Origin of the sequence: Lysobacter sp. HDW10, assembly GCF_011300685.1 — a bacterium.
Classification (GTDB): Bacteria; Pseudomonadota; Gammaproteobacteria; order Xanthomonadales; family Xanthomonadaceae; genus Solilutibacter.
Window position 1 is genome coordinate 115,343 of the sequence record NZ_CP049864.1, and the last position, 57,178, is coordinate 172,520.

56 protein-coding genes (2 of these 56 cut by a window edge) are annotated in these 57,178 nt (G+C 56.7%); 32 read left to right on the forward strand and 24 right to left on the reverse strand.

The features are described 5' to 3' along the window. Positions 1-835, forward strand: partial view of a histidine kinase gene (locus G7069_RS00550; RefSeq protein WP_166293316.1) — the 3' portion only. It extends 167 nt beyond the left edge of the window; the window shows 835 of its 1,002 coding nt (coding positions 168-1,002); its start codon lies off the left edge, out of view; it ends in the stop codon at positions 833-835. Position 836: 1 nt separating this feature from the next. Here G7069_RS00550 and ppnN read toward each other — a convergent pair whose 3' ends face one another. The 5 genes from ppnN to grxD all read right to left on the reverse strand — a co-directional run bounded on the left by ppnN (position 837) and on the right by grxD (position 7,325). Next, the gene (gene ppnN / locus G7069_RS00555; protein WP_166293317.1) at positions 837-2,255 is read right to left on the reverse strand and encodes a nucleotide 5'-monophosphate nucleosidase PpnN; all 1,419 of its coding nucleotides are present in this window, start codon (positions 2,253-2,255) and stop codon (positions 837-839) included. Positions 2,256-2,335: 80 nt separating this feature from the next. After that, positions 2,336-5,524 carry a TonB-dependent receptor gene (locus tag G7069_RS00560; protein WP_166293318.1) on the reverse strand — a complete coding sequence of 1,063 codons (3,189 nt, stop codon included), beginning with the start codon at positions 5,522-5,524 and terminating at the stop codon, positions 2,336-2,338. 183 nt (positions 5,525-5,707) lie between these two features. Then, positions 5,708-6,301: a MarC family protein gene (locus G7069_RS00565; protein WP_166293319.1), complete on the reverse strand. Its 594-nt coding sequence runs from the start codon at positions 6,299-6,301 to the stop codon at positions 5,708-5,710. After that, positions 6,298-7,008, reverse strand: a complete 711-nt coding sequence (locus tag G7069_RS00570) for an SDR family NAD(P)-dependent oxidoreductase (RefSeq protein WP_166293320.1) — start codon at positions 7,006-7,008, stop codon at positions 6,298-6,300. Before G7069_RS00570 ends, G7069_RS00565 begins: the two co-directional genes overlap by 4 nt. Beyond that, positions 7,005-7,325, reverse strand: coding sequence for a Grx4 family monothiol glutaredoxin (grxD, locus tag G7069_RS00575; RefSeq protein ID WP_166297378.1), 321 nt, complete (start codon positions 7,323-7,325; stop codon positions 7,005-7,007). Before grxD ends, G7069_RS00570 begins: the two co-directional genes overlap by 4 nt. 94 nt (positions 7,326-7,419) lie before the next feature. On the opposite strand from grxD, the gene sodB reads away from it, so the two are divergent. After that, positions 7,420-8,001, forward strand: a complete 582-nt coding sequence (sodB, locus tag G7069_RS00580) for a superoxide dismutase [Fe] (RefSeq protein WP_166293321.1) — start codon at positions 7,420-7,422, stop codon at positions 7,999-8,001. A gap of 55 nt (positions 8,002-8,056) precedes the next feature. Here the strand turns inward: sodB and G7069_RS00585 are convergent, their stop codons facing one another. Genes G7069_RS00585 through purE form a run of 3 tightly spaced genes read right to left on the reverse strand, consistent with a single transcriptional unit; the run spans position 8,057 to position 10,327 of the window. After that, positions 8,057-8,659, reverse strand: a complete 603-nt coding sequence (locus tag G7069_RS00585; RefSeq protein ID WP_166293322.1) for a hypothetical protein — start codon at positions 8,657-8,659, stop codon at positions 8,057-8,059. A 19-nt stretch (positions 8,660-8,678) separates the two neighbouring features. Continuing rightward, positions 8,679-9,827: a 5-(carboxyamino)imidazole ribonucleotide synthase gene (locus G7069_RS00590; protein WP_166293323.1), complete on the reverse strand. Its 1,149-nt coding sequence runs from the start codon at positions 9,825-9,827 to the stop codon at positions 8,679-8,681. Then, positions 9,824-10,327 carry a 5-(carboxyamino)imidazole ribonucleotide mutase gene (purE, locus tag G7069_RS00595; protein WP_166293324.1) on the reverse strand — a complete coding sequence of 168 codons (504 nt, stop codon included), beginning with the start codon at positions 10,325-10,327 and terminating at the stop codon, positions 9,824-9,826. Before purE ends, G7069_RS00590 begins: the two co-directional genes overlap by 4 nt. Before the next feature lie 58 nt (positions 10,328-10,385). On the opposite strand from purE, the gene G7069_RS00600 reads away from it, so the two are divergent. From G7069_RS00600 to G7069_RS00615, 4 genes are all read left to right on the forward strand, one after another. Next, entirely contained in the window at positions 10,386-10,649 is a 264-nt protein-coding gene (locus G7069_RS00600; RefSeq protein WP_166293325.1) for a Trm112 family protein, read from the forward strand. Beyond that, on the forward strand, positions 10,646-11,527 hold the full coding sequence (nadC, locus tag G7069_RS00605; protein ID WP_166293326.1) for a carboxylating nicotinate-nucleotide diphosphorylase: 882 nt from the start codon (positions 10,646-10,648) through the stop codon (positions 11,525-11,527). The genes G7069_RS00600 and nadC overlap by 4 nt, the downstream gene beginning before the upstream one ends. 48 nt (positions 11,528-11,575) lie before the next feature. Next, entirely contained in the window at positions 11,576-12,544 is a 969-nt protein-coding gene (locus G7069_RS00610) for a DUF2272 domain-containing protein (protein ID WP_166293327.1), read from the forward strand. A gap of 67 nt (positions 12,545-12,611) precedes the next feature. Next, positions 12,612-12,932 (forward strand): DUF3301 domain-containing protein, encoded by a 321-nt coding sequence (locus G7069_RS00615; RefSeq protein WP_166297380.1) that lies wholly within the window; start codon positions 12,612-12,614, stop codon positions 12,930-12,932. 23 nt (positions 12,933-12,955) lie between these two features. Here G7069_RS00615 and G7069_RS00620 read toward each other — a convergent pair whose 3' ends face one another. From G7069_RS00620 to G7069_RS00645, 6 genes are all read right to left on the reverse strand, one after another. After that, positions 12,956-13,426 carry a ClpXP protease specificity-enhancing factor gene (locus G7069_RS00620; protein ID WP_240912594.1) on the reverse strand — a complete coding sequence of 157 codons (471 nt, stop codon included), beginning with the start codon at positions 13,424-13,426 and terminating at the stop codon, positions 12,956-12,958. 18 nt (positions 13,427-13,444) lie between these two features. After that, positions 13,445-14,101 carry a glutathione S-transferase N-terminal domain-containing protein gene (locus G7069_RS00625; protein ID WP_166293328.1) on the reverse strand — a complete coding sequence of 219 codons (657 nt, stop codon included), beginning with the start codon at positions 14,099-14,101 and terminating at the stop codon, positions 13,445-13,447. Then, on the reverse strand, positions 14,101-14,850 hold the full coding sequence (locus G7069_RS00630; protein ID WP_166293329.1) for a cytochrome c1: 750 nt from the start codon (positions 14,848-14,850) through the stop codon (positions 14,101-14,103). Before G7069_RS00630 ends, G7069_RS00625 begins: the two co-directional genes overlap by 1 nt. Then, positions 14,843-16,114, reverse strand: a complete 1,272-nt coding sequence (locus tag G7069_RS00635; RefSeq protein WP_166293330.1) for a cytochrome bc complex cytochrome b subunit — start codon at positions 16,112-16,114, stop codon at positions 14,843-14,845. The genes G7069_RS00630 and G7069_RS00635 overlap by 8 nt, the downstream gene beginning before the upstream one ends. A gap of 5 nt (positions 16,115-16,119) precedes the next feature. Next, the gene (gene petA / locus G7069_RS00640) at positions 16,120-16,731 is read right to left on the reverse strand and encodes a ubiquinol-cytochrome c reductase iron-sulfur subunit (RefSeq protein WP_166293331.1); all 612 of its coding nucleotides are present in this window, start codon (positions 16,729-16,731) and stop codon (positions 16,120-16,122) included. 147 nt (positions 16,732-16,878) lie between these two features. After that, positions 16,879-17,739: a lytic transglycosylase domain-containing protein gene (locus G7069_RS00645; RefSeq protein WP_166293332.1), complete on the reverse strand. Its 861-nt coding sequence runs from the start codon at positions 17,737-17,739 to the stop codon at positions 16,879-16,881. 139 nt (positions 17,740-17,878) lie between these two features. Between G7069_RS00645 and miaB the strand changes: the two genes are divergently transcribed. Continuing rightward, positions 17,879-19,258, forward strand: a complete 1,380-nt coding sequence (gene miaB, locus G7069_RS00650) for a tRNA (N6-isopentenyl adenosine(37)-C2)-methylthiotransferase MiaB (RefSeq protein ID WP_166293333.1) — start codon at positions 17,879-17,881, stop codon at positions 19,256-19,258. On the opposite strand, the gene G7069_RS00655 is transcribed toward miaB, so the two are convergent. Next, the gene (locus G7069_RS00655; RefSeq protein WP_166293334.1) at positions 19,259-20,227 is read right to left on the reverse strand and encodes a LysR family transcriptional regulator; all 969 of its coding nucleotides are present in this window, start codon (positions 20,225-20,227) and stop codon (positions 19,259-19,261) included. It lies immediately after the preceding gene. A 118-nt stretch (positions 20,228-20,345) separates the two neighbouring features. On the opposite strand from G7069_RS00655, the gene aceB reads away from it, so the two are divergent. The 8 genes from aceB (at position 20,346) to G7069_RS00695 (ending at position 28,925) form a co-directional block, all read left to right on the forward strand. Further along, a complete protein-coding gene (gene aceB / locus G7069_RS00660) occupies positions 20,346-21,947 on the forward strand; it encodes a malate synthase A (RefSeq protein WP_166293335.1) in 1,602 nt (533 codons plus the stop codon). 47 nt (positions 21,948-21,994) lie between these two features. Next, positions 21,995-23,293, forward strand: coding sequence for an isocitrate lyase (gene aceA / locus G7069_RS00665; RefSeq protein ID WP_166293336.1), 1,299 nt, complete (start codon positions 21,995-21,997; stop codon positions 23,291-23,293). A 27-nt stretch (positions 23,294-23,320) separates the two neighbouring features. After that, positions 23,321-24,358, forward strand: coding sequence for a PhoH family protein (locus tag G7069_RS00670; RefSeq protein ID WP_166293337.1), 1,038 nt, complete (start codon positions 23,321-23,323; stop codon positions 24,356-24,358). Positions 24,359-24,404: 46 nt separating this feature from the next. Then, on the forward strand, positions 24,405-25,259 hold the full coding sequence (locus tag G7069_RS00675; protein WP_166293338.1) for a hypothetical protein: 855 nt from the start codon (positions 24,405-24,407) through the stop codon (positions 25,257-25,259). A 60-nt stretch (positions 25,260-25,319) separates the two neighbouring features. Further along, on the forward strand, positions 25,320-25,799 hold the full coding sequence (ybeY, locus tag G7069_RS00680) for an rRNA maturation RNase YbeY (protein ID WP_166293339.1): 480 nt from the start codon (positions 25,320-25,322) through the stop codon (positions 25,797-25,799). 75 nt (positions 25,800-25,874) lie between these two features. After that, on the forward strand, positions 25,875-26,729 hold the full coding sequence (locus tag G7069_RS00685; protein ID WP_166293340.1) for a transporter associated domain-containing protein: 855 nt from the start codon (positions 25,875-25,877) through the stop codon (positions 26,727-26,729). A gap of 56 nt (positions 26,730-26,785) precedes the next feature. After that, the gene (locus G7069_RS00690) at positions 26,786-27,916 is read left to right on the forward strand and encodes a DUF4105 domain-containing protein (protein ID WP_166293341.1); all 1,131 of its coding nucleotides are present in this window, start codon (positions 26,786-26,788) and stop codon (positions 27,914-27,916) included. 7 nt (positions 27,917-27,923) lie between these two features. After that, complete coding sequence (locus G7069_RS00695; RefSeq protein ID WP_166293342.1) at positions 27,924-28,925, forward strand: magnesium and cobalt transport protein CorA; 1,002 nt, start codon at positions 27,924-27,926, stop codon at positions 28,923-28,925. 6 nt (positions 28,926-28,931) lie between these two features. Here the strand turns inward: G7069_RS00695 and G7069_RS00700 are convergent, their stop codons facing one another. From G7069_RS00700 to ssb, 4 genes are all read right to left on the reverse strand, one after another. Further along, a complete protein-coding gene (locus G7069_RS00700; RefSeq protein ID WP_166297384.1) occupies positions 28,932-30,170 on the reverse strand; it encodes a DUF819 family protein in 1,239 nt (412 codons plus the stop codon). Positions 30,171-30,175: 5 nt separating this feature from the next. After that, positions 30,176-32,218: a S9 family peptidase gene (locus tag G7069_RS00705; RefSeq protein ID WP_166293343.1), complete on the reverse strand. Its 2,043-nt coding sequence runs from the start codon at positions 32,216-32,218 to the stop codon at positions 30,176-30,178. 21 nt (positions 32,219-32,239) lie between these two features. Then, complete coding sequence (locus G7069_RS00710) at positions 32,240-34,225, reverse strand: oligopeptide transporter, OPT family (RefSeq protein WP_166293344.1); 1,986 nt, start codon at positions 34,223-34,225, stop codon at positions 32,240-32,242. Between the two features lie 112 nt (positions 34,226-34,337). After that, on the reverse strand, positions 34,338-34,835 hold the full coding sequence (gene ssb / locus G7069_RS00715) for a single-stranded DNA-binding protein (protein WP_166293345.1): 498 nt from the start codon (positions 34,833-34,835) through the stop codon (positions 34,338-34,340). Between the two features lie 157 nt (positions 34,836-34,992). Here ssb and G7069_RS00720 point away from each other — a divergent pair, with 157 nt between their 5' ends. Then, positions 34,993-35,979, forward strand: a complete 987-nt coding sequence (locus G7069_RS00720) for a polyprenyl synthetase family protein (RefSeq protein WP_166293346.1) — start codon at positions 34,993-34,995, stop codon at positions 35,977-35,979. Between the two features lies 1 nt (position 35,980). Here the strand turns inward: G7069_RS00720 and G7069_RS00725 are convergent, their stop codons facing one another. The 4 genes from G7069_RS00725 to G7069_RS00740 form a co-directional block, all read right to left on the reverse strand. Beyond that, positions 35,981-36,703: a dienelactone hydrolase family protein gene (locus G7069_RS00725; RefSeq protein ID WP_166297386.1), complete on the reverse strand. Its 723-nt coding sequence runs from the start codon at positions 36,701-36,703 to the stop codon at positions 35,981-35,983. 124 nt (positions 36,704-36,827) lie between these two features. Next, entirely contained in the window at positions 36,828-38,210 is a 1,383-nt protein-coding gene (gene murD, locus G7069_RS00730) for a UDP-N-acetylmuramoyl-L-alanine--D-glutamate ligase (protein ID WP_166293347.1), read from the reverse strand. Further along, a complete protein-coding gene (gene murL / locus G7069_RS00735) occupies positions 38,197-39,546 on the reverse strand; it encodes a UDP-N-acetyl-alpha-D-muramoyl-L-alanyl-L-glutamate epimerase (RefSeq protein WP_166297388.1) in 1,350 nt (449 codons plus the stop codon). The genes murD and murL overlap by 14 nt, the downstream gene beginning before the upstream one ends. Positions 39,547-39,548: 2 nt before the next feature. Continuing rightward, entirely contained in the window at positions 39,549-42,140 is a 2,592-nt protein-coding gene (locus tag G7069_RS00740; RefSeq protein WP_166293348.1) for a bifunctional aspartate kinase/diaminopimelate decarboxylase, read from the reverse strand. Between the two features lie 92 nt (positions 42,141-42,232). On the opposite strand from G7069_RS00740, the gene G7069_RS00745 reads away from it, so the two are divergent. The 3 genes from G7069_RS00745 to G7069_RS00755 all read left to right on the forward strand — a co-directional run bounded on the left by G7069_RS00745 (position 42,233) and on the right by G7069_RS00755 (position 44,609). After that, positions 42,233-43,117, forward strand: coding sequence for a PhzF family phenazine biosynthesis protein (locus G7069_RS00745; RefSeq protein WP_166293349.1), 885 nt, complete (start codon positions 42,233-42,235; stop codon positions 43,115-43,117). Positions 43,118-43,352: 235 nt separating this feature from the next. Beyond that, positions 43,353-43,760: an HU family DNA-binding protein gene (locus tag G7069_RS00750; RefSeq protein ID WP_166293350.1), complete on the forward strand. Its 408-nt coding sequence runs from the start codon at positions 43,353-43,355 to the stop codon at positions 43,758-43,760. A 120-nt stretch (positions 43,761-43,880) separates the two neighbouring features. After that, positions 43,881-44,609, forward strand: a complete 729-nt coding sequence (locus G7069_RS00755) for a hypothetical protein (protein ID WP_166293351.1) — start codon at positions 43,881-43,883, stop codon at positions 44,607-44,609. A 58-nt stretch (positions 44,610-44,667) separates the two neighbouring features. Here G7069_RS00755 and G7069_RS00760 read toward each other — a convergent pair whose 3' ends face one another. Beyond that, entirely contained in the window at positions 44,668-45,186 is a 519-nt protein-coding gene (locus G7069_RS00760; protein WP_166293352.1) for an SET domain-containing protein, read from the reverse strand. Between the two features lie 123 nt (positions 45,187-45,309). On the opposite strand from G7069_RS00760, the gene G7069_RS00765 reads away from it, so the two are divergent. From G7069_RS00765 to G7069_RS00825, 13 genes are all read left to right on the forward strand, one after another. Further along, positions 45,310-45,717: an SUF system Fe-S cluster assembly regulator gene (locus G7069_RS00765; RefSeq protein ID WP_166293353.1), complete on the forward strand. Its 408-nt coding sequence runs from the start codon at positions 45,310-45,312 to the stop codon at positions 45,715-45,717. Continuing rightward, positions 45,714-47,153: a Fe-S cluster assembly protein SufB gene (gene sufB / locus G7069_RS00770; RefSeq protein ID WP_166293354.1), complete on the forward strand. Its 1,440-nt coding sequence runs from the start codon at positions 45,714-45,716 to the stop codon at positions 47,151-47,153. The genes G7069_RS00765 and sufB overlap by 4 nt, the downstream gene beginning before the upstream one ends. A 39-nt stretch (positions 47,154-47,192) precedes the next feature. Then, a complete protein-coding gene (gene sufC / locus G7069_RS00775) occupies positions 47,193-47,963 on the forward strand; it encodes a Fe-S cluster assembly ATPase SufC (protein ID WP_166293355.1) in 771 nt (256 codons plus the stop codon). Next, positions 47,960-49,180, forward strand: a complete 1,221-nt coding sequence (gene sufD / locus G7069_RS00780; protein ID WP_166293356.1) for a Fe-S cluster assembly protein SufD — start codon at positions 47,960-47,962, stop codon at positions 49,178-49,180. The genes sufC and sufD overlap by 4 nt, the downstream gene beginning before the upstream one ends. Beyond that, positions 49,177-50,397: a cysteine desulfurase gene (locus tag G7069_RS00785; protein ID WP_166293357.1), complete on the forward strand. Its 1,221-nt coding sequence runs from the start codon at positions 49,177-49,179 to the stop codon at positions 50,395-50,397. The genes sufD and G7069_RS00785 overlap by 4 nt, the downstream gene beginning before the upstream one ends. Next, positions 50,394-50,930, forward strand: coding sequence for a GNAT family N-acetyltransferase (locus G7069_RS00790; protein ID WP_166293358.1), 537 nt, complete (start codon positions 50,394-50,396; stop codon positions 50,928-50,930). The genes G7069_RS00785 and G7069_RS00790 overlap by 4 nt, the downstream gene beginning before the upstream one ends. Continuing rightward, entirely contained in the window at positions 50,923-51,240 is a 318-nt protein-coding gene (locus G7069_RS00795; protein ID WP_166293359.1) for a non-heme iron oxygenase ferredoxin subunit, read from the forward strand. Before G7069_RS00790 ends, G7069_RS00795 begins: the two co-directional genes overlap by 8 nt. Before the next feature lie 101 nt (positions 51,241-51,341). Next, positions 51,342-53,669: a catecholate siderophore receptor Fiu gene (locus G7069_RS00800; protein WP_240912595.1), complete on the forward strand. Its 2,328-nt coding sequence runs from the start codon at positions 51,342-51,344 to the stop codon at positions 53,667-53,669. A 25-nt stretch (positions 53,670-53,694) separates the two neighbouring features. Further along, positions 53,695-54,372, forward strand: a complete 678-nt coding sequence (locus G7069_RS00805; protein WP_166293361.1) for a Fe2+-dependent dioxygenase — start codon at positions 53,695-53,697, stop codon at positions 54,370-54,372. After that, the gene (locus G7069_RS00810; protein ID WP_166293362.1) at positions 54,369-55,016 is read left to right on the forward strand and encodes a PepSY-associated TM helix domain-containing protein; all 648 of its coding nucleotides are present in this window, start codon (positions 54,369-54,371) and stop codon (positions 55,014-55,016) included. The genes G7069_RS00805 and G7069_RS00810 overlap by 4 nt, the downstream gene beginning before the upstream one ends. Positions 55,017-55,037: 21 nt before the next feature. Next, positions 55,038-55,550, forward strand: a complete 513-nt coding sequence (locus G7069_RS00815) for a DUF2271 domain-containing protein (protein ID WP_166293363.1) — start codon at positions 55,038-55,040, stop codon at positions 55,548-55,550. A gap of 36 nt (positions 55,551-55,586) precedes the next feature. Beyond that, complete coding sequence (locus tag G7069_RS00820) at positions 55,587-56,393, forward strand: DUF4198 domain-containing protein (RefSeq protein ID WP_166293364.1); 807 nt, start codon at positions 55,587-55,589, stop codon at positions 56,391-56,393. A 14-nt stretch (positions 56,394-56,407) separates the two neighbouring features. Then, a protein-coding gene (locus tag G7069_RS00825; protein WP_240912596.1) for an FAD:protein FMN transferase crosses the window boundary here: on the forward strand, positions 56,408-57,178 show its 5' portion. It continues 177 nt past the right edge of the window; only the first 771 of its 948 coding nucleotides appear in the window; the start codon lies at positions 56,408-56,410; the stop codon falls past the right edge of the window.

The window sequence follows — 57,178 nt, forward strand, 5'->3', positions numbered from 1 at the left end:
TTGCCTCTTCACCCTGTCGGTGCTGTATCTCTTCCGCAAACCGTTGCGGAGCTGGCCTGTTTGGGGTGTGATTGCGCTGGCGATCAGCTTGCTCTTCCTACTCACGGTCGTGTCGTCTGGGATTGCCCAATGGCTGATTGCGCCGACACAACAGGTGATGGCCACCGGCGTGCGGCTATTCGGCGCCTTGTTATGCATGTTGCTGTTCGGCTTGCTTGCGCTCCGCAGCCACTGGGCCGCGCAAACACAAGAGTACCGGGCCAAGCAATCCGAGCTCTCCGCACTTCAAGCGCGCGTCGATCCGCACTTTCTATTCAATACGTTGAATACCGCGATTGCCTTGGTCCACGACCGACCCGATGCTGCAGAACATGTGTTGCTGGATTTGTCTGATCTTTTCCGCGCCGCGCTCGCAGAAACGCAAGTCGTGTCTTTGGTAAAAGAACTCGAATTGACAGATCGGTATCTTGAAATCGAGCAAATCCGATTCGGCGAACGTCTCAAGGTCATCCGTCAGTACCCAGAGCTGATGCCCGACATCACCCTGCCCTCGCTCTCTATTCAACCGCTCGTTGAAAACGCCATTCGACATGGCATCGAGCCTCTGTTGTCCGGAGGCAGTGTCGTCATTCGCGTGGTGACTGAGCGCAATTCAGTCAAGATTGAGATTGAGAACGATCGCGATGCGCAAAGCATGGTGTCCGCAAGAACCGGACACAAAGTCGGCATAGCAGGCGTCAAGGCAAGAATCCTTGCAGCAACACAAGGCAAAGGTTTTCTGGAAACCGAAAACAACGATGCGCGCCATGTAGCGCGCATCGTCTTACCGCGTTGAATTAACGAACGACGCGATAGCAGGGCTGATATTCGCCACTGATTTTCATGCGGCGCTGATCGACAAAAGCACGCAACAGATGGTCCATCGCTTCCATGATTTCAGGGTCGCCATGGATCTCAAATGGCCCGCGTTCTTTGATTCTGCGCACGCCCTGCTCTTTCACGTTGCCGGCCACGATGCCTGAGAATGCGCGACGCAAGTCGGCCGCGAGATCTTGCGGTGCCCTGCCCTTGTGCAATTGCAGTCCCGCCATTTCTTCGTGGGTCGGATCAAACGGCACTTGGAATTCAAAGGGAATTTCCATGGCCCAATTGAAGAAGAACGAATCGCGATTGGCGATGCGGTATTCACGTACAGCGCGAATGCCCTTCACCATCGTGCGTGCAACCAACTCAGGTTGACCAACGATGATTTCGTAGCGTGAAGCCGCATCATCGCCCAAGGTCAAACGAATGAACCGGTCGATCTGTTCGAAGTACGCCGCTGCGGATTTTGGACCTGCCAAGATCAACGGCATCGGCAGCTTGCGATTTTCTTCGCGCAACAGAACGCCGAGCAAATACAAGATTTCTTCGGCGGTACCGACACCCCCCGGGAACACGATGATGCCGTGTGACATCCGCACGAAGCCTTCAAGACGCTTCTCGATGTCCGGCATGATCACCAAGTTGTTGACGATCGGGTTCGGCGATTCAGCTGCAATGATGCCGGGCTCGGTCAAACCGATATAGCGAGAATTGCTTCTACGTTGCTTGGCGTGCGCAATCGTTGCGCCTTTCATTGGGCCCTTCATTGCGCCCGGACCGCAGCCGGTGCAAATATCGAGCGCGCGCAAGCCGAGTTCATAACCGACTTGCTTGGTGTATTCGTATTCTTCGCGTCCAATTGAATGGCCGCCCCAACACACGACCAAATTCGGATCGCCCGGTTTCAATACACGTGCGTTGCGCAGCAAGCGAAACACGTTGTCTGTGATGCCGGCGGATGTTTCCAGTTCTTGTGCGTACTCCGGCCCCATTTCAATTGCGGTGTAGACCAAGTCACGCACTACGGCGAATAACAAGTCCGCGATACCGCGAATGATGCGTCCATCGACGAATGCCATGCCGGGTGCATTGACCAGATCAATGCGAATGCCACGGTCTTGTTGATGGACTTGGATGTCGAAGTCCGGATACGCATTGGCCGCAGCGTTGGGGTCGTCGGAATGCGCGCCACTGGTCAACACTGCCAGTGCGCAATTACGGAGCAAGCCATGCATGCCGCCGGCCGATGCATCGCGCAATCGGGCCACTTCTTCGCGGGAGAGAATGTCCAGATGTCCTTTCGGATACAAGCTGGCGTTTACGGTGGTCAATACTTCATCTAGGGTAGGCAACGGGTCGGTTGCCGAGTCGTCTGCTTTTTTATCATTCATCTACAGAGTTTAGACAATTTCGCCTCGCAAAAACAAAAACGGCCGGGTTTCCCCGACCGTTTTTTTTGCGCTTCGTTCGATTAGAACTTGTAGCGCAGGCCCACCGAGATCGACCACTGCGAGATGCCGACGTTGAAGCCGTCTGCGTCGCCGTTGGCCACGTTCGGATTTTGTGCGCCCGTGAAGCTGTACACGTACTTGCCGGTTGCCGGATTGATGCCTTGGTAGTTGGCAACACCGGTGGTCGCAAAGAAGCCGTAATCGACCACATTGCCCCAATCGCGGCTGATCATGTTGCCGACGTTTTGGATGTCGGCCCAGATTTCAGCCTTGTGACCTTTCCAGAAGCCCGGCAATTCTTGCGAAATGCGAACGTCGAACAAGTTCACCCAGCCTGCACGGCCTCCGTTAGCCGGTGCAATGGTGCCGCGGTAGCGGTTCAGCTGCTTGTTGTTGTTGAGGTACTCGAAGAACGCTGCTTCCATACCCGGGTTCGCGGTGTAAACGCCTGCACTCGACAAGGTGCCGAATTGGACGTCGCCCGGGCCCGACGGCACGTACAACAAGTCGTTGAAGGAGCGGCTGTCACCGTTCATGTCGCTGTAGTACACCCAGCTGTACGGACGACCGCTACGGCCTTCATAGACCAAACCAATTTTGGTTTCGTAGTTGCCGAAGAAGTTGTGCTTCCAGGTCAGGTTGCCCGACACGCGGTCACGAATTTCGTAACGCGAACGGTTAACGGTTTCAGCATTGGCGCTGGCGATCGGGCTATAGGTGTAACCCGAGCTTGCGGTCGAGCTGGTCAAGGAACCGACTTCATTCGCATTGGTGTAGGTGTAAGCCAAGCTCCACGACCAATCGCTGGCCTTGGTCATCGGCTTCGACAAACTCACCGTGAACTGCTGGGTCGAACCCTTGTCGGTGCTGTCGATCATGTACACGTCACCCCAGCCCGACGGGCGGTTGGCACGTGCGGTGCTGTTTTGGGCGGTGTTACCCCAGAACAAATCACGGCCGTCCGGACCAACACGGCTGACGCGGTACATATCAAGCTTCTTGTAGTACAGCGCGGAGTTCACTTCCGTGGCCATCATTTCAGCCGAGAAGATCATGCCGTACCACGGCAAGCCGAAGTCGACGGCCAAGTTCGCTTTCCACACCGACGGTTGTTCGAAATCAGGCGATGCGAAGTTGACGCTTTGCGCAGGGCGGCTCGGCGGACGCGATGAGAAGTAGTACTGCTCAACTTGCGTGTAGTTCGGGCCGTAGGTGTTGTAGGAGTTGCTCAACCACACTTGCGGGGAGTCGCCTTGGAACAAGCCCAAGCCACCACGGATTTGTGCCAGCGACTCGTCGCTCAACTTGTAGTTGAAACCAATACGCGGTTGCAGCAAGAACTTGCCACCACCCACGTCGGAGTTGTTGTAACCCCACACAGCTTCTGCTTGTGCGTTGTACGGCGGCTTGTGGTCAACCGTGTAACGGTCTGCACGCAAGCCGTAGGTCAAGGTCAATGCGTCGTTGACATACCACTGATCTTGAACGAACAAACCGAGCGCGTTGTACTTGTACTTCGCAGCCATGTTGTCCACATCACCGTTCAACGGGTTGCGGATCATCGAGAAGCTCGGGTTGTTGTTTACGAAATCATTGACGCTGTTGTAATACAGCTGACCATCTACGAACGGTGCATAGATGTTGTAGATGTCATTCGTCGAGTAATCAGCACCAAACTTGATGTTGTGGTTGCCGACGACCCAAGTGGCCGCACCGAAGTAGTTCCAAGTCTTCGTGTACAGCTCGTTGTACTGCGAGTTCGACTCGGTACCCACGAACAAGTACGGGGACGAAGCAACACCGTCGGTCAGACGCGTGCCGTAGCTGATGCGGATTTCAGGGGTGCCTTCGGTCGGCGTGTTACGCACAGCGGCGTAGTCACGGAAGCTGACCTTGAATTCTGTCGAGAACGAATCGGTCCAATCGCTAAAGACTTGGGCGACATAGTTCTTGATGTTTTTGTCGTGCTGATACCAGTACGAGCTCAACGAAGCGCCGGTGCTGTTGAAGCCGTTCAAGCGCAGCTTGCTTTGTTCGAGGTCGCTATAACGGAAGCTCATGCGATGTGCGTCGCTGATGTTCCAGTCAAGCTTCAAAGCACGTTCAGTCAGCGTGGTATCACCATTGCTTGCGAGACCGCCGGCCGGCACGCCGTAACGCGCTTGGAATGCACTTTGAACGCGCGCGATATCGGCATCAGAGATGACGCCGGCGCCATAAGGCGAACCTGCGAGATCAGCACCCGGTGCTGCTTGTTCGTACTTTTCGTAGTTCGCGAAGAAGAACAGCTTGTCCTTCACGATCGGGCCGCCCAAGGTTGCGCCCAAGGTCTTTTCTTGGGTGAAACCATTGAACTTGTCGCCGTTGATCTTGTCCGAGCCATAGCCCTTCGGTGCGCGGCCGAACCATTCGCCATCACGGAAAGTGCCATATACCGAACCGTGGAATTCGTTCGTACCCGACTTGGTCACAGCATTCACAACAGCGCCGGTGGCGCCAGAAATCGTGACGTCGTAGTTCGACAAGTCGATGTCGAGTGCTTCGATCGCGTCCATGGCCACCGGTTGGCGACGGGTCGGCATATTGTTGCCTTCCAAGCCGAAGGTATCGCTGGCCGACACGCCGTCAACGCGAATGCTGTTGTAGCGCGGGTTTTGACCAGCGGCACTGATCGAGCCCGATGCGCGGTCAACAAAAGTCACGCGCGGATCGAGGCGCATGTAGTCCTGGATGTTGCCACTGGAAGACGGCAAAGCTTCAAGCGTTTGACGGGTAACGTTGGTGCCCGCGCCCGCTTTCAGGGGCGAGAACACGGCGGCGTCGATCGCAGACACGCTAATGGCGTCAAAGGTGTTGTTGGCCGCACCCGCAAGTTGTGCGTCCACTTGCGTGGTTTGATTCACGCTGAGGTAAACATTGCTTTCGGTGTCGTTACCCGAGCCGGCTTTGGATACAGCGATCGTGTACGGACCACCCACGCGCAAACCGCGTGCGTTATAGCGACCGTTCGCATCCGTCGTGACGCGGCTGGTGGTGCCGGACTCTACGTGCGTAATAACAACTTCGGCACCTGCGACAGGCGCGCCGTTAGCGGTGACTTGACCGCCGACACTAGCCGACGTGCTTTGAGCAAAAACAGGTGCAGCGACCAACGCTGCCATCAAGCCAAGTGCCAACTTGGACTTGCGGAGTTGATTCGGATTTCGCATGTATGGCCTCGATTCCAGGGCTACGACTAAAAAAGGTGCGGCCGTAGTCATGCCAAAGCACACGGTCGCGCATGTATTAAAACTGCGTTAAATAGTATGCCATTTCAGTGACATTCATGTGACACGTCTTGGAGGATGCGCTCCCGAATGTGTGCGCTCCGTCACACTATTTTGAGCCTTGGATTAGGGCACGGAACCCAAATAGGTCTTAATGCCGTCCAGAAACATCTGCACTGAGATGGCGACCAAGATCATGCCCATCAGGCGCTCCACCGCCGTGAGGACACGAGGACCCAGGACTTTGTACAGCGCCGTCGAGGATAGAAGGATGACAGCCGTGGCGATAATCGCGATCAGCAGTGCGAGGCTCCACTCCCATTCACGTCCGGGATATTGCGTCCCCATCAGCATCACGGTCGCCATGCCGGAGGGCCCAGCAATCATGGGCACGGCCAGCGGCACGATGAAGGGCTCGCCGTCTGGCAGCTCGCCCATGATCCCTTCCGGTGGCGGAAAGATCATTCGAATACCGATCAAGAACAACACGATGCCGCCGGCGATGGCCACCGACTGCTGCTCGAGATGCATGACTTCGAGTGCATAACGGCCGAACCAAAGGAAAATCATCAGTACAACGAACGCGATCAAGATTTCGCGCATGATGATTTTGCGTTGACGCGCAGCGGGCAAAGGTCGCAGCAGTCCCAACACGATAGGCACGTTGCCCAGCGGATCAAGGATCAGGAACAACAGCAAGGCAGCGGAGATGATGGTCATGCGTCTGCAATGTCCGTAGTGGCTTCGCCCATCATGGCGCGAATACAGAGCTCTGCATACTCACCGGGCATTTTGGCCGTGAAGTCGCGCTCCGCGATGTAGGCGCGCGAACGCAGCCCGGTACGCATCGGGCCCGGCGTGACCGCCACAACTTGGATGGCGGTATTGCTGAGCTCCCCTTTGAGCATCGGCACCAAGGCATGGCGTGCAGCATTGGCCAAGCCGTAACCGCCCCAGTAGGGTTTTGAGGTGCGCGTGGTGTCATCGAGTGCAATTGCAACAACACCCGCTTCCGATTTACGCAGGGCGGGCAAGCACGCCATGGTCGCCCAGACGCTGGCGGTCAAATTGACGTGGATCGCGCGCGCGACTTCTGCCGGATCGGTCAGTTCAATCGGCGTCAGGCCTGGAAAATGGGCCGCGGCATGAAAGACGCCATCAATTCGACCGTGCGCCTCATCGATTCGCTCAACCATTTCCGCCAGTTGTTCGGGCGATGCACCTTCCAAATCCAACGGGTACATCTGCACGAAGTGGCCTTCAGCCTCGATCGACTTCGCCACTTTTTCCAGCATGCGCACACTGCGCCCCGAAATAATGACCTGCGCGCCTTCGCTGGCGAAGCTACGCGCCGCTTCCGAACCCAGCCCACCTTGTGCGCCCAAGACAAGGATGACCTTGTCTTGCAGTCGCTTCGTTGCTGTCATGCGTGCTGTGCTTCGGCCACGAGTCGGGAGAGCTCGCCGGATTCGTGCAATTCGGTGACGATGTCGCAGCCGCCGATCAGTTCACCCTTAATGAACAACTGCGGGAAAGTCGGCCAATTCGAGAAACGCGGCAAATTGGCACGGATCTCGGGATCTTCCAACACATTGACCGAAGCGAGGTTTTCGACACCTGCGGCTTTCAAGGCTTGCACCGTCCGACTTGAGAAACCACACATCGGGAATTGCGGCGTACCTTTCATAAACAGCACGATCGGCTTCGATTCAACGGTTTCTTTGATGCGGTCGATCACATTCATGTCAGCTCCAAGGTTGGTCATGACAGCACGCCAACGCCAGTGAAATTACAATGAGCCATTGTAAACCCGCAGCATTCAAACTTGGAGTCGCCGCATGGCCATCGAACTGCCCGCACTACCCTACGACCGCACCGCACTTGAACCGCATATTTCGGGCGAAACGATCGACTTCCACTACGGAAAACATCACAAGTCGTATGTTGACAACCTCAACAAGTTGATTGACGGCACGAAATTCGCCGATATGTCACTCGAAGACATCGTCAAGCAATCGGACGGTGGCGTGTTCAATAACGCAGCCCAGATCTGGAACCACACGTTCTATTGGAACTGCATGAAGCCGCAAGGCGGCGGCGAACCGACCGGCAAGTTGGCCGATGCCATCAATGCCGCTTTCGGTGACTTTGAAAAGTTCAAAGCACAATTTACCGACACCGCAGTGAAGACCTTTGGTTCGGGCTGGGCTTGGTTGGTTCAACGTAAAGACGGCACGGTGGCTTTGGTCAGCACGTCGAATGCTGCGACACCGCTCACCGGTGACGACACGCCGCTGATGACCTGCGACGTGTGGGAACACGCGTACTACATCGACTATCGCAATCTGCGCCCGAAGTATCTGGAACACTTCTGGAACTTGGTGAATTGGGATTTTGTTGCTGGAAACATGAAGGCCTAAACGCATCACATCGCATCTCAGCCGCGCTAAAACGCGGCTGAGTGCTTTTGCTGTTTTACTTCAAGTTATACCCATACTTGGCCGCCAGCGAGGCATCGTCGCCTGACTCACCATGGCAGGCCGCAAAGTAAGTATTCGCCGGAATTTGCAGCGCACCGCCGACACCTGCGGGTGACAATTTCAAATCATCACCCTGCCCGCCAATCGATGCATACGGGTGCTGGCGCGAGCACACCACGACACCTTTCGGTTTGTCGCTCAACCAACGAATTTGAACGCCCTTCGCATCGACCGGGTAGTCGGACGAATGCATGGTTTCGCCGCGTTGAAAATCGAAATTGAACTTGGGTTCTGAGTCGATGCCGCCGCGTTCGACCTGCGTGACTTTCAACCAATCACACGTACCGGATTCACATGTGGCACGGATCACAAAACCGACCGGCAAGCGGTCGATGAACGCCATAGAGGGCTGACCCTGGGCATCGGTCACAGCCACCGAGGTCACTGGATTGTTGACGATTGCAACATCGTTCTTTTTGGCGGACTTTTTTGCCGCGGCCGCCGCATGTGTGGGGTTTTCAGAGTTATCTGCACTACTGCATGCAGTGAATGCAAACGCGAGGAATGAAACGGAGAGTAAGTGGGGGATTTTTTTCATCCCCATATCTTGCAACGAATTAATTCGAGAGTGCGTGAATCACCGGTAAAACTTGTTCTTTTCGTGACAGCTCTCCCCCTACGCGCTCGAGCGCACGCGAAAGTTCCTGCGCTGAATCTGCACGCAAGGTCGCATGACCCACTTTGCGACCCGCACGCGGTTGTTTTCCATAGTCGTGCCAATGGCCGCACGCATCACGCAGGATGGGTGTCGGATCGGGCATGTCGCCGATCCAATTCAACATGCACGCATGGCCGATCATACGTGTGCTGCCCAAGGGCAGGCCGAGCACGGCACGCAGGTGATTTTCGAACTGCGAGGTCTCGCTACCTTCCAATGTCCAATGGCCCGAATTGTGCACGCGTGGTGCCAATTCGTTGGCCATGAGTTCGCCGTCTTTGCAAAAGAGTTCGAGCGCGCAAACACCCACGTAGTCCAATGCTTCAACCAATGCTTTGGCATAGCCGGTCGCGCGCGCTGCCAGCGCATCATCGACGCGTGCCGGGGCAAGGCTCGCCGACAGCACACCATCGACGTGCCAGTTTTCGGTCAGCGGCCAGGTTTGGAATTCGCCATTGCGCCCGCGCACTGCCACGACGCTCAACTCGCGATCGAAATGCACAAACGCTTCGAGAATGAGGCCGGTTGAAAACGCTTGTGCACCCAGCGCATCCCATGCCGCATCAATGGACGCGGGCGAATTGTCGCGAATGCGATGTTGCCCTTTGCCGTCATAGCCAAGTCGACGCGTTTTCAGAATGCAGGGTGCGCCCAAGGTGTGCACCGCGGCTTCAAGATCTGCACGCGAGGTGATGTCTGCGAATGCCGGCACCGGAATGCCGAGTTGTTGGAACAAAGTTTTCTCGGCCAAGCGATCTTGCGCGGTGGCTAAGGCGCGCGGGTTCGGGAAGACAGGCACGAATTGCGTGAGCCATTCGGCGCTTTCAGCGGGTACGTTTTCAAAATCAAAGGTGGCGACATCCACTTCTGAAGAGAACTGTGCCAATGCATTCTCATCGCGATAGTCACCCAGCAAGAGCGGCGCAAATTGACCCGCACACGCATCTTCCACGCTGTCCAACACCAGAAATCGCAAGCCCAAAGGCGCACCGGCCAAGGCCATCATGCGCGCGAGTTGTCCCCCGCCGAGAATGCCAACGGTGGTCATTTGCGCGGATCGTCGTTTTGCAAGACGGCTTCGGTTTGTTCTGTTCTAAATGCGTCAAGCGCCTTGGCGATTTCGGGATGATCGTGCGCCAACAGTGAGGCAGCGAAGAGTGCGGCATTCGCCGAGCCCGCCACGCCAATTGCGAAGGTGGCGACGGGAATACCGGCCGGCATTTGCACAATTGAAAGCAAGGAATCCAAGCCGTTCAGTGCGCGAGACTGCACGGGCACCCCGAGGATCGGCACGCGCGTCTTCGACGCCAGCATGCCCGGCAAATGCGCTGCACCGCCGGCGCCCGCAATAATTGCGCGCAATCCGCGGCCCTGGGCATCTGCGGCATAGGAGAACAGCAGGTCAGGCGTCCGGTGCGCTGAAACCACGCGCACTTCGTGTGGAACGCCCAGAGCATCGAGCTTTTCGGACGCAGGCCGCATGGTTTCCCAGTCTGAGCGGGAGCCCATCACGATGCCCACCAAAGGGGTCTTGGAATCGGACAACATTATGTTCTCCACAGCTAAAGACGTATTCTAGCCATCACCCACGCAATCGCGAAATTCAATGGATAAGAAATTGCTCGACCTGTTGGTGTGCCCCGTGACTCGCCAGCCGCTTTCGCTGCTCGATCCGACACAACTCAAGACGCTTAATACCGCGATTGAAGCCAATGGTGTGGCATTCGGCGACGATCTCCAAAGCGAAACACTGAAGGAAGCCCTGATCACCCGCGATGGCAAACGCCTGTATCGCGTGGACGACGGAATTCCCGTTTTGCTGCCGGAAGCCTTCGCAGATGCGGCGGCGCTGGGATTCAAGGCCGCATGAGCCGTAGTCTGCAAATTGTGCCGCCCTTGCCGGAGGTCGTGGCAGAAGACGTCGCGAAAGCCTTCCGCGAAGATCTGGGTAGCGGCGATTTGACCGCGAGCTTGCTGCCGGATGCACCTGATTCCGCCTATTTGCTCTGCAAAGAAGACTGCGTTGTCGCGGGTCGCCCGTGGTTCGATGCCTGTCACAAAGCGCTCGATCCGAATGTGGTGATCACTTGGCAAGTTGAAGAGGGCGATCACGTGCGCAAAGGCACGGTCATGGCGCTGCTGCACGGGATGAACCGCGCGTTGGTCAGTGCTGAACGTCCTTCGTTGAATTTCTTGCAAACCTTGTCGGGTACCGCCACCACAACGGCCGCCTATGTCGCTGCGATTGGTGGGCGCGCCACAAAAGTGCTCGATACACGCAAAACCCTGCCCGGCCTGCGCATGGCACAAAAATACGCAGTGCGCATGGGCGGCGGTGAAAACCATCGCATTGGCTTGTTTGATGCCGTGATGTTGAAAGAAAACCACATTCGTGCAGCAGGATCACTGAGTGCTGCCGCTGCGCATGCGCGCACGATGTATCCGGATGCGCCGCTGATCATTGAAGTGGAAACGTTCGAGCAATTGCGCGAAGCGCTGCAAACGAACTGCACGCGCATCTTGATCGATGATTTCGACGCCGACATGCGCAAGGCAGCAGTGCACATTGCGCGCACGGAAGGTGGCAGCCGCACGCCGCTTGAAGTGTCGGGCGGTGTCGATATGCAGACCATTCGCGCAATCGCAGAAGATGGCGTCGATTACGTGTCCATTGGTGCACTCACGAAACACGTTCACGCCATCGATTTCTCATTGAAGTTGGGACCGCCGCCAGTTCAGCATGGGTGAACGGTCCGGCTGGTAGCGTTATCGCATTCGAATTCAGGAGCAATGGACATGCACATTTCGAACTGGGTGTTAGCCGCTGCAAGCAGCTTGGCGTTGGCCGGCTGTGCAAGTACGCCACCACCGAAAAAAGCGCCGCCGCCTGTGGTGACTGCGCCTAACAACGGCGCTTCGCAACCCACTGAGCCGAAAGCACCCGGTGCAGCCGTTCCTGCCGGACCTGTATACGGTGGCTCCACGGCGTCGCGAATTGTGCAAGTGGCACTTCGCGAGAATTACAACTGGTACCAGCCGTTTATCGACGTCAATGGTGGCCTTCGCTATCAGCGCACGACTGAGTCCGAAAAAGTGCGCTTGGCCGATGGCACGCCTAGCTGGGAAAAGGTCGTGACCTATTGGCGCAATAGCGGCACCCTGTATTCGATGATGGACAGCGGCATCAGTGGCGCGAGTGCCTGCCAAAGCATAAGTTACTCGACCGCCGAGTGTCGCGCGTTTCTGCTCGACAACCCTTGGTCGGCCGCCTTTATTTCGTATGTGATGTTGCAAGCGGGCGTAACGACTTTCAACACCTCCCCCGCACACATTGATTACATTCGCGATGCGTACAACAACACCGGCCCGTTCTTGATGATGAATCCGGCCACGACGCAGCCCGCACCTGGTGACTTGCTTTGCTATGTACGCAACACGCAAGCCATCGTTGGCTACGAAGGTTTGGCCGCTGCATTCGATAACAATCCCTCTTTACGCCAGGCTTCGCATTGCGACGTCGTCACCAAAATTGATCGCACCAACAAACTCATGGAAACCGTGGGTGGGAATGTGTTGAACGGTGTCACCTTGCGCAAATTGCGCTTGGATGATCGTGGCATCGCGATCTTGCCGCGTCCGACGAGCTTTCAAGCAACGAGTGACGATGAAGATTCGGGCGGCACGGGCTGTACGCCTGCAAATGAAGGCAATTGCAGCTTGAATCGCCAAAACTGGGCGGCGGTACTCAGGCTACGCATGCCTTGAGTCTTGTCATTGATTGGGGAGTTTGGGACGTGACGGGATTTGGATTTGATTTGGGGCGCGCAGCATGATGGGCGAAGCGCTGTTTGCGCTCATTGCATTCATGCTGCTGTTCTTTTGGTGGGACAGCTCACGAAAGGCCGCAGACCGGGCGCGCGAGTTGGGACGTAATGCTTGTCACGCCGCGGGCGTGCAGTGGCTGGATGAAAGCGTTCAACACGTCAAATCAAAATGGGCCAGAAGCGATCAAGGCTGGCTCGTTTTGGAGCGCACGTATCGCTTCGAGTATTCGCACGATGGCGCAGAACGTCACGAAGGCCGCCTCGTGCTGCGCGATGGCAGGCTGACAGGGTTTGTCGGGCCCACACGCGAAGTGACCTCACTCCACTAAGTCGCAACGCACGTAGTAGCGCGTTACTTCACAATCCGCAAATGTGCGCCACGCTTAGGCGGCGTCGGTGTGTCGTCCGGCGGTGTGTCACTGTCGGTCGCCGCTGCTTCCGGTACTTCCATGGATGCAGGTGGCATGTGTTCACCAGTGTCTGATGCACTTTCGCCAGAGGCGAACGCTGCCTCCGGCGGCATGCCCATCCCCGCGCCCGTTTCGCGCGCGTAGACGGCGATGATCGAAGACATCGGTAGATACAAAGATTGGCTGACGCCATTAAAGCGCGCCGAAAAAGTAATGGCGTCGTCGCCGATATCGAGCCCTTGCGTGGCCCGTGCGGCGATATTCAAAACCACCTTGCCGTCTTGTGCCGCGCCCGCGGGAATGTGCACATTGGCTTGTGTGGCATCCACCAACAAATGCGGTGTGAGGCCGTTATCGACAATCCACGCATACATCGCCCGTACAAGGTACGGACGCTGCGGTGTCATGTGCATTGCGGCAATCCTGCCTGATTATTCAGGCAGAACGCGCAGTTTGCGCTCGGCTTCGGTCAAGCTACGTGCGAAGCCCGGATTGCGGAAGATTCGGTTGCCGTAATCTTCGATCGCCTTGCCGTCTTTCGGCAACGGAATGTTCAACGCTTCCAAACGCCAAATAATCGGTGCCATCGCGCAATCGGCCAACGACATTTCGCTGTTCAAGAAGAACTTGCTTGCCTTAAAGAGCGGGATAGCCGCGGTCAGCAACTCCGTCAAACGCTTGCGACCGGCGTCGGCCTGCGTCTTGTTGCCCATTTGAATGGCCTGCACTTGCGGCACCCATTCGTGCTCGATGCGCAAGGTTGCCAGGCGAACGCGTGCGCGCGAGATGGGGTCCATCGGCATCAGTGCTGGATGCGGATAACGCTCATCAAGGAATTCCGTGACAACCAAGGCTGCGTACAGCACCAGATCGCGCTCAACCAAGGTCGGCACTGATTGATACGGATTCAGATCGATCAGGTCTTCCGGCGGTGCTTGCGGATCGACGGGAACGAGATCGTAGGGCACGCCTTTTGCGGCCAGTACCAAGCGCACGCGATGGCAAACCACGTCATCAAGCGCGGAATACAGCGTGAGTCCATTACGGGCGCGAACAGGCGAGCTCGCCAACAATCCCTTGTCGATCATCAATGCACGTCCTTCCAATACTCGTTTTTGAGGAGCCAAGCCAACAATGTGAAGATGGCGAGGAAGAGCAACACCCAGACACCCAAGGCAGGACGTTTCATCACAGCCGGCTCGCCTGCATAGACGAGGAAAGCGGTGATATCACGTGCCACTTGGTCAAACTCACGCGGCTTCAAGCTGCCTTCGTGCGCCAACTCAAGACGTTCAACCGGGCGTTCGCCTGTGACGTCGGCCTTGCCGTAGACCGGTTGTTGCACGCCTTGCAGTGACCACAAGGGGTTCGGCATGGATGCACCGGGGAACAAGGTGTTGTTCCAACCAACCGGACGGGTTTCGTCGAGATAGAACGACTTCAAGTAGGTATACACCCAGTCGTCACCGCGCACGCGCGAAATCAGGCTCAGATCCGGCGGCATTTTGTTGAATGCAGCCTGCGCCATTTCCGGCGTCATCGACGACAGAATGTGGTCGCCGAACTGGGCACCGTTGAGGTTCAGTTGTTCTTGAACGTCTTTCTCACTCAGGCCGAGGTCTTCTGCCAAACGGTTGTAGCGCAGATGCTTCAACGAGTGACAGCCCGCGCAATAGTTCACGTAGTACTTCGCGCCGCGTTGCAAGGAACCGCGGTCGGTCAGATCGACACCAGCCTGCTGCGTGTTACCGCCTTCGCTCGCTGACGCCACTTGGACGCCGCCCAAGTACAGGCCTGCCACCAAGGCAAACACTTTGAGAGCGGAGAACTTAGTCATGCATGGTCACCCGTTGCGGAACCGGCTTGGTCTTATCAATTGAAGTCCAGATCGGCATCGTCAAGAAGAAGAGGAAGTAGTACACGGTCAAGATGCGACCAATGATGGCCTCACTCGGATCAGTACCCGGGCCACCACCGATGATGCCAAGCCAAACGAAGCTCACAACGAACAGGCCCAGCATGATCCAGGACAGCGGACCACGGTAGCGGTAGCTCTTGACCTTGGAACGGTCGAGCCAAGGCAACAGGAAGAGCACGACAATCGCGCCACCCATGACCAACACGCCCCACAGCTTGATACCAAAGAACGACGGCACCACACGCAACATCGCGTAGTACGGCGTGAAGTACCACACCGGCTTGATGTGTGCAGGCGTGACCAACGGATCGGCCGCGGTGAAGTTGTCGTGTTCGAGGAACAGACCACCAAAGTTCGGAATGAAGAAGATGATGAAGGCGGCGACCATCAGGAAGCAGCCGACATAGAAGGTGTCCTTCACCGTGTAATACGGGTGGAACGGGACGCCGTCTGCCGGTGCCGTCGGCGACCAGCGGTTGCCCTTCGGGCCCTTCTTGATTTCAACGCCGTCCGGGTTGTTCGAACCGACTTCGTGCAATGCACCCAAGTGCAAGACCACGAGCAGCAACAACACCAACGGCAGTGCGATGACGTGCAAGGCGAAGAAGCGGTTAAGCGTGGCATCACCCGGGTTGAAGTCACCCATGATCCATTCGGTCAATCCGGTACCAATCACCGGAATCGCGCCGAACAGCGAAATGATCACCTTCGCACCCCAGTACGACATTTGACCCCACGGCAAGACATAGCCCATGAAGGCTTCTGCCATCAGCACGAGGTAAATCACCATACCGAGCAGCCACACCAACTCACGCGGCTTGCGATAGCTGCCGTACATGAGTCCGCGGAACATGTGCAAATAGATACAGATAAAGAACAGGGATGCGCCGGTGCTATGCATATAGCGAATCAGCCAGCCCCATTCGACATCACGCATGATGTATTCAACCGAATCGAACGCTTCTTTCGCGCTCGGCTTGAAGTGCATGGTCAAGAAGATACCGGTGAGGATCTGATTGACCAGCACCACCGTCGACAAAATGCCGAAGATGTACCAGATGTTGAAGTTCTTCGGAGCGTAGTACTCCGTCATGTGCTTGCGATACATGGGCATCAGCGCAGGTGCGCGCTCATTGACCCAATCCATCACATTGTTCGCGGTACGCATCACGATATTCGACATTGGGATCAGACTCCTTGCGGGTCGACACCAATGACAAGCGTGCTGTCATCGGCGAAATGATACGGAGGCACCGGCAAGTTAGCCGGCGCCGGCTGCGCCTTCAGCACGCGACCGGCAATGTCGTAGCGTGATTTGTGGCACGGGCAGAAATAGCCACCCTTCCAATCGGGATCGAACGGCATGGGCTTCACTTCCGCATGCAATTCAGGCGCGCAACCCAAGTGGGTGCACACGCCGATCAAGACCAAGATTTCCGGTTTCAACGAACGGTGTTCGTTTTGCGCGTACTTGGGCTGCTGGTCCGTGTTGTCGGACTTGGGATCCGCAACCAAGGGATCCATTTGCTTCAAGGTCGCGAGCATGGCCGGCGAACGCTTCATCACGAAGATCGGCGAACCGCGCCATGCGATGCCGCTCAATTGCTGGCCTTCGGCGAGTTCACCGATGGACACATTGACCGGGCCACCCGCGACTTTCGCGCGTGCGCTCGGGTTCCAGGACTTAATAAAAGGAACTGCAGCGAAACCTGCGCCGACCGCACCTACCACGGCTGTGGTAGCTGTCAGGAACCTGCGCCGGCCCGGATCATTCGGACCGTGAACTTCATCGTGGGCCATTCGGCACTCCGCAACGTGATTTTGGCAATCTGGCGACAAACAGGTGAAATCCTGTTTGCACATGACCCACAAGTTTACGGAACGCTTAACGAAACCACAATATATTGAATGGGCGAATCTGGACGGCCCGCTGCGGAACGGGCGTTTTTAGTCCTGTCGCGGCATGCTGCGGTAACGCTCCGCAAGCATTTTGACGCGTTGTACGTAGACGCGTGTTTCGGCATACGGGGGCACGCCGCCGTACTTACCGACAGCGCCTTCACCTGCGTTATAGCCTGCCGCCATCAAGGACAAGTCACCTTTGAAGCGCTTCAACAGCCAAGCGAGGTATTGCACGCCACCCTTGATGTTCGAACCCGGATCAAAGGCATTCGACACACCGAAGCGGCGTGCCGTGGCCGGCATCAACTGCATCAAGCCTTGTGCGCCGACGCGTGACAGCGCCCGCGGGTTATAGGCGGATTCGGCATGAATGATGGCGCGAATGATCGATTCTTCGACGCCATAGAGACGCGAAGCTTCGGCGATCTCGGCCGCATAGGCATTGGTATTGAGTCGCAAGGTGCGGAAGTTCACCGTCGACTTCACGTCACAGGCGAAGCAGGATTCCATGAAGCTGTAGTTGATCGTGCGGACCGAGCCTGCCCGCATGCCCGCCGGCGGCACGCTCGTGACGTAGCGCGTGCCGTTCTTCATATAGGAGTACACCTGGCCGCTGACGCGACGTGGGCTCGTAGCGTTGCGGTTTGACGATACGGGCGCGGGTGCAGGCGTCAGCGCGGGCGTGCTGGTGGTCAGCTCCGCAGGCGAACTGGTGACCGCCGGACGCACTTTATGGCCCTTCGGCGTCCGGATATTGGTGACCGCCTTGCAGGATTGACCTCGAATTTTGCTCGAAGTGTAGGTAATCGTGCCCCCGGCGGTGCAGCGATATAAATCCGCAGCTTCGGCACGCAAAGTGCAAAGCGCCAGCACTAGCACGGCTGCAAGACGGATCCTGATTCCCATTCGCGAAGTCTCCACGCAAAATTAACAAATTGCAAGCCATTGATTTACATGGCAGACCTGAATGCGACACAGCCGCTAGCGCCTTGCGTATACTTGCGCCCCCGGCCCGGAATCACCGCCGCGCCCCCGGAGATCACACATGTCTATTGAACACACCCTCCTTCCGACAGAAGACGTGCCTGCAAACGTGCGCGGCAAAGTCTTTATCGAAACCCACGGTTGCCAGATGAACGAGTACGATTCGGCGAAAATGGCCGACGTTCTGGCAAAGCACGAGGGTTTGGAGCTCACCCAAGACATCGCCGAGGCGGATGTCATCCTGGTCAATACCTGTTCCATTCGAGAAAAGGCGCAGGAAAAGGTGTTCAGCCAGCTGGGGCGCTGGAAGGAATTCAAGAAGGGTGGCAAGCCGGTGATGATCGGCGTCGGTGGCTGCGTGGCCTCGCAGGAAGGCGCCGGCATTGTGAAGCGCGCACCCTTTGTCGATCTGGTGTTCGGACCACAAACCTTGCATCGCTTGCCTGAGATGTTGCGCGCACGTCGCGAATCGGGCCAAGCGCAAGTGGATATCAGCTTCCCCGAAATCGAAAAGTTTGATGCGCTGCCCGAACCGCGCGCAGATGGACCCACCGCCTTCGTGTCGATCATGGAAGGCTGTTCCAAATATTGTTCGTTCTGCGTGGTGCCTTACACCCGCGGTGAAGAAGTCAGCCGTCCCTTTGAAGACGTCTTGGTCGAAGTCGTGCAGTTGGCCGAACAAGGCGTGCGTGAAATCAATTTGCTGGGACAAAACGTCAATGCCTATCGCGGGCCGATGGACGACGCGGGGCAAGTGGCCGATCTTGCGGTCTTGATTCGTACGATCGCTGAAATTGACGGCGTTGATCGCATTCGCTTCACCACGTCGCATCCGCTTGAATTCAGCGACAGTTTGATCGACGCATATCGCGATGTGCCGGCGCTCGCGAATTATTTGCACCTACCCGTGCAGTCGGGGAGCGATCGCGTCTTGGCTGCAATGAAGCGCGGCTACACCAGTCTTGAATTCAAACAAAAGATTCGCAAGTTGCGCGCAGTGCGCCCTGACATTTCGATTTCGTCAGATTTCATTGTCGGCTTCCCGGGCGAGAGCGATGCGGATTTTGAAAAGACCATGAAACTGATTGAAGACGTTGGCTTCGATCAAAGCTACAGCTTCATCTATTCGCGTCGCCCGGGCACACCTGCGGCTGACTTGCAAGATGATGTGACTGAAGAAGTGAAGCACGCGCGCTTGTCGCGCTTGCAATCGCATATCAATGCGCACTCGTTCGAGATTTCCAAGTCAATGGTTGGCAGCATTCAACGCATCCTCGTCACGGGTGTGTCACGCAAAGATGCGAACGAGCTGACAGGCAAGACCGAAAACATGCGTCAAGTAAATTTCGCTGGAAACCCGCGTTTAATAGGCGGTTTCGTTGATGTTGAAATTACAGATGCATTGACGAACTCACTGCGCGGCCGCGTCGTCACCGCGTAATCAACGTTCCGAATGACCCGCGTGATAATAATCGCGCGCACGCAAAGCATCGGGCTTGATCAAGTCGACAAACGCGCGTGCTTGCGGCGATAAGTATTTGCCTTTGCGCAAGACGACACCATAGGTACGCGACGGAAAATACGTCGCCAAAGATCGCGTCACCAAACGCTCGCGGTCTTGAGGTGTCAGGCAAATCGAAGTCACGATACTGATGCCTTGTCCCATCGCGACATACTGCTTGATGATTTCCCAACCGCCCACTTCCAAAGCCACGCTATAGGGCACGCGCGCACGTTGGAACACCAGGTCTACGAATCGGTAGGTTGTGAGTCGCTGCGGCGGCAAGATCAAACCGTGTGGGGACAAATCAGACAGGGTGATTTCGGGCAGTTCTGCCAATGGGTGACCGACTGGCATGATCAAAGTGGGCTCGAACGTGTACGCAGGTTCGTAACGAATGTCATTGGGCACGTCGAGCATGGACCCTACCGCCAAATCGACCTTGTCTGCGCGCAGCAATTCGAGTCCACCTGCGCCAGTGACGTTGTGCAAACTCAATCGCACTGTCGGGTTGGCTTGCTTGAATGCAGACACGATCGGCGGCAGCAAATGCAAGATCGTCGACGTGCCTGCTGCAATGTGCAGCTCGCCCGCGTCGCTGCCTTGCAATGCGTTTTGGAAGTTCGTATGCAGCGCATCGAACCCTTCGACCAGCGGTGCGACTTGATCGAATAGCAGTTGGCCTTCATGGGTCAATTCCAGCCGACGACCGCGTCGATGAAACAGCACCGCGCCGAACTCTCGCTCCAATGCCTGAATCTGCAAACTCACCGCCGGCTGGCTCAAAAACAGCGCCTCACCCGCGCGCGACATCGAGCCCAGACGCGCCACCTGACAAAACGCCTTCAGCGGTTTAAGGCGGCTGCCTTTATAGGAAAAGCGGGGCGCGATCTCGGGACGCTTTGCCATGCGGCTGTCTCATGTATTTGTTTTTTTAATATAAAGCATTGACAACTTTGCATTGCAAAATACTATTCGCAGCCGGATGGTGGGTTTGCAGCAGTTCGCTGCGCCCTCCGCCAGAACCATGTCAGCTCAGCTTCAAAACTCGGCCGCCCTGCCGCCCCGCTTGACCCAAACCCTGCCCGACCAAGACGGCGTGCTGGACGACAGCACCCTGGTCTTCTTGGCCTCGCTGCACCACGCCTTCGACACTTCGCGTAGAACCCTGATGGCGCAGCGCCAAAAGCGCCAGGCCCAGTTCGACGCCGGCGCCCTGCCGAACTTCCGTCCGGACACCCGTCAGATCCGCATGTCCGATTGGCGTGTCGCGCCCATTCCTGAAGCGCTGCGTAGACGCCAAGTGGAAATCACCGGCCCCGTCGATCCGAAAATGGTCATCAACGCCTTGAACTCAGGCGCCGACTGCTTCATGGCCGATTTCGAAGACAGCACGTCGCCGGCTTGGGCGCGCTTGATCGAAGGTCAACGCGCCTTGCGCGACGCCGTCAACGGCACCCTCGCCTTTCGCGGCGTCAACGGCAAGTCATACCAATTGGTGCCGGAAGCAGATCGCGCCGTCTTGATAGTGCGTCCGCGAGGCTGGCACCTGGAAGAGAAGCATGTGCGTTTCGCTGCAGACGCCATGTCTGCGGCCTTGTTCGACTTCGGGGTGTTTGTGCATCACAACGCACACGCCTTGGCGAACAAAGACCGCGGCCCCTACTTCTACCTGCCAAAACTGCAGTCAATGGAAGAAGCTGCGCTTTGGGAATCCGTGATGGCATTCGCCGAGTCCGCCCTTGGCTTGCCGCACGGCACGATGAAAGTGACGGTCTTGATTGAAACGCTGCCTGCAGCGTTCGAAATGGACGAAATACTGCACGCCTTGCGCCATCGCATCGTCGGCCTCAACTGCGGACGTTGGGATTACATCTTTTCGTACATCAAAACGCTGCGCATGCATCGCGACCGCATCTTGCCTGAGCGCGGTCAAGTCACGATGGTGCAGCCCTTCTTGAAGGCCTACTCCGAACTCTTGATCAAGACGTGTCATCGCCGCGGCGCATTTGCGATGGGCGGCATGGCCGCACAGGTGCCGATCAATGATGACCCGGCCGCCAATGCCGGCGCCATGGCAAAAGTACGCGACGACAAATTGCGCGAAGCGCGCGCCGGCCATGACGGCACTTGGGTTGCACATCCGGGCCTCATATCAATTGCACAACAGGCGTTCGCCGAAACCACGTCTGCAGACAACCAGCTCGACGTATTGCGCGATGACGTCAATGTCGGCGCAAGTGAGTTGCTAAAGCCGAGCCTCGGCACCATTACGCGCGCCGGATTCGACGGCAATGTCGAGGTGTGCATTCGATACCTTGCTGCGTGGCTGTCTGGCAATGGCTGCGTACCGATCCACCATTTGATGGAAGACGCTGCGACCGCCGAAATTGCCCGTGCGCAGTTGTGGCAATGGATTCATCACGGCGGCCTACAGTTAGACGATGGCCGCGCCATCGACTTCGACTTGTTGGAATGCGCCTTGATTGGCCTGCCTTCTCGCTTGGTTGCCGGCAATGCGATTGGTGCCGAATTCATCGATCAAGCCATCGCGCTGCTACTTGAACTCACCCACGCAAGCACCTTGGCCGACTTCCTGACCGTGCCGGCCTACGAATACCTCGATTGACCCTCACACCCGCAAACACCCACACCCTCAAACCAAAGGAAACCGCCATGACGAACACCTTGCCAAATGCAGAAGCACTACAGAAAGATTGGGATACGAATCCGCGCTGGGCCGGTGTGCGCCGTGATTACAGCGCCGCAGACGTCGTCAGACTGCGCGGCACCGTGCACGTTGAACATTCCATCGCACGTCTTGGCGCGGACAAGCTTTGGCGTTCGCTGCACGCGTCAGATTTCGTCAATGCGTTGGGTGCGTTGACGGGCAACCAAGCGATGCAACAAGTGAAAGCCGGTTTGAAAGCAATTTACCTCTCTGGCTGGCAAGTCGCTGCCGATGCCAACCTGGCGGGCGAGATGTATCCGGACCAATCGCTTTACCCAGCGAACTCCGTGCCGCAAGTGGTGAAGCGCATCAACAACACCTTGCTGCGTGCAGATCAACTGACGCATGCCGAAGGTGACAACAGCATCGATTACTTGCAACCGATCGTGGCAGATGCAGAAGCAGGTTTCGGCGGTGTTTTGAACGCCTACGAATTGATGAAAGCCATGATCGAAGCCGGTGCCGCAGGCGTGCATTTCGAAGACCAATTGGCATCGGTGAAGAAGTGCGGTCACATGGGCGGCAAGGTGTTGGTGCCGACACGCGAAGCGATCGAAAAGTTGACGGCCGCACGCTTGGCTGCCGACGTGATGGGTGTGCCGACTTTGATCGTGGCACGCACGGATGCGGAAGCCGCAGATTTGCTAACCAGTGATGTAGATGACAATGACAAGCCGTTCTGCACCGGTGAACGCACAGTTGAGGGCTTCTACAAGACCGACAAAGGCCTTGACCAAGCCATCAGCCGCGGGCTTGCGTACGCACCTTATGCAGATTTGGTGTGGTGCGAAACCGGCAAGCCGGATCTGGAATTCGCACGTAAGTTTGCCGAAGCTATTCATGCGAAGTACCCGGGCAAACTCTTGGCCTACAACTGCTCTCCCAGCTTCAATTGGAAGAAGAATCTGGATGACGACACCATCGCCAAATTCCAAAAGGAAATCGCGCGCTATGGCTACAAGTTCCAGTTCATCACCTTGGCCGGTTTCCATAGCTTGAATTACGGCATGTTCAACTTGGCGCGTGGTTATGCTGAGCGTCAAATGAGCGCCTTTGTCGAGCTTCAAGAAGCAGAATTTGCAGCGGCCGAACACGGCTTCACGGCAGTCAAACATCAGCGCGAAGTCGGCACGGGCTATTTCGATGCCGTGACCCAGACCATTCAAGGCAAGCATTCTTCGACAGTCGCATTGAAAGGATCCACTGAAGAAGAGCAATTCCAGCGGGAGGCACAAGCGGCCTGATGACGCGGGCGGTAGTACCCTATCGCCATGACACAACATCAACGCGACTTCAGTCTGGAACCTGCAGACGCCGAACGCCTGGCCAATTTGGCCGGGCCGTTCGACGCCCACCTACGCCAAATCGAATTGCGCATGGGGATTGAAATTGCCAATCGCGGCAATGTCTTCAGTGTGCGAGGTGACGACACGACCACGCTTGCAGATGCAGAACGCCTCTTGCGAGACCTGTTTGCGGAAACGGCGACTGAAACCCTAGACCCGCAAGGTTTGAATACCCGCTTGGCGCATTTCGCGCGCGACGAAGTCGCAGCACCCGCACGTACCCAAGACTACGTGCCACAAGAAGTTGCCGTCAGAGTGAAGAAGGGCAGCATTCGCGGCCGGGGTGACAACCAAAAGAAGTACCTCCACGCGATCGCCACCCATGACATCAATTTCGGCATCGGCCCCGCGGGCACCGGCAAGACATTTCTTGCGGTTGCCATGGCGGTGGAGGCATTGAATGAATCGCGCGTACAACGCGTGATCTTGGTCCGCCCTGCCGTTGAAGCAGGTGAAAAACTCGGCTTCTTACCCGGTGATTTGACCCAGAAGGTTGACCCCTATCTGCGTCCGCTGTATGACGCGCTGTATGAAATGCTCGGTGCTGAAAAAGTCGTGAAGCTCCTTGAGAAATCGGTGATTGAAATTGCGCCACTCGCGTACATGCGTGGGCGAACGCTCAATGATGCATTTGTGATTTTGGACGAAGCGCAAAACACCACCATTGAACAAATGAAAATGTTCTTGACGCGACTCGGCTATGGCAGCACTGCGGTGATCACCGGCGACATGACACAGATCGATCTGCCAAAGCAGGTCAAATCCGGACTCAAAGACGCGATCGAGGTGCTGCGCGACGTCGATGGTGTGAGCTTCACCTTCTTCCAAGCACGAGACGTCGTACGCCACCCCTTGGTGGCACGGATCGTCACTGCCTATGACAAGCGCGACGCACGATTGGAGGATGAGCACGCACGTCGTAATCCATCCTCGCCGGAGACCGGTCTCGGGAGTGCACTGTAAGGCGTGGGCATCCGTTAGACTGCTGAAAACTCGGGGGAGGACAGCAATGCAAACTCTGGTCAATCGTTTTGTCATGGCCGCTGCGGTGGCGACTGTTTTTTGCGGTGTAGCGCACGCTTCGGACAAGCCAAAAGCCATGTTCATCGAGCACACGTATGTGTTGGCGCCCAAGCAGATCGAGCATCTAAGGCTTGAAAAGACATCGTATGATCCCGAGCATCGATTCTCAGGCGTCAATGCGAGCTACAGGAGTGCAAGCGTACCCGGCGCCACGATGAATCTCTTCATCTACCCAGCCGGCCGGTATCTGCAGAAGGACGCCATCGAAGAAGGCATGAAGGAGTTCGTCTCTTCTTTTCCGGATGCACAAAAGCGCGGCACGTATAAGCTGGCCGAGATCGAGTCGATTACGAGTTTTACGCTGGACGAATTGGCCGAACCCCCCAAGAAAAGCGCGAATGCTTTAGACAATGCCATTCTGGATGCGCTTGCGAGCGAAGCCATCGAAGGGCGCAAGATCAAACTCACGATCCGGCTTCAAGACGACACGCGCATTCGCTCGTTCGGGTACTTGTTCTACAAGAACCTGAATTTCTTCAAGGTACGCATTTCTACGCTTTACGCCGAATCCACCGATGTCGAATTTGAAAAGCTCGCAGACGCTGCTGCACGACTGATGGTCAGCTCGGCGGGCGCCCTCAATGCAGGCAGTTGTGCAGAAAAGAACATTGACTTGAACGAAGGTGATACGCCCGAGCAAATGGCCGTCGAAATCAGCGTGCAAACCTTTCGATTTGAGAACGAGCGGTGTAGCGCGACAATCGCGCCTGAAACCGTGACCAAAGAAGCGCGTACCCATACGATTGACAAGATCGAGTTCAAGCCCGGTGATTGGCGCTAACGCGTCATTCTGATGGCACCCGTTCAGTAGAACGCGTGCGAAGTCGAATAGAATTCGGACATGACTCAGGGCCCTGTGACACTCGAAGTTTCCGTGGCGTATGCGTTGCCGCGCAAAGGCATACCTGCGGCGCAAAGCTTTCGTCGTTGGGTGCACGCAGCGCTGGATGGCCGCATTAAAGATGCCGACTTGGCCATTCGAATTGTGGATGCGCCCGAAGGGCAGCATCTAAACGCACATTTCCGCGGCAAGAACTACGCCACAAACGTGCTGAGTTTTCCCGCAGAGCGACCGCCAGGCCTGCCGAAATCCGCGCGCTTCCCGTTGTTGGGTGATTTGGTCCTGTGTGCACCCGTCATTGCGCGTGAGGCGCTGGAACAAGGCAAAACGCTGTCGGCGCATTACGCCCACATGACCGTACACGGCAGCCTGCATTTACTGGGCTGGGACCATGAGCTCGAGGCGGATGCCTTGGCGATGGAACAGCTGGAGCGCGAGATTCTGGCCGAACTGGGCTTGGACGACCCCTACGCCGAGTGAAGCCCCGTCACGAAGTCGTAGGCTGGCTCAGTTAAACTGGCCGTCATTCAAAGCGTTATCACTTTGCGCCCCCTAATGACCGAAGAACCAGACAGTAGCCAAAGCCAACCCGAACATAGGAGTTGGCTTGAACGAATCGGCGCCGCACTTTCCGGCGAACCCACCACGCGAGGCGATGTCCTCGAATTCCTGCGCGATGCCAGCGCCGATGGACTCATCGGTACCGACACCTTGCGCATGCTCGAAGGCGCCATCGCCATTTCCGAGCTGACCGTCGGCGATGTCATGATTCCGCGCGCCCAGATGTCGATGGTGCAAGTCGACTCGCCGCTCGAAGAAGTGTTGAAGCTGGTGATTGAGTCGGGACATTCGCGACTGCCCGTGCACGGGGATGACAAAGACGAAATTCTCGGCATCTTGTTGGCCAAAGACCTCTTGCGTGTCACGGTGGAAGGCACCGGTCAACAATTGCGTGAACTGTTGCGCCCCGCCTTCTTGATTCCGGAAAGCAAACGATTGGACGTCTTGTTACGCGAATTCCGTTTGTCGCGTAACCACATGGGCATCGTGATTGACGAATACGGTGGGGTGGCCGGTGTGCTCACGATTGAAGACGTACTGGAACAAATCGTCGGCGACATCGATGACGAACACGATGATGCCAGTGACGAAGCTGCACATATTCAGGCGCAAAGCGATGGCCAATACGTCGTCGACGCACTCACGCCGATTTCAGATTTCAACGAACGCTTCGGTGCTGATTTCTCCGAAGATGCTTACGACACCATCGGCGGCCTGGTCATTGATGCCATCGGTCATTTGCCGGAAGCAGGTGAAGAATTGACCATGGGTCGCTTCGTATTTCGTGTGGTGAATGCAGATGCGCGACGCGTATATGCGTTTCACCTGGGCGTGCACGGCGAACGTTGATGCGTTCCGTCCTTAGGCACTGCGCGTGGCTATGCCTAGTGTGTTGGCTCGTCTGCATGCCCGCCATGGCTGCACCGCGTATCGGCGTCATGACCATGGCGCCCGGCGAAGTCTTTTGGGAACGGTTCGGTCACGATGCACTGGTCGTCGTGGATGACACCACCGGCGCTGCGACCTCATACAACTTCGGTTACTTCGATATGGGAGAGCCGGGCTTTATCCCAAACTTCATGCGCGGAAGAATGCAGTACATGCTCGCTGCACTACCGCTGCAGGAAGATTTGGCCAATTATCGTGCGGAAGGCCGCGGCGTCACGATTCAATGGCTCACACTCACCGATGCGCAAGCGACGACGTTGGCGCATAAGCTGGCACTCAATGCGCTGCCTGAAAACGCGCGCTATCGCTACGATTACTTCCGTGACAATTGCACCACGCGTGTGCGAGATGCCGTGAATGACGCGCTCGATGGCCTCGTCGAACGGCAACTGAGCACCACCTCAAACGGCGATAGTTACCGAAGTGAATCGTTGCGCTTATCTGCGCCGACAACATGGATGTGGCTGGGCTTTGATTTGGGCTTGGGTCCGGCCGCCAGCAAACCTTTGTCGTTTTGGGATGATGCCTTCTTGCCCGAACATCTCGCGGATGGCCTCGATCGCATCAAACTTGAGAATGGACAACCATTGGTCCACGCGACTGAAACGCTGCTCCCGCATCGCCTCGACAATCTGGATAAATCCTTTGGTTTGAATACCTGGCTGTTGGGCTTGCTCGGCTGCGTGTTTGGCGGTTTGTTGATCTATCTGGCACGTGCGGGGCACGCTAGAAGCCTGTCTGCACTGCTATGCATCACTTGGATCAAATGCGCCCTCTTGGGCGTCATCTTGGTGCTCGGCTGGTGGTTGACTGACCACTGGGCCATGTGGCGGAACGCGAATATCTTGTTGTTCTCACCGCTCGCACTCTGTTTGTTGCCGGCAGCCGTTCGCATCTACAAGGGCAAAGTGCCGGGGCAGTTTGCGTTTTCTTTGTCCTTGATACTCACCCTGCTTGGCGTTCTTGCCGTCTTTGTACGTTGGATTTTCAATCCGCAGCCCAATGGCCATTGGATTGCCTTGATGTTGCCAATTCTTGTGGCCATCACCGCAACACTGCATTATCTAAATTCCAAACCTGCCAGATAAGTCTTCCATGGCGAATGCCCCTGCAGTGAAAACCGAACCGGTCGTCGTGAATTGCCGTGTCTACCGTAAAGGTGTGAGCGAGAACATTTCAATCGATGCGATCAGTGATGTGCTCGCCGTCGACGATGACAGCTTTGTTTGGGTTGGGCTCTATGAGCCGGATCCCGCACTGTTGAAAAAGCTGCAAGAAGAGTTTTGTCTGCACGATCTGGCCATCGAAGATGCCCTGATGGCGCATCAACGACCCAAAATCGAAGCCTTCGGCACCACCTTGTTTATCGCTGTTCACACAACGCAACTGGTCGATGAGCATGTCCGATTCGGCGAAACGCATATTTTCTACGGCAATCGCTTTCTGATTACGGTACGTCACGGCGCGTCCAAGACCTTCGCCATCGCACGCGACAAGCTAGAACAACAGCCCGACTATTTGGCCATGGGCCCTTCAGTCGCTTTGCATGGCGTGCTCGATTTTGTCGTGGATAACTACGTGCCGATCGTCAATGATTTTGAAGAAGAACTCGATTCACTCGAGCAGTCGATCTTCGCGGAAGAAGAATATCGACGCGACACGATTCAACGGCTCTACACCTTGCGTAAAGAACTGACGCAGATGCGCATGGCCGTACTGCCTATGCAAGACATCATTTCGCAACTCGTACGCTCGGAAAACCCAAGCATTCCTGATGTTGCACGTCCCTATTTCCGTGATATTCGTGACCACGCGGGGCGCACGGCCGACATCATCGACACCTTGCGCGAAACAGCCAGTGCAGCGATGAGCACCAACCTTTCATTGGTCACCATCCATCAAGGCGAAGTCGTCAAGAAGTTGGCGGGCTGGGCCGGTTTGCTCGCCGTGCCGACACTCATCGCCAGTTGGTACGGCATGAACTTCAAGCACATTCCAGAGCTTGACGGGCCCTATGCCTATCCAACGCTGATTGTTGTTGTAGCCGTTGCATGCGCATCGCTGTATCGCTACTTGAAGAAGGTGCGTTGGCTGTAAGTGTGCTCAGGTCGCTAATGCCTTGAGCATCAATCCAAGCGCGTAGGCCAAAACGGTTCCGGTGGCATAACCCAAAGTGCCGAGTAACGCACCGACCGGTGCCAAAGCAGGATGGAATGCCGTCGCCACAACAGGCGCGGATGCAGGGCCACCAATGTGACTTTGTGACCCGATGGCGAAGTAGAAGAACGGCACGCGCAATGCACGTGCAACGAGCCAGAGCAAGAGCGCGTGAATGGCAAGCCACAGCGCACCCAATACGAAAAGCAGCGGCTTATCAAACAGCGCGGCGATATCCATTTGCATCCCGATCGATGCAATCAAGAAGTACAGCAATACAGTGCCAAGCGTGGACGCACCGGCACCTTCCAAAGCGCGTGCGCGGGTCATGCTTAATCCCAAACCGATCACGGTGCAAAACGCCACCATCCAAGGAAAAGGCTGATGAAGCCCCATCGGCGTCGCCCAAGTGGTGTGCACGGCCAACCAAGCCGCTAACACCTTGGCCACTGCATGCGACAGGCCCACCGCACCGAAGGCGATGCCCATCAGAATCATCCAATCACTCAATGCGGGAATACGTGCATGCGCCGCCTGATAGGCGGCCACTTTCTCGCGCAACGCGTCCAATGCACTTGTATCGGCACCGCGCTTGAGATCAATGGATGCGGCACGCTGCGCCCAAAACAACAGCAAGGCCATCCACACATAGGCAACACCGGCATCGACCACCGTAAATTGACCAAACGTCGTGGCATCGACTTGAAAGACCTCTTTCATCGCCAACATGTTGGCGCCGCCTCCAATCCAACTTCCGGCGAGCGCCGCCATGCCGGCCCAGGTGTCGCCACCCATCGTGTCGGGAGACACGACGCGCATGATTAAAAATGCAAGAACACCGCCCAGCATGATGCTTGCAGAAGTCGCGACATAGATGAGCAAGAGCTTCGGGCCGAGTTTCGCGATGGCGCGAAGATCCACTGTCATGGTTAACAGCACGAGCGCAGCCGGCAACAACACCCGACTCGCAACGGGGTTGTAGAGCTGGCTTTGCGAGCCATCAATCAACCCGATCGAGTTGTAAATGCCTGGCAGGAAATAGCAAAGCAGCAAGGGTGGCACGAAGCTGAAGAACTTCTGCCAAGGTCCGGACGTGCGGCTTGCACCAAAGAAAATGAGTCCGAGTGTGGCCGCAATCAGACCCAGGACGACAATGTCGTCCTGGATCAATGCCGGAGCGCGCAGCACCCTTAGTTGCCGGTGTGCTTCTTCAACCAATCATTCACTGTGTGGTGCCAAAGGACGCTGTTTTGCGGCTTCAACACCCAGTGATTTTCGTCAGGGAAATACAGGAACTTGGATTCGATGCCTTGGCGTTGCAGCGCTGTGAATGCACCCAGGCCCTGCTCCACCGGAATGCGATAGTCCAACTGGCCGTGAATGATCAACTGCGGCACTTTCCATTTGCCGGTGTGATTCACGGGATTGAACTGTTCGTAGCCCTTCGGATTGGCCCATGGTGTGCCGCCGTTTTCCCACTCGCTAAACCACAACTCTTCGGTTGCGTAACCCATCATGCGGTTGTCGAACACGCCGTCGTGGGTGACCAGACACTTCCACGGCTTCTGCCAATTGCCGGCGATCCAGTTGACCATGTAACCGCCATAGCTCGCACCGAGTGCGCAGGCGCGATCGCCATTCAAGAAATCGAATTGCTTTTGCGCTGCAGCCCACCCTTTTTGCAAATCTTCCAGCGGACGATCACCCCAGTGTTGGCTGATCGCATCGGTGAACGCTTGGCCATAACCGGTTGAACCGTGGAAGTCGACCATCACGACAGCAAAGCCTTGGCCTGCATAGGTTTGCGGATTCCAACGATAGCTCCAACCATCACCGAAACTGCCTTGCGGACCGCCGTGAATGAGGAAGGCCACCGGGTATTTCTTGCCGGCTTCATAGTTCCAGGGTTTGACGACGTAACCGTGCACGGTTTCGTTGTTCCAACCCTTGAAGGTGAACTGCTCGTACGCACCCATTTGGATGCCCGCGGCTTGTTCTGTGGCACTTGGGGTAATGGCATCAAACGATTGGCCATCTTTGCCCGCAACAAAAATTTGATCGCCAGACTTCATCGAGTTACGCGAGAACACCATGTGGCCATCACGCATATCGAAAGAAGACACGCTGCCATCGCCAATCAAGCGTGTGGCTTTGCCGGTCGCGACGTCTACCGTAAACAAGGGGTGCTGGCCCACATCACCTGCGGTGGTGTAAATCGTCTGGCCGTCTTCAGACAACACAATCGTGTCGGCAGAACGGTCCCATTGCGGGGCAATTTCGCGTGATTTGCCGGAAGCCAAATCCATCGACATCATCGCAAAACGATCCGCTTCAAAACCCGGACGTTTCATTGCTCGGTAGAACAGCGTTTTGCCGTCCGAACTGAAGACCGGACCGGCATCCCACGCTTTGTTCGAGGCCGTCAGGTTTCGCGGTGAACCACTGCCATCTGCATTGATCAACAGGATGTCGAAATTGGTGCTGGTCGGCTCCATCGCATCGCCGGCGCGCACAGAAACGGCCAATTGTTTGCCGTCAGGTGACCACGCCAAATCGCTCAGGTCGCCGAAAGGCTTCGACGGAATGTCGCCCATGATGGCGCCGGTGACCAAGGTCGCAGACGACGTGGCTTTTGCACCCACCGGTGCGACAAAGACGCGGTTGTAGCGACCGTCATTCCACGTGTCCCAGTGGCGAACGAACATGCGATCAAAGATCTGACCAGAACTCGGTGTCTTCTTTGCCAGACGATCCTTGGTGCACTTCAGGACTTCAGTCTTACAGTCTGGGAAAGTGGCCATCGCGAGCGCAATGGCGCGATTGTTCGGCGACAGCTTGTACGCATCGACATCCAACGGCATGGACGTCACCTGCGTGGGCGCGCCGCCTGCGAGTGGCATCGAATAGACCTGCGAGCTGCCGTTCTTACCGCTCATAAAGTAAACGGTTTTGCCATCGGCAGACACGCTGGGTGAGTTCACGTTCCAACCGGCAGGCGTCAATTGACGTGCTTTGCCATTTGCCGACTTCACCCACAACGCGGTTGATGCACGCGTGACTTCTGCATTCATCACGCGCTTGGCGTACACCACATCACCGTTTGCCGCGAGTTGCGGCGACGAGTAACGATCCAACTTCACCATATCTTCTACGGTGAAGCCACGCTGCGCATTCGCCACCATCGGCAGCGCTGCGGCAATCATCATCGGCAAGAGTGCAGTTCGAAGTTTCATGTGTATTCCTTTCGTTCGATATCAAGCATTCGGTGCATCAGCGACATATTTTTCCTTGGTCGCCGTGCGATACAACAACCAAGCCACTGCCGCCAAAACGGCAAGGCCCACGTATTTGCTGAAGTGATACGCCTCAGGCAATGCGAGCACATCCGCGCGCTTGCTGATCACAATCGGAACCGCAATGGCGATCCCCATCAGCGCTTCGCCGGTGATCAAACCCGCGGCAAACAAAGTGCCCGGACGATGCACGCGATCGCGCGCTTCATCGCTTGCACCCAAGACGCCTTGGCGGCGCTCGACGACATACGCCAACAGACCACCGAGGAAAATCGGCACCATCAATTCAATCGGCAAATAGATACCGATGGCAGCGGCCAACACCGGCACGCGGAAGTTTGATTTGCGCGCTTTCAGCCATTCGTCGAAGGCAATGATCGCGGCACCCACAACTGCGCCGATGCTGATCATGTCCCACGGCAGCTTGCCGCCAAACAGACCCTTGGCCACTGAAGCCATGAGGGTCGCTTGTGGTGCCGCCAGTGCATTCGGATGTGCCGCGTCACGTGCACCGATGCCATAGGCCTCTGCAAGCAAGTTCAGCACCGGTGCCATGATCAGGGCGCAGGAGAAGGCACCGATCATCAGCATGACTTGTTGCTTCCAAGGTGTTGCGCCAACGATGTAGCCTGCTTTCAAATCTTGCAGGTTGTCACCGCCAACGGCTGCCGCACAGCACACCACGGCACCGATCATGATGGCTGCAACGGCACCCAAAGGTGCGCCACCGGCACCGACCGGCATCTTGCCGGACGTACCCAACAGCAGCAGCAAGACCGCAGACGCGAACAGAATGGTGGCAATCGTGATGCCAGACACCGGGTTGTTAGACGATCCGACCAAACCGGCCAGATAGCCCGACACAGAGACAAACAAGAAGCCGGCAACAATCATGATGATCGCCATCGGCACGCTCACCGCCCAATTGCCAACGATGGCTTGATAGAGCAGAAGCAGCGGCAATACAAACAGCACCAATGCAATCAGCATCCACTTCATCGGCAGATCGCGTTCGGTGTGATGGACGATTGCGCCACCTTCTGCGCGCGCAGCGGCAATACCGCTCTTCACGCCCGACAACAATGACTTGCGCAGCGAGAACAGCGTCCACACGCCGCCAATCAACATCGCGCCGACACCGAGGTAACGAATTTTTGCAGACCAAATGGCGCCGGCTGCGTCGGCCGCAGATGCGCCTGCGATTTGTTGCGCCATCGCCGGATCACTTTGCAAGAACAGCGCGTGATAAATCGGAATCGCGATATTCCACGACAAGATGCTGCCCGAGAGCACCACGATGCCGATATTGAGGCCGACGATATAGCCGACGCCGAGCAATGCAGGCGATAAGTTGGTGCCGGTATAGCCCAAATACTTGCCAATGAAGCCGCTGCCAACCGCGTTGTCGGGGATCAACTTCATGCCACTTTCGGCGGCGACCTTTACCAGTGCGCCCAACGCGGCAGAGATGCCGAGGATCTTCAGGCCGGGTCCGGGGTTTTCACCCGCCTTGAGCACTTCTGCTGCGGCTTTGCCTTCCGGGAATGGCAGCGGCTCGTCGACAATCATCGAGCGACGCAATGGCACCGAGAACAACACACCCAACAAACCGCCCAAGCCTGCAATGGCCAAGACCCACGAATATCGGAAGTCTTGCCAGTAACCCATGATGATGAGCGCGGGAATCGTGAAGATCACACCCGCAGCAATCGACGAGCCCGCGGATGCGCCGGTTTGCACGATGTTGTTTTCAAGAATGCTGCCGCCCCCCAACAGGCGCAAAACACCCATGGAGACCACGGCGGCTGGGATCGCGGTCGCAATCGTCAGGCCGGCGAACAGGCCGAGATAGGCGTTCGCTGCGGACAAGATGACCGCAAGAATGATGGAAAGGATGACCGCACGGAAGGTCAATTGCCGTGGTGAGGCGGAATCAGTCGTATTCATTGAACCCCCGGAACTAGAGATTCCATGAAACTACGGGGAAATACCCGCTAAGTCCAGTCAAACAAAAACGGGCGCACTAGGCGCCCGTGGTGTTGCAAGCAACTGCAATCGCTTAGAACGGGATATCGTCGTCGGGCATACCGCCGAAGTCATTCGGGATCTGTGCCGGGGCTGGCGCATTGGCCGGCTCACGGCGCTGCGCCGGTTGATTTCGTGGGCCGCGGCTGACATCGTTGCCGCCACCTTCGTAGCTGCCACGTCCGCCTTCACCTGCACCGCCGCCACCGCCGAGCATTTGCATTTCGTCTGCGATGATGTCTGTGGTGTAGTGCTTTTGGCCGTCCTTATCGTAAGAACCGTATTCGATACGGCCTTCGATGTAGACGGTGCGGCCCTTCTTCAGGTATTCGCCGGCGATTTCACCGAGCTTGCCAAAGAGCTTTACACGATGCCATTCGGTCTTTTCTTGGCTGTTGCCTTCGCGGTCTTTACGGACCGTGGTCGTAGCCAGACTGATCGTGCAAATGGCCATGCCACCTTGTGAGAACTTCACTTCGGGGTCATTGCCTAAGTTGCCGACCAGGATCACTTTGTTGATTCCGCGAGCCATTTCTATCCTTCTGTCTTGGTCTTAGTGTGTGATTGCCCGTGATTGGGCAAGACCATTGGATGATATCAGCCGTCCGCTGACTATCAGGCGATCTCCAATACTCAGGTAGGGTTTCCGGTGCCCCCATATAATGTGCCGACCCCACTGACCACCCATCATGCCGAATCCAGCTGCCCTTGCCTTGAAAGACATCCAAACCCTTGCCGCGCCGGACATGGCCGCGGTGGATGCCCTGATTCGTAAGCGCTTGGCGTCAGATGTCGTGTTGATCAACCAGGTCGCCGAATACATCATCGGCGCGGGCGGCAAACGCTTGCGTCCGATGCTCTTGCTTTTGGCCGCTCGCGCGGTGGGCTACCAAGGTGCCGACGCGCACCAATTGGCTGCCGTGGTGGAGTTTATTCATACCTCTACCCTCCTCCATGACGACGTGGTCGACGAATCCGATATGCGTCGTGGGCGGCAAACCGCCAATGCGGTGTGGGGCAATGCGACCAGCGTCTTGGTGGGCGACTTTCTGTATTCGCGCAGCTTCCAGCTGATGGTCGAGCTCCAGCGCATGGATGTGCAAACGCTGCTGGCAGACACCACCAATAAGATTGCCGAAGGTGAAGTCTTGCAGTTGCTGCACGTGCGCAACCCGGACACAACCGAAGCGGCCTATTTGCGTGTGATTGAACGCAAGACGGCGATTCTGTTTGCCGCGGCCACGCAGTTGGGAGCCATGCTGGCCGACAAAGACGAGGCAACCCAGAGTGCCTTGCGCGCGTACGGCATGAAGCTCGGCTACGCCTTCCAGATTGCAGATGACGTGCTCGACTACACCGCAGACGCAGACACATTAGGCAAAAATCTGGGTGATGATTTGGCCGAAGGTAAGGCGACATTGCCCGTGATTCATGCCATCGCGCACTCAGACGATGCGACGAGAGCACGCTTGCGCGCCATCGTGCAAAACGGTGAAGTGGACGCATTGCCTGAAATGATTGCAGCAATTCATGCTTGCAACAGCTTGGCCTATTCAACAGCCATCGCGACAAACTACGCACGCGAGGCAGAAGCCGCGCTGCAAGGTTTGGAAGAGAATGAAGCGCTTGCGGCACTGCGCGGTTTGGCGCAGTACGCAATCTCACGCAATCACTGATCTACGGCGTCGCTGCAAATCGACCTTTGAAGAACGCGTGCATCATCATGTAAGCACGACGTGCTGCGCGCTCGTTGTATTTGCAGCCTTCTGAGTTCTTGCCTTCCAAAGCGAAGCAATGTTCCGCACCGCTGAAGTTGACGAACTGCCAATCCGCCCCCGCGTTATCCATTTCTTTTTCGAACGGCACGATGTCGGGAGCCACGCCCTTGTCATTCGCGCCGTTGAGTACGAGCAAGGGTGTCTGCACGCTGTTTGCTGCCGCCGGCAGTTGCGTGGACAAACCGCCATGGAATGAAACGATGCCTGCCAGTGGCGCACCGGAACGCGCCAGTTCAAGTACCGAGCTGCCACCGAAGCAAAAACCGAATGCACCGATCTTGTCTGTATCTAGCGGCACCGATTTGGCTTGCGCTTTGAAGGTGGTCAGTGCGGCTGTCATCCGGTCACGCATCAGTTGCGGCTTCGGATACAGCTTCATGATCTCGGCACGTGCTTCCTGATCGTTTTTCGGATGTACCCCTTTGCCGTACATGTCGACCAATAAGACAACATAGTCGCGACCCGCCTGCTGCTTCGCCTTCGCGATGGACGCATCATTGATCCCCAACCAGTCGGGCACCATCAGCAGGCCCGGACGCTTTTCAGCACTTGCATCGTCATAGACGATGAAGCCCGAATAGGCTTTGCCATCGACCTTCCACTCAACGGGCTGGGTCTTCATCGCGGCTGCAGCATATGTTGAGAAGAAGAACGACAGGCAAGCTAACAACAGCAGTGGCTTTTTCACGCGACACGCCCCGTTTGTGAGATTTGCCGAGCATACGCCCGGTGACGTCAACGGGTGGTTAGAGCACGCCTTGTCCGGGAATTTCACCCACGCGCTCCGGATCAAAACCCGCGATCTGCGCGAAGTCTTTGCCGCGCTCAACGTAATCCTTATAGAGGCCGAAACTCGGCGCACCGGGTGACATCAAGACCACGCCTTCCCCGTTCAAGGCCGCGCGCGCTTTGTCGACCGCGTCCGCAAGACTCAACGCCGATTGCAGCACTACGCCTTGTTCCATGCACACGCGACGAATGATTGCATTGATGCGCGGGCCATTCGCGCCCATGGTAATGATCACCGCCGGCGCCTGTGTGGCCAGCGCATCAGCAAATGGATACCAATCCAAACCACGATCGTGTCCACCGAGAATGATCGCGACCTTTTTGTTCGCATAGACGTCCAGAGCTGCGAGCGCAGTATTCGGCGTCGTGCTGATTGAATCGTTGACATATTCAATGCCGTCTTTAGCGCCCATTGACTGCAGGCGATGCGGCAATGGCTTGAAAGCAAGTGCGGAAAATGCGAGTTCGCGCGCATCGAAGCCCAGCACTTCCAATGCCAGCAGCACGCCGCACAAATTGCCGCGATTGTGCACACCAGGCAGCGGCATTTTGGACACGTCGATGATTTTCTCATCGCCGCGATAGATGTGGTTGTCACGCAAATGCCACCCTTCGGGATGGTTGAACCAATGCACTTCGCTATTCGGGAGCGACAGCTGCGTGAGATTGGCATCTTGCGCGTTCAATATCGCGAAGTGCGGCTTGGCGGCCGTCAACAGCGCGAGCTTGTCGCGCACATAGGTCGCTTCGTCGCCATGCCAATCCAAATGTTCGGCGATCACATTCGTCACCAACGCCAAGTGCGGGCGCATCCCACTCGCAGCGACCTCTGTGGTTTGAAAGCTGGAGAGCTCGATGGCCCAGTAATCGGCGCGTGCGCGCATCATCTCGACCAAAGGCATGCCGATGTTGCCGACCAAGCCGACGTGTTTTCCGGCAGCGCGCAGCAAGTGCGCCAGCAATGCCGTGGAAGTGCTCTTACCTTTCGTACCCGTGACGCAGAGGGTTTTGTCGCCCGCGTGTTCAGCGAACCACAAGGCCGTGCCGCTGGTGAACACCGTGCCGCGTTCTTTTGCCGCTTCAACCATCGGCTTGTAAGGCGAAATGCCCGGCGACTTCAAAACGTAGTCGTAGTGACTTAAAACTTCTTCGTCGACATGGATGGTGCAAACGACGCGCGGGTCATTCATGGATTCGACAATTTCCGCATCCGCCTCGGTGCACAGAATCGTCAATCTAAGTTCGGGCAGTTCAGCGCGAATCGCTTGATACACGGCCTGGCCTTCTTTGCCAAAGCCCCAAATCGCGACGCGGCGGTGTTCGAGCTCAAAAATGCGCACGAACTTTCTCCCACACATGTGCGGGAATGCCATGCTCACCTTCCAAGGTCAGCAGCGGTTCGATCGATAGTTCAGATGCGTCCAATTGAGGGGCAATTTCGCGCGCGAAGCGCTCGACCAAGGCATCTTCATCCCACTCCGAGCGTTGCGTGAGTGCGGCCATGGCTGCGCGAGATTCTTTTGCCTCACCCACACATTCAAATGGCTTGTGATTGCGGTACTCGAGCAGCGCATCGTAGCCCTCGGTCTGACCTTCGTCGTCAAGCAGGTTGCGCCCGAAAATCGAGACCAAGCGCGTCTTCGGCATGAAGGGTGCCAGCGCCAAAAACACAAAGTGACACTTCGGACAAATGCCGCACCAGCGTTGCGTCGGCTTCTCGCCCAGCAAATGGAAGTTGCGATTGCAGCTGGAGAACCACGCATCGTATTTCTCAGTCCGCGCAAATTGACGTGCCACCGCCAATTCAGACAGCGGACGCAACAAGGAGTAGTACGAGAGATCTGCAGCAATGCGACTGCGCACGATGTCCGCAAACGCCTTCTCAAACTCCCAGCCCTTTGACCATTGGTGATTCACCTCACCCGTGCCTTCAATCAGGCTGCCGTAGCTCGCAGAGCGTTCGTTGGAGAACACCACCTGATTCGAACCGGTGACAATCGCCGCCAGCACCAAGATGGCCGAGTTCACGGCGGTGACAGGAATATGCCCATTCCAAGCGCCCAAACGGTTGTACTCGAACAACTCAGGCGCCAACTGACGCGTGATGTTCAAAGTCGGTAATCCTGTGCGTGCGGCACAGGTGGCAATCAATTGCGAACCACCAATCCAACACACGACCGGATTCACACCGGCATCGCGCAAGGCCTCAATGGACACCAATGAGTCTTTGCCGCCACCAATCGCGACCAAGGCGCGTTCTTGCAATTGAATGGCCGGCGCGTTTGCGGCATCTTCTTGCGTGTGCGGAAAGACGATGCGCGCGTGCAGATCCAAGCCGTTGCGATAGGCGAACTCGCCCAAGCCATTCAAATAGACCGACTCGAGAAAAGCAGCGAGCTTCGCATCGATGGATGTGTCTTGAATCTCAATCTTCGGCGGCACGGCCGCCTTGTAGTAGCTCACGCCTGCAATCAAATGCAGCAGTTTCGTCGCAGCAGCAGCAGCCGCCAACTGTGTAGCATCCAATCGGAATGGCGCGCCGGGGATGACAACCGTCTCGGTCATTTCCGGGCCGTCATCAAAGGCATACACCAAGCGTGCTTCACCCGTCGACGGATCAAAACTGTTGCGAACAAATCGGAAACGCTCAATGGCGGTGCGATCGAACTCCAAAATTTTCACTCGATAATTTCCTCGCGCGGCAATTTGCGCATGTTGTAACGGCTCGCCATGGTCATGCCATAGGCACCTGCATCGGCGATCAAAATAATGTCGTTTTCGGCCGTTGAAAGCGGTAGGTCTCGATCACTGCCAAGGACGTCTCCGCTTTCGCAAATCGGGCCGACAACATCAAACTCACCCATCGACCCGTGGCCGTTCTTAGACAAGTTTTGAATGTCATGCCAAGCATCGTAGAGCGAGGGACGAATTAAGGCGTTCATCCCTGCATCGACGCCGATGCGTGCAACGCCCGACTTTTGAACGACCTGCGTAACACGCGTTAACAATACGCCCGCCTCGGCCACCAAGAATCGACCGGGCTCACACGCCAATTTGTAGCGCGGGAAGGCCGCCTTGATCGCGGCAATCGCTGCGCCGAATGCGTCCAGATCAAACGGCTCGGCATCTGGTGTATACGGAATCGGCAATCCACCGCCCATATCGATCCATTCAATTGAGCCGATTTGCTCAGCAATGCCAATCAGCTCGGAATACACCTGGGCCCAATGGTTCGGTGACTCGATGCCACTGCCCAAGTGGGCATGCAGACCGACGATCTGAATATCCAAGGCGCGCGCAGCGCGGACGAACGCACCCAAACGCGTGATGTCCAACCCAAACTTGGATGCGGCACCCCCTGTCACCACTTTCTCGTGATGGCCGTCGCCGTGACCGAGGTCTACGCGCAGCCAAATCTGTCGGCCTTTAAAGACGGAAGGCCAATGTTCGAGCACCTCCACATTATCCAGCGTGACCGTTGCGCCCATCTCGAGTGCACGCTCATACTCAGCACGCGGTGCGAAGCTCGGCGTAAACAAAATACGTGCTGCATCGATGTTTGGAATGCTTGCTTGCAGATGTTCGATTTCATCGACTGACACACACTCGAAACCGAAGCCCGCTTTGTCGATCTCACGCAACACGACCGGATTCGAATTCGCCTTCATCGCGTAGAAGCGCGCGTCGAATGAGGTGATTGCATTCAACTGAGCTGCACGTTCGCGCACGGTTGGCAAGTGATAGACGTATGTCGGTCCGTGCTGCGTGCCGATCGCGGTAAGGCGCGCACGTTCGTGTGTCCACCAACGGCTGTGTTCGACTTCGCGCAGATTGACCAACTGACGCCAACTCTGGCCAAACACTTCACGTTCACGAATGGGCATCGCACCGCTGCGAATCAATTCCGCATGCAACAGCGGAATCATGCCGTCGGCATCCGCTTCATCAATGACGAAGGTCAGGTTCAAATCGTTTGACGACTGCGAAATCAAATGCACGCGCTCACGACCAAAGGTCGCCCACACGTCGGACAGCTTGTGCAACATTGAACGCATGCCGCGACCGACCAACGTAATTGCCGCGCACGGCGCAATGACCTTGACTTTGCAGATCGTGGACAAATCGGCTGACAAACGTTCAAGCACGTCTGTGCTGACCAAATTCTCGCTGGGATCAAGCGACACGGTGACGTTGGTTTCAGACGAACCGATCAGGTCCACCGACAAACCGTGTGCTTTGAAGCGCTCGAAAATGTCCGACAAGAAGCCGACTTGTTGCCACATGCCGATCGATTCCATCGACACCAGCACAATGCCGTTTCGACGACTGATGGCTTTAACACCACGTACTTGTTTTTTCGTGCGTGCAATGCGCGTGCCGCCCAAGCTCGGATTCGATGTATCCAAGATCCGAATCTCAATATCCGCATCGCGGCATGGACCGATCGCGCGCGGATGCAAGACCTTTGCGCCTGTGGTGGCAATTTCTTGCGCTTCTGCGTGATCGAGTTGCGACAGCAATCGCGCCTCCGGCACTTCGCGCGGATTCGCACTGAATAGACCTGGCACATCCGTCCAGATCTCAACACGATCTGCTTTGAGCAGTGCGCCGAAATAGGCTGCCGACGTATCGGAGCCCCCGCGACCCAAGATGGCGGTACCGCCGTCTGCATGTCGCGAGATAAAGCCTTGGGTAATGCCCAATTGTCCGACCGCTGCCGACAATCGCGCCACCACGTCTGGTGCATGGTCATGCGCGCAATTGACCGACAGGCGTTTCGACCATTCGCTTTGGTTCGGTAGCGCGAGCGCAGACAGCCAGTCGCGCGCATCGGTCCAACGCATGTCGAAGCCTTGCGTGCCCAAATAAGCGGCGCCGAGAGACGACGACAGCAGTTCACCTTGTGCCAAAACTTCGGCTTGCCAGTCAAACGAACGCGTTGTGCGGCGCGCGTCTTCGCACATCAAGTGATGCAACACCTTCAGTCGCTCAGCCAAAATGCCGTCGACGGCGAGTCCCAAGGTGTGCGCAAACTGGACGTGGATGTCTGCAATTTGCGCGTATTGTGCGTCCAGTTCTGCACGACCCTCAGCGGCCGCCAACAGCAGATTGGTCACGCCAGATACCGCAGAAACGACGACTAATACGCGTTTTCCTTCGTCCAAACGTGATTGCGCCAAGCGGCCAATCGTGTCCCAACGTTCCCGCTTTGAAACTGAAGTACCACCGAATTTAAGGACGACCCATTGCGAGTCAGAGGTTATTGTCATGAGTTGTGGGATGATGCGCAGCCGAATCGGGCAAGTAAGCGATTCTATCGAATCCGCCGCCTTGCGATGGCCTTAAACCGCATTGGAGTCAGATGAAAAAGTCGAGACGCTTTACCCAGGTGGATGTCTTTGCCAATCGACCGGGCGCCGGGAATCCATTGGCCGTTGTTTTAGACGCTGAAGGCTTGGACGACGCAACCATGCAAGCGATTGCCGCTTGGACACGACTGCCGGAAACCACCTTTGTATTTCCGCCGCCCTATGCGGGTGTCAGTTACGGCCTGCGCATCTTTAGCCCGAGGCGTGAGGTCCCGTTTGCGGGCCACCCGAGCGTCGGCACTGCCCACGCCGTACTTGAGGCCGGATTGGCATCACCCATCGATGGCCAGCTCATTCAATCGGGGATTGCCGGTGACCTACCCCTTCAAGTGAGCGGCGAAGGCGATCGAAGAACCCTTGCGATCCGTACACCCAAGGCATCGCAACTGCGTCTAGGCACCGCGGAAGATACAGCGCTCGTGCAAGCAGTTCGCGGTATTCCACAGGGTGCACTGCCACCTGTGCTGATGGACGGCGGACGTCGCTGGTGGTTGGTGGAAGTTGAAAGTGAAGCGGCGTTGCGCACTGCACAACCTGATTGGGATGCCATCGCTGCGCTTGCTGAAAGCACGCAAAGCATGGGCGTTTTCGCCTATGCGCGCAGCGACGACGCCGTGTATTACTACGCTGTCCGCGCGTGGGTCGGTGCGCCTGCGCGGTTTGAAGACGCCGCCTCCGGTGCAGCGAATGCCGTTTTGGCGGCATGGTTGGCGTCGCAAAATGCGATTCCCGGTGACGGCCATTTCTATCGTGTCAGTCAAGGACGCGAAGTCGGCCATGACGCTGTGTTGGAACTCACCGTTGATGCGGAAGGTCACGTTTGGTCGGGCGGTCGCGTCTGCACCGTGGTGGATGGACACATCGATTGGCGCGACTGACATGATTTGTCAGGTGCAGAAAAACATGCCGAATCAAGCCATTGCATTTCGAACCTGCCGCTCATCATTCACTTGCCGAGCGGTGATCCGTTGATCCGCGCAAAAATCAGCTGTGAAAAAAAGTTTAAAAAAACGCGAAAAACCCCTTGTTGCGCGTAAATCCATGCAATACAGTGAAGTGCCGGTGTTAACCGCGCCCTATCAAATTCCCTACGAAACGAGGATCGTTCAAAACATGGCCACGAAGAAAGCCGCCAAAGCTGCCAAGGCAGCACCGAAGAAGGCTGCTAAGGCAGCGCCGAAAGCCGCTCCGAAAGCTGCAACGATGAAGCCGATCAAAGAAGCCCTGACCAAGTCTGGTCTGGTTGCTCACATTGCTGACAACACCGGTGTTGCATCGCGCGACGTTCGCGCCGTGTTGGCATCGTTGGAAAGCACTGTCCACGCATCGGTCAACAAGAAGGGCGCAGGCTCCTTCACGATGCCGGGCTTGTTCAAGATTTCGGCTGTTGAAGTTCCGGCGCGTCCGGCACGTAAAGGCATCAACCCGTTTACTAAGGAAGAAGTGACCTTCAAGGCACGTCCGAAGTCGACCAAGGTGAAAGTGCGTCCGCTGAAGAAGCTGAAAGACGCTGCCGCCTAAGGCGCTTGCGATTCTCGATGAATAGAAACCGGCACTTGTTGCCGGTTTTTATTTGTCCTTACGTTTCCTTCATGACCGTCGGCGCACGCTTCCGTTTGAATGCGATTTCAAGAGGTGCCTATGCGTTTGACCACCCCCTTGCTTGTGCTTGGCGCAGTCCTATCGGTGGCCGGGTGTAAAGAAAAGAACGGCCCCGTCACACCAGAAGCAAGTGCCGTTGCAGGCGGACATTCGAGTGCACTGCCCTCTCCGACGGCTAACGGATCAACAGGCTCTGTGACAGGCACACCGACGGGTCAAGCACCGCTGTCGTTGCCGCCGGTGACGTATATTCCAGCTCCGACAGCATCAGCAACGACGCCGGCATCGACGCCTGTTGCCACAAACGCAGCTTCGTCGACGTCGAGACCTACCGTTACCAACACATCAACTGCAGGCCCGGTGACCGCCGTCATTGGCATCGATAGCGCGTCAGAGCCGACAGTCGCCGACGCAAAGCGCGTCATTGAGGACTACTACGCAGCGGTAAACCGCGGCGCTTATGACAGCGCATTTCGCATGTGGGCAGACAACGGCCTCGCGAGTGGTAAAACCTTGCAGCGTTTCACCGACGGCTATGCCGATACATCCAGTGTGAGCATCAACATCGGCGACCCGGGGCCGATCGATGCGGGCGCCGGTCAACGACACATCGTGATTCCGGTGCGGGTCATTGCGCGTCAACGTGATCAATCTACGAAAACCTACAGCGGTACCTATACCTTGGGTCGCACTGTGGTCGATGGTGCGAGCGCAGAGCAGAAAAGTTGGCGCATCCAATCTGCAGACATCCGTGCTTCGGGGGGCTAAATCGAGCCCAAAGAAAAAGCGGCCTCAAAGGCCGCTTTTTCATCACTGACGTCGAACCTCAAGCCTTACTTGCTTTCGACTTCTTGGCCGCTTTTTTCTCTTCTTCTTTTGGTTGCAGCATGGTGCCGGTGCAATTCTTGCATCCGCAACGACAGCCCCAGAGCTGCTTCAATTCGGGGGTATAAGGCTCATCCAAGGTGATGCCGTAGTTATAGGTCAACTCTTCGCCCGCCTTGATGTCGCGGATTGCTTCGATGAAAACCTTGTCTTTGTGACGCTTGCCCTTCTCATTCTCTTCAAGGACCGCTTCACAATTCGGCTGGCAGCTGTGGTTGATCCAACGCGCAACATTGCCGTCCTTATTGGCATCAATGACGTACTCGTCATTCAAGGTGAACAGGAAGGTGTGCCCGTCTTCATCGACGGCCCCGTACTCCTCGTCCACTTCATCGTGGCTCCGGATCGTGCCCTTGTAGCGCACGACGCGCTCACCTTTTGCAATGTCTTCGGTGGCGAAGACGCCATTTCCGTGAATGTCTGATTCGCGACGCTCGATCTTCTTATGCTTCTTTGCCATGCCATCTGCCTTTGGTTGAACGCCGAGTATACGGGGCGCGCGCACGACGCCTAGGCTTCAGAAGTTGAATGCGACACCTTCAATCCGTACAATATTGGTCCTGTTACAGGATGTCTCCGCCCCATGCTTCGAATTGCTCGACTCACCGACTACGCCACTGTCGTTATGACGGTCTTGGCTGAGGCACCCGGTGCCGTGCTCAGTACCACCGAGCTCGCCGAACGCGCAGGTCTCGAAGCGACAACCGTCGCAAAGGTGTTGAAACCGTTGGCACAACACGGCCTGGTTGAAGCTTTTCGTGGCAGTGCCGGCGGCTACAAGTTGGCGCGCGATGCGCGCGACATCAATTTAGGCGACGTCGTTGAAGCCATGGAAGGTCCCCTCGCCATGACGGAATGCTGCAGCGCCGATACCGGATGCGCGATTTCCCGCGCTTGCCGTTCACGCCACGCTTGGCAGCGCGTCAATCACCTCATTGCCGATGCATTGAGGGCGACACCGCTGCTGCCGACTGAAGGAGCCCATCAATGAACACGCGCAATGCCGAAATCACGGAACAACTCGGCCGCCGCTACGAAGCCGGCTTTATCACCGAGATTGAATCTGAATCGTTGCCGCCCGGCCTCAACGAAGACATCATCCGCGCTCTGTCTCTAAAGAAAGAAGAGCCGGAATGGATGACGGAATGGCGCTTACACGCGTTTCGTCATTGGTTGACAATGGACACACCCGAATGGGCCTATCTGAAAATTGCACCCATCGATTTTCAGGCGATCAGCTATTACTCCGCACCGAAGGCGAAATACAACTCGCTGGATGAAGTGCCGCAAGAACTGATCGATACCTACGACAAGTTAGGCGTGCCCTTGCATGAGCGCGCGAAGCTGGCGGGTGTCGCCGTTGACGCAGTGTTCGATTCGGTGAGCGTGGGCACCACGGTCCACAAGGAATTGATTGAGCGCGGCATCATCTTTTGCTCGATGTCTGAAGCAATCAAGAAGCATCCGGAGCTCGTCAAGAAATACCTCGGCACCGTCGTGCCCGTGGGTGACAACTACTTTGCCGCATTGAATTCGGCTGTGTTCTCAGATGGCAGCTTTGTCTTTATCCCTGAAGGCGTGAAGTGCCCGATGGAACTGTCGACGTACTTCCGGATCAATGCAGGCCATACCGGTCAGTTCGAACGCACCTTGATCATTTGCGAAGACCGCGCGCAAGTCAGTTACCTGGAAGGCTGCACCGCACCGATGCGTGACGAGAATCAATTGCACGCCGCCGTCGTTGAATTGGTCGCCCTCACGGACGCCGACATCAAATATTCGACCGTACAGAACTGGTACCCGGGCGATGAAAACGGTGTGGGCGGCATCTATAACTTCGTGACCAAGCGTGCCGAATGCCGCGGTGATCGCAGCAAGGTGACTTGGACCCAAGTCGAAACCGGCTCAGCGATCACTTGGAAATATCCCAGCTGTGTCTTGAAAGGCGATGACAGTGTGGGCGAGTTCCACTCCGTCGCGCTGACGCATCACCGGCAACAGGCCGACACCGGCACCAAGATGATCCATCTGGGCAAGCGCACGAAGTCAAAGATCGTCAGCAAGGGGATTAGCGCCGGGCATGGTCAGAACACGTATCGCGGCTTGGTGCGCGTGGAGAGCGGCGCAGAAGGCGCACGTAACCACACGCAATGCGACTCACTATTGATCGGCAAAAATTGCGGTGCACATACCTTCCCCTACATTGTCGCCAAGCATCCTGACGCGACGATAGAGCACGAAGCAACCACCTCCAAGATCAGCGATGACCAACTCTTCTATTGCCGTGCGCGCGGTATTGGTGAAGAAGATGCGGTGTCCATGATCGTGGACGGTTTCTGCCGTCAGGTCTTCCGCGAATTGCCGATGGAATTTGCAGTGGAAGCAAAGAAATTGTTGGAAGTCTCACTTGAAGGCGCAGTGGGTTAATTCACCCCTTCTGAAATATTGTTCGGAGCGAGTACGCAAATGTTGTCTATCGAAAATCTGCACGCACGCGTGGAATCACGCGAAATCCTGAAAGGGCTCGATCTCATTGTGAAGCCCGGCGAAGTGCACGCCATCATGGGGCCGAACGGTGCGGGCAAATCCACCTTGGGCAATGTGCTGTCTGGACGCGATGGCTATGAAATCACCAGCGGCGCCGTGCAGTTTGAAGGCCAAGACTTGTTGGCCTTAGCCCCGGAAGAACGCGCAGCACTCGGTGTGTTTCTCGCGTTTCAGTATCCGGTGGAAATTCCGGGCGTGAACAACACCTACTTCTTGCGCACTGCGTTGAATGCGCAACGTAAAGCGCAGGGCAAACCTGAACTCGATTCCGTCGAATTCCTGAAGTTGGTTCGCGAGAAGATCAAAGTACTGCATCTGCCCGACAGCTTATTGGCACGCGGTGTCAATGAAGGTTTCAGTGGCGGCGAGAAAAAGCGCAACGAGATCTTTCAACTGGCCGTGCTTGAACCCAAGTTAGCCATTTTGGATGAAACCGATAGCGGTCTCGACATCGATGCATTGAAAGCCGTGGCACATGGTGTGAATGCGCTGCGTTCGCCTGATCGTTCTTTCATCGTCATTACGCACTATCAGCGCCTGCTTGACTACATCAAACCGGACGTCGTGCACGTCTTGGCCGATGGTCGCATTGTCGAAACCGGTGGACCGGAATTGGCACTTGAACTCGAAGCGCATGGCTACGCTTGGATCAAAGACCGCGTCGGCCCGGAGGCGGTGTCGGCCCCATGAGCGCACTGCTTGAAAGCCTGACCGTGCCGCACAACGGCTTGAGCGCAGAAACACGCTTGCAAGCCATCTGCAATGCGGGGTTACCTGGACGCAGCGAAGAAGCGTGGCGCACCACGTCCTTGCGTGCCTATGAGCGTCGCAGTTTTGGCATCGCTGAAATGCCGACGGTTGCACCTTCGCGTGTCGCAGATATTCCGTCGCCCCGAGTGGTTTTCGCCAACGGGCACTACGTGCCTGAACTGAGTGATCTGCAAGGCAGCGAAAACCTGCTATCCATCGCCGTTGGGCCGAGCAAAATCGCTTACCAAACCAGCTTCACTGCGGATCGCTTCTTGGAAGAGATTGCAGAATCGCAAAACAGTGCGGGCGTGAGCATCACGGTGCTTGCAGGCGCACATGCGCGCATCAACTGGGTGAATCTCTCGATAGCTACCAGCGCCGACGTGGCGTGGCATTCGCAGCACCATGTGCACGTTATGGAAGGCGCAACGCTGATGCTCATCGAGCACCATGTGGGCGACGCCGATGCAACGCACTTCGCCAACTTGGTATGCACGCTCCGCTTGGATGCACACGCGCGCTGCGAACACCTACGCATTCAAAATCATGATGCAAAGATGTTGAGTTTCTGCAGCAGCTTTGCCAGCCTGGAAAGCAACGCACACTATCGACGTCTCGATCTGGAATTCGGCGCTGCTGTGTCACGCCATGTCATTGATGTGGACCTACGCGGCGAGGGCGCCGTCTGCGAAGCGCATGGCGTAGCCGTCGCGAGCGACAAACAACACATCGACACACGATTGAATGTCAGTCACATCGGCAAGAATGCACGCTGCGACTTACGTTGGCGCGGCATTGCCAATGACCGCGCCCGGATCATCACCCATGGCGGCATTCGCATTCGCCACGGCGCCGATGGCAGCGATGCTGCGTTCAATTCGCGCAATATCTTGCTGTCCAATGGCGCAACCATTGAATCGCAACCTGTGCTGGAAATTCACGCAGACGAAGTCAAGGCAGCGCATGGCTCCACCGTTGGCCAACTGGATCCGCTCGCCCTGTTCTACTTGCGTACGCGCGGCATTCCGGAACAGAAGGCCCGTGCAATCTTGACCCGTGCATTCGGCAATGAAGTCATCGACTTGATTGAAGACAGCGAATTGGCGAAAGCCGCCAATGCCGCGCTCGCCGTTGCCATGCGAGACAAAACAGTATGAGCACCGTCGATTGGGCCGCCGTTCGCACTGACTTTCCGTTGTTGTCGCGCGAAGTCAATGGCAAACCCTTGCGCTACTTCGATACGGCCAATACCAGTCAGAAGCCGCACGTGGTGATCGAGGCGACAGACGCGTTCTATCGTCTGCACAACGCCAATGTCAGCCGTGCCGTGCACACCTTGGGAAGCGAAGCGACCGAGGCCTACGAGGCCGCACGCAAATCGATCGCGGCTTTCATGAACGTGCCGGCCAACAGCCTGATTTTGACCAGCGGCACCACCTTCGGTATCAATCTCGTTGCCTATGCATGGGCGTTGCCACGATTGAAAGCAGGTGATCGCATTTTGCTCACCCGCATGGAACATCACGCCAACATCGTGCCTTGGCAAATCATTGCTGAGCGCACAGGTGCCGTCGTCGAAGCCATCGACTTGCTGCCCGATGGCAGCTTGGATCTGAATGCTTTGTACGCGGCGATGAATGACCGCGTTAAATTGCTCGGCCTCACCCACGTCAGCAATGTGTTGGGCACGGTGAATCCGGTGCGTGACATTTGCCGCGAAGCGCGCAAACACGGCATCACCACCTTGGTGGATGGTTCGCAGGCACTCCCGCACATGCCGGTGGATGTGGCTTCATTAGGCTGCGATTTTTACGTTGCGACAGGCCACAAGATGTGCGGCCCAACGGGCACGGGTGTCCTTTGGGGACGCAAAGCGCTGTTAGACGAGATGCCCCCGTTTATTGGCGGTGGCGAAATGATTAAAGAAGTTCGCTTCGAAGGCACCGTCTTTAATGACGTGCCGGGTAAGTTCGAAGCCGGCACGCCGAACATTGCCGGGCACGTTGGTCTGGGCGCCGCTGTGCGCTACCTCGAAAGCATCGGCATGGCCAATATCCAAGCGCGCGAGGCAGAACTGCTCGCCTACGCCACAGTGAAGTTGTCAGAGATTGAAGGCCTGCACATTTTTGGCACTGCCAAGGACAAGGCGGCCATCATTTCATTCGCCATCGAAGGTGCGCATGCGCATGACTTGGCCACCTTGCTAGATCTTGAAGGGATCGCGGTACGCTCCGGTCAACACTGCGCGCATCCTTTGATGCACTATCTCGGCGTCAGTGCGACCTGTCGTGCGTCCATTGCGTTTTACAACACGCACGAAGAGATTGATGCCTTGGCAACGGCCATCCAAAAAGTCCGCAAACTGCTGCAATGACTATGACGATTGAATTTCGCGTCGCCACCCATGCGGATATCCCCTGGCTAGTGGACCTAGTGACACGCGCCTATCGCGGTGACGCCAGTCGCAAAGGTTGGACCACAGAAGCTGACCTGCTGGATGGCCAGCGCATCGATGCCGAACGCGTCGAAGCGCTCATTGATGCACCGCAAAGTGTCGTCGTTATTGCCAGGGTCAATGGCAATGACATCGCTTGTGCGCACGTTGCCTTGGAAGATGGCGCCGGCTACTTCGGCATGTTTTCAGTCGAACCCGAAACACAGGGTGGCGGTATTGGCAAAGCGGTGTTGGCGGAAGCCGAACGCATCGCGCACAGCCGTTGGCAAGCCGAAGTGATGCGCATGACCGTGATCGATGTTCGCGACACCTTGATCGCATTTTACGAACGTCGCGGTTACGTCCGCACAGGACGCTATGCGCCCTTCCCTTATGGCGATGAGCGCTGTGGTATTCCGAAGCGCGACGATTTGCGCTTCGAAGTGTTGGAAAAGGATTTGCGCCATGGCTGAGTGGACGCGCGTTGCACACATTGCAGAAGTGTTGCCGGGCGAACGCATGACGGCCTGGGTCGACGACTTACCGATTTTGATTGCCAACATCGACGGCGACTACTTCGCCGTGGAAGACAAGTGCACGCACGAAGACTTTGAATTGAGCGCCGGCCCCATCGACGCCGACACCGCCACGATTGAATGTGTCTTGCACGGCGCGCGATTCGACCTGAAAACCGGCGAAGCGCTGTGTGCGCCCGCCTATACGCCCGTACGCGCATTCAGCCTGAAAATCGAGGATGACTACGTCTGGGTCGATCTTGAATGAGAATGACTTGCAAAATCATTTGCAAATAGGAATCACTATCATTTAGACTGGCCACTCGCATTCATCAGGCCACTCCTTTGATCGTCTCTCGAAAACACAGCTTGAGCCAACGCCAAGCGCTGACCCAAGCCTCCCTCAAATCTCTCGCAGCTGCTGGCATCGCCTTGAGCGCCGCGCAATTTGCCGGTGCAGCCGAACTGCCCACCAAGAAAGCGGACACCCCCACCGCTGAAGACCAACAGAAAGCCGCCAAGACTTTGGATGCAGTGAACGTGCGCGGTCTTCGCGACACCTCTGCGTCGAACAAGTACACGCAAGCACTGCAGAACACACCGCAGACCGTCCAAGTCATCGGTCGGGAACTGATTAAAGAACAAGGCGCCACCACCCTCGCCGAAGCGCTTCGCAACAGCGCAGGTGTGGGCACGTTCTACGCAGGTGAAAACGGCAACACCTCCACCGGCGACACCATTTCGATGCGTGGTTTCGATACGTCGAACAGCATTTTCTTGGATGGGATTCGCGACGTCGGTTCGATCTCGCGCGATGTCTTCAATATCGAACAGATTGAAGTAGTGAAAGGTCCGGCAGGCACCGATACCGGCCGCGCCGCACCGACCGGTTCGATCAATATGATCACCAAGCAAGCACGATTGCAGAATGCCATTTACGGCACGCTTTCCGCCGGCACAGACAACCAGAAGCGCATCACCACTGACTGGAGTCAAAAACTGAGCCCGACAAGCGCGCTGCGCCTCAATGGCATGTGGCAGGACAGCGGCGTTGCAGGTCGTGACCATGTCAAGAACAGTCGCTGGGCCATCGCCCCGTCGCTGGCATTCGGTTTGGGCACAGAGACGCGCATCTATCTCAATCTGTTCCATATGAAGCAAGACAACGTGCCGGACGGTTTTGTACCGACCGTTGGTCTCCCGGGCTGGACGCCGCAACCGGGTCTTGAACCCCTGGTCGGTCATCCTGTGGATTCGAGCAACTTCTATGGCACCTCGTCGGACCATGACAAAGTGACGGCGCAGATGGCGACACTGCGTTTTGAACATGATCTTGGGGAATTCATCACCCTGACGAACACCACGCGCTGGTCACGTACGAAACAGGACTACATGCTGACATCGTTCATGTCGACCGGTGGCACGGTGGCGAATCCAGCCGCCGGCAACATTCATTGGACGAACCCCAACGATCTCTCGACCTACACGATGAATCGCAGTCTTCCTACCTTCAAAGATCAACGCAATAGCTTGTTGGCGAATCAATTGAATTTGGGTGCCGACTTCGCCACGGGCAGTGTCGAACATGCCTTGAGTGCAGGTCTCGAGTGGACGCGTGAAACGCAAGACTTCTTGTCGCAAGCTGCGTCCGACGGCAGCAGCTGGACACCCGCAAATCTATACAACCCCGACTGGCATGCCACCGGATTGACCTCGCATTACACCGGCGCAGGCACGCATGGCAAAACAACGACAACGTCGCTCTATGTCTTTGACACGATGACCTTTAGCGAGCAGTTCTTGATTACAGGTGGCGTGCGCGCAGACCGTTACAAGACGGAATTCAAGAGCGCCGTGATGTGTAGCGCAACGCGTGCGCCTTTGTGCGGTAGTAATCCGGCTGGCACGGTGTACGACTTCCCGACCACGACTTTGTCGGACACGCTCATCAACTACAAGCTCGGTGCGGTGTACAAGCCGGTCGCCGACTTAAGCCTGTATGCAAACTATGCAATCTCGTACCAACCGCCGGGCGGCGCCAACTTCGCCTTGAGCACTGCGAATAACAGCCTGGACAATCCGTCGATGGACCCGCAAAAGGCCCGCACGATTGAAGTCGGTGCCAAGTGGCGCGTCATGGACGGTCGCCTCGGTCTCGATGCAGCGCTCTTCCGCACGGACGTCACCAACGAAATCAACACGCAAGTGTTGGACATCCATGGCAATCCAACCCAAACCGGCAAGAAGCAAGTCAAAGGCATCGAGCTGTCTGTGTTCGGCAATATCACCGACGCTTGGACGGTTAGCGCGGGCTACACGCACCAGAAGGCTGAAGTCATTGAAGGCGCGCCCGTCACTGCCGACGGCACGCCCAATCTGACCTACACGCCGGGTGACAGCTTCACCGCATGGACCTCGTACAAGCTGCCGTTCGGATTGACGATCGGCGGGGGTGCGCGCCACATGGGCGGATTGCATCGCGGCACCGATGGCGCCAAGGGCACGCCGAGCTACACCGAAAGCTATACGGTGTACGACGCGGTGGCAGCGATGCCGCTTTCGGATCGACTCGACTTGCGCTTGAATGCCTACAATTTGACCAATAAGGACTACGTGGCTTCCATCAACAAGAGCGGCTATCGCTATACGCCGGGTGCGGCGCGAAGCTTCCTGTTGAGCTTGGACTTCAAGTTCTGATATCCGGTCACATCGAGTTACGCCCATGCTCTTGCATATCCCTTCAGTGTTGACCCCAGAAGCGCTCACCGACATTCGGTCTGCGCTGACCGATGCAACATGGACCGACGGTCGAGAAACCGTCGGTGCGCTTGGCGCACAAGTGAAACGCAATCAGCAGCTGCCCGACGCGTCCCCCGTGCGCGCCGAATTGGCCCGTATCGTCCTTGCAGCACTGGCGCGTAACTCGATGTTTTTCTCTGCAGCATTGCCGCTTAAAACACTCACGCCCCGATTCAATCGATACACGGGGCACGGCGAATACGGCTTTCATGTGGATGGGGCCGTCATGCGTAACGGTGAAGACGCACACCTGCGCTCCGACGTGTCTTGCACGTTGTTTTTGAACGAACCGGAATCTTACGAAGGCGGCGAACTGGTCATCAGCGATACCTACGGCGAGCATGTCGTGAAGTTGCCGGCGGGTGACATGATTCTCTATCCGTCCAGCAGTTTGCACAAAGTCGAACCGGTCACTGAAGGCGCGCGTTTGGCGTCGTTCTTCTGGGTACAAAGCATGGTCCGCGATGACGCACGTCGTCGCATGTTGTTTGAAATGGATGGCGCCATCGAAGCCCTGCGTGGCTCAGATGCAGATAGCACGGCGATCCTGCAATTGACGGGGATCTACCACAACCTGCTTCGACAATGGGCGGAAACATGAGCCCGGGAAAAGACGAAGCCTGGGTTGATGCCGCTGCACGACAACGCCGCGGGTATTGGCTCAGGACGCTCCATCAATGGCATTGGATCAGCGCTGCGGTGTGCATGGTCGGCATGTTGTTGTTTTCAATCACCGGCATCACCTTGAATCACGCAAGTAAAATCGAAGCCACGCCGCAAGTGACGCACTTAGAAACCAAAGTGCCCGCGAAGGTGCTCGAAAGTTTGCAAGGCACACATTCGGAGGACGCACCCTTGCCTGCCGCCGTGACGCAATGGTTGTCGCGCAGTCACAGCATTGATGCACGTGGCAAGAAAGCGGAATGGTCGGAAGAAGAAGTCTATGTCTCGATGCCGGGACCCGGGCATGACGCGTGGTTCAGCGTACAACGCGCGGACGGTGCCTTCGAGTACGAGCGCACAGATCGCGGCGCCTTGGCTTGGCTCAATGACTTGCACAAAGGTCGCAATGCGGGTGCCGCGTGGTCATGGTTTATCGACGTGTTTGCTGCCGCCTGCATCGTCTTTACCTTGACCGGCTTGTTCTTGCTCTATCTCCATTCCAAACAACGTCGAATGACGTGGCCAATGGTCGGCTTGGGTCTGTTGATCCCTGCGCTGTTGGCATTGCTCTTTATCCATTGAATTCAAAATAGGACCTTGTCCATGCGCGTCACTGTCTCTTTAGTCATCGGTAGCTTGTTGGTCGTTCCGGCCCATGCCGGCGAATTGACCGTCAATGTCGAAGTACCGCGAATCAATGCGTCCGAATACCACCGTCCCTATGTCGCTGTTTGGATCGAAGGCGCGAATCAACAGACGGTTGCCAATCTGTCGGTGTGGTATCAGCAGAAAGACAGCAAGGAAGGTGCCGGCACGAAATGGTTGCCGGATCTTCGCCAATGGTGGCGCAAAGGTGGCCGTAGCTTGAAAGTGCCCGCAGATGGCATCACCGGTGCAACGCGCCCGGTGGGCAAGCACGCGATGACATTCGACCAGGGTCACCCTGCACTCGCCAAATTGCCCGCAGGCAAATACACCCTCGTCGTAGAAGCCGTGCGCGAAGTCGGCGGTCGTGAATTGGTCAAGATTCCGTTCGAATGGAATGGCGCACCCAGCACGGGCACGACCAAAGGCAAGACCGAATTAGGCGTCGTGAGCCTGGTTGCAAAGAAATAAAGCCGACGTCGAACACACTTTTTTAAGGAGCTTTCCATGATCCGCACACGTCTCGCAGTGTTTGCTGCACTCAGTGTTTTGTCCTTCTCCGCGCTCGCCCACAAAGCGTGGATCTTGCCCTCGCAAACAGTGGTGTCCGGCACAACGCCGACGGTCACGTTTGATGCTGCGGTCTCCAACGACTTGTTCTATTTCAATCACGTGCCATTGCGCTTGGACAACTTGAACATCACGGCGCCAGACGGCAGCACCTTGCAAGCCGCGAATACGGCCACCGGCAAGTACCGCAGCGTGTTCGATCTCGAGCTGAAACAGCAAGGCACCTACCGTGTCGGCGTGTTGAACAGTGGTTTGTCTGCATCGTGGGATGAGAACGGCACGGCGAAGCGTTGGCGCGGTAATGCGGCCAGCTTTGCGAAAGAGGTACCGGCGAATGCCAAAGATTTGAAAGTCATGCAATCGGTTGGCCGGATTGAAACTTTTGTGACCAACGGCGCACCGACGACAACGGCGCTGAAGTTGCGTGGTGAAGGCATTGAGTTGGTGCCGGTCACGCACCCGAATGATTTGGTTGCAGGCGAAGATGCAACCTTCAAGTTGTACATCGACGGCAAACCCGCCAAAGGCTTGGAAGTCGAGATCATCCAGGGCGGTACACGCTATCGCAATGCGCAGAACGAAATGAAAGTCACCACGGATGCCACAGGTGCATTCACCGCGCATTGGCAGGATGCCGGCATGTACTGGCTGGAAACCACTTCGCAAGACAAGAAGACCAGCGTGCCGCAAGCCAAAGAACGTCGCTTGAGCTACGTGGCAACGCTCGAAGTGTTGCCGCAGTAAAAAGCGCGACGCCCGTGTCACTCGCACTCGCTTCTCTCGGTGGTGAATCCATGGGCACGACGTGGCGCGTGCACATGGCAGTACCGCATCGCGCCGATCTACGCGCACACCACCTACGCATCGAGGGCGTTTTGGACACCGTCGTTGCCGAGATGAGCACGTGGGCCGTGGACGCTGATATCACGCGCTTCAATCGCGCCGATGCGGGCACGACCCACACCTTGCCCGAAGGCTTCAGGCAAGTGCTTACATGCGCACTTGAAATTGCGGCGGCGAGTCAGGGTGCGTTTGATCCGACCCTAGGCGAATTGGTGGGTATTTGGGGCTTCGGTGCGAATGCGTGTCGACCACAAGACATTGGACAACCGCAAGCCGTAAAAGCAGCGCAAACGCGCTATGGCTGGCAACAGGTGCAACTCACGGGCAATCAGCTGTTCCAACCCGGTGGCCTGCGCTTGGACTTGTCGGCCATTGCAAAAGGCTATGCCGCTGATGCGATTTCAGACGCCTTGTGTGCGCAAGGGATTGGGGATGCACTGGTCGAAGTGGGCGGTGAACTTCGCGCGCGCGGTTGCAAGCCGGATGGCAGTGCGTGGCGCATTGCCATTGAAGACGCAACACCGTCGGACGAAGTCACGACACGCGTCATTGCGCTCAATGCGCAGGGCGTCGCCACCAGCGGCGACCGTTGGCACTACAACGACATTCAAGATTGGCGTGTGACGCATACGATTGACCCGCGCAGTGCATCGCCGGTGACGTGCCAACCCATGTCGGTCACCGTC

What these genes read in the sequence shown, in the direction of transcription:
- ppnN (WP_166293317.1), bottom strand. Translation starts at nt 2,255, where the DNA reads ATGAATGATAAAAAAGCAGACGACTCGGCAACCGACCCGTTGCCTACC.
- G7069_RS00560 (WP_166293318.1), bottom strand. Translation starts at nt 5,524, where the DNA reads ATGCGAAATCCGAATCAACTCCGCAAGTCCAAGTTGGCACTTGGCTTG.
- G7069_RS00565 (WP_166293319.1), bottom strand. Translation starts at nt 6,301, where the DNA reads ATGACCATCATCTCCGCTGCCTTGCTGTTGTTCCTGATCCTTGATCCG.
- G7069_RS00570 (WP_166293320.1), bottom strand. Translation starts at nt 7,008, where the DNA reads ATGACAGCAACGAAGCGACTGCAAGACAAGGTCATCCTTGTCTTGGGC.
- grxD (WP_166297378.1), bottom strand. Translation starts at nt 7,325, where the DNA reads ATGAATGTGATCGACCGCATCAAAGAAACCGTTGAATCGAAGCCGATC.
- sodB (WP_166293321.1), top strand. Translation starts at nt 7,420, where the DNA reads ATGGCCATCGAACTGCCCGCACTACCCTACGACCGCACCGCACTTGAA.
- G7069_RS00585 (WP_166293322.1), bottom strand. Translation starts at nt 8,659, where the DNA reads ATGAAAAAAATCCCCCACTTACTCTCCGTTTCATTCCTCGCGTTTGCA.
- G7069_RS00590 (WP_166293323.1), bottom strand. Translation starts at nt 9,827, where the DNA reads ATGACCACCGTTGGCATTCTCGGCGGGGGACAACTCGCGCGCATGATG.
- purE (WP_166293324.1), bottom strand. Translation starts at nt 10,327, where the DNA reads ATGTTGTCCGATTCCAAGACCCCTTTGGTGGGCATCGTGATGGGCTCC.
- G7069_RS00600 (WP_166293325.1), top strand. Translation starts at nt 10,386, where the DNA reads ATGGATAAGAAATTGCTCGACCTGTTGGTGTGCCCCGTGACTCGCCAG.
- nadC (WP_166293326.1), top strand. Translation starts at nt 10,646, where the DNA reads ATGAGCCGTAGTCTGCAAATTGTGCCGCCCTTGCCGGAGGTCGTGGCA.
- G7069_RS00610 (WP_166293327.1), top strand. Translation starts at nt 11,576, where the DNA reads ATGCACATTTCGAACTGGGTGTTAGCCGCTGCAAGCAGCTTGGCGTTG.
- G7069_RS00615 (WP_166297380.1), top strand. Translation starts at nt 12,612, where the DNA reads ATGGGCGAAGCGCTGTTTGCGCTCATTGCATTCATGCTGCTGTTCTTT.
- G7069_RS00620 (WP_240912594.1), bottom strand. Translation starts at nt 13,426, where the DNA reads ATGCACATGACACCGCAGCGTCCGTACCTTGTACGGGCGATGTATGCG.
- G7069_RS00625 (WP_166293328.1), bottom strand. Translation starts at nt 14,101, where the DNA reads ATGATCGACAAGGGATTGTTGGCGAGCTCGCCTGTTCGCGCCCGTAAT.
- G7069_RS00630 (WP_166293329.1), bottom strand. Translation starts at nt 14,850, where the DNA reads ATGACTAAGTTCTCCGCTCTCAAAGTGTTTGCCTTGGTGGCAGGCCTG.
- G7069_RS00635 (WP_166293330.1), bottom strand. Translation starts at nt 16,114, where the DNA reads ATGTCGAATATCGTGATGCGTACCGCGAACAATGTGATGGATTGGGTC.
- petA (WP_166293331.1), bottom strand. Translation starts at nt 16,731, where the DNA reads ATGGCCCACGATGAAGTTCACGGTCCGAATGATCCGGGCCGGCGCAGG.
- G7069_RS00645 (WP_166293332.1), bottom strand. Translation starts at nt 17,739, where the DNA reads ATGGGAATCAGGATCCGTCTTGCAGCCGTGCTAGTGCTGGCGCTTTGC.
- miaB (WP_166293333.1), top strand. Translation starts at nt 17,879, where the DNA reads ATGTCTATTGAACACACCCTCCTTCCGACAGAAGACGTGCCTGCAAAC.
- G7069_RS00655 (WP_166293334.1), bottom strand. Translation starts at nt 20,227, where the DNA reads ATGGCAAAGCGTCCCGAGATCGCGCCCCGCTTTTCCTATAAAGGCAGC.
- aceB (WP_166293335.1), top strand. Translation starts at nt 20,346, where the DNA reads ATGTCAGCTCAGCTTCAAAACTCGGCCGCCCTGCCGCCCCGCTTGACC.
- aceA (WP_166293336.1), top strand. Translation starts at nt 21,995, where the DNA reads ATGACGAACACCTTGCCAAATGCAGAAGCACTACAGAAAGATTGGGAT.
- G7069_RS00670 (WP_166293337.1), top strand. Translation starts at nt 23,321, where the DNA reads ATGACACAACATCAACGCGACTTCAGTCTGGAACCTGCAGACGCCGAA.
- G7069_RS00675 (WP_166293338.1), top strand. Translation starts at nt 24,405, where the DNA reads ATGCAAACTCTGGTCAATCGTTTTGTCATGGCCGCTGCGGTGGCGACT.
- ybeY (WP_166293339.1), top strand. Translation starts at nt 25,320, where the DNA reads ATGACTCAGGGCCCTGTGACACTCGAAGTTTCCGTGGCGTATGCGTTG.
- G7069_RS00685 (WP_166293340.1), top strand. Translation starts at nt 25,875, where the DNA reads ATGACCGAAGAACCAGACAGTAGCCAAAGCCAACCCGAACATAGGAGT.
- G7069_RS00690 (WP_166293341.1), top strand. Translation starts at nt 26,786, where the DNA reads ATGCCCGCCATGGCTGCACCGCGTATCGGCGTCATGACCATGGCGCCC.
- G7069_RS00695 (WP_166293342.1), top strand. Translation starts at nt 27,924, where the DNA reads ATGGCGAATGCCCCTGCAGTGAAAACCGAACCGGTCGTCGTGAATTGC.
- G7069_RS00705 (WP_166293343.1), bottom strand. Translation starts at nt 32,218, where the DNA reads ATGAAACTTCGAACTGCACTCTTGCCGATGATGATTGCCGCAGCGCTG.
- G7069_RS00710 (WP_166293344.1), bottom strand. Translation starts at nt 34,225, where the DNA reads ATGAATACGACTGATTCCGCCTCACCACGGCAATTGACCTTCCGTGCG.
- ssb (WP_166293345.1), bottom strand. Translation starts at nt 34,835, where the DNA reads ATGGCTCGCGGAATCAACAAAGTGATCCTGGTCGGCAACTTAGGCAAT.
- G7069_RS00720 (WP_166293346.1), top strand. Translation starts at nt 34,993, where the DNA reads ATGCCGAATCCAGCTGCCCTTGCCTTGAAAGACATCCAAACCCTTGCC.
- G7069_RS00725 (WP_166297386.1), bottom strand. Translation starts at nt 36,703, where the DNA reads ATGAAGACCCAGCCCGTTGAGTGGAAGGTCGATGGCAAAGCCTATTCG.
- G7069_RS00740 (WP_166293348.1), bottom strand. Translation starts at nt 42,140, where the DNA reads ATGACAATAACCTCTGACTCGCAATGGGTCGTCCTTAAATTCGGTGGT.
- G7069_RS00745 (WP_166293349.1), top strand. Translation starts at nt 42,233, where the DNA reads ATGAAAAAGTCGAGACGCTTTACCCAGGTGGATGTCTTTGCCAATCGA.
- G7069_RS00750 (WP_166293350.1), top strand. Translation starts at nt 43,353, where the DNA reads ATGGCCACGAAGAAAGCCGCCAAAGCTGCCAAGGCAGCACCGAAGAAG.
- G7069_RS00755 (WP_166293351.1), top strand. Translation starts at nt 43,881, where the DNA reads ATGCGTTTGACCACCCCCTTGCTTGTGCTTGGCGCAGTCCTATCGGTG.
- G7069_RS00760 (WP_166293352.1), bottom strand. Translation starts at nt 45,186, where the DNA reads ATGGCAAAGAAGCATAAGAAGATCGAGCGTCGCGAATCAGACATTCAC.
- G7069_RS00765 (WP_166293353.1), top strand. Translation starts at nt 45,310, where the DNA reads ATGCTTCGAATTGCTCGACTCACCGACTACGCCACTGTCGTTATGACG.
- sufB (WP_166293354.1), top strand. Translation starts at nt 45,714, where the DNA reads ATGAACACGCGCAATGCCGAAATCACGGAACAACTCGGCCGCCGCTAC.
- sufC (WP_166293355.1), top strand. Translation starts at nt 47,193, where the DNA reads ATGTTGTCTATCGAAAATCTGCACGCACGCGTGGAATCACGCGAAATC.
- sufD (WP_166293356.1), top strand. Translation starts at nt 47,960, where the DNA reads ATGAGCGCACTGCTTGAAAGCCTGACCGTGCCGCACAACGGCTTGAGC.
- G7069_RS00785 (WP_166293357.1), top strand. Translation starts at nt 49,177, where the DNA reads ATGAGCACCGTCGATTGGGCCGCCGTTCGCACTGACTTTCCGTTGTTG.
- G7069_RS00790 (WP_166293358.1), top strand. Translation starts at nt 50,394, where the DNA reads ATGACTATGACGATTGAATTTCGCGTCGCCACCCATGCGGATATCCCC.
- G7069_RS00795 (WP_166293359.1), top strand. Translation starts at nt 50,923, where the DNA reads ATGGCTGAGTGGACGCGCGTTGCACACATTGCAGAAGTGTTGCCGGGC.
- G7069_RS00805 (WP_166293361.1), top strand. Translation starts at nt 53,695, where the DNA reads ATGCTCTTGCATATCCCTTCAGTGTTGACCCCAGAAGCGCTCACCGAC.
- G7069_RS00810 (WP_166293362.1), top strand. Translation starts at nt 54,369, where the DNA reads ATGAGCCCGGGAAAAGACGAAGCCTGGGTTGATGCCGCTGCACGACAA.
- G7069_RS00815 (WP_166293363.1), top strand. Translation starts at nt 55,038, where the DNA reads ATGCGCGTCACTGTCTCTTTAGTCATCGGTAGCTTGTTGGTCGTTCCG.
- G7069_RS00820 (WP_166293364.1), top strand. Translation starts at nt 55,587, where the DNA reads ATGATCCGCACACGTCTCGCAGTGTTTGCTGCACTCAGTGTTTTGTCC.